Genomic DNA, 55587 nt, shown 5'->3' on the forward strand with positions numbered 1-55587 from the left:
CGACGCCTGCCGGGGAGCAGCCTGTTCTCGAGGCCCAGGCCGAGTGGACCGCTCCCGCCGAGGAGCAGCCTGTCATGGAGGCCCAGGCCGAGTGGGCCGCTCCCGCCGAGGAGCAGCCTGTCATGGAGGCGCAGGCCGAGTGGACCGCTCCCGCGGAGCAGCAGCCGTGGATGGCCGCCGAGCCGTCGGAGAACGCCGAGCCGCAGGCGGAGTGGGCTTCGAGTGACGCCACGCAGGACTGGAACGCCGCTCCGGCCGCCACGCCGGGCACGGACTGGAACGCCTCCGCCGATGGCCAGAACGGGTGGAACGCGCCCGTCGAGGAGATGCAGCCCGAGTGGGCGACGACGGAGTCCTCCGAGGCTCCAGCCGTTGCGCCCGAGTGGGGCGCCTCCGCGGAGCAGCAGCCCGTGATGGAGGCGGCGCCCGAGGAGCAGGCCTCGGCCTGGTCCAGCGCTCCCGCCGAGACGTCGTGGGGCGAGCCCGCTCCGGAGGCGTCGAGCTGGGAGGAGCAGCAGGCCGGTGGCACGCAGACCGACTGGAACGCGCCCACCACCGAGAACCAGGGGGAGTGGGGAGCCTCGGCCCACGACGCCGAGCCCATGGACTCCGGCCGGGATCCGTCCCTGTTCGGCACGAACAGCGCCTGGTCCGCCGAGGAGCCGGAGCCCGAGGCTCAGCCCCACTGGTCCAGCCAGGAGCAGGCCCCCGCGTGGGGTCAGAGCGATAGCCTCGCCACTCCCGCCGAGGAGCTGGCCAGCGCCCAGCCGCCCGCCTTCGATCGGCCCACGACCGAGAACGACATCCCCATCATGGAGGCCGAGCCCGAGCCCGAGCTCCCCGTCATGGAGGTCGAGCCCGAGACGACGGAGATCGACCTCACGGAGGACAGCGTGGAGCCGCCCGCCGTGGCGGCGCCGGTCATCGCTCCGCCTCCGCCGCCGGCTCCCGTGGCCGCCGCCCCGGTGGCCCGGAGCGCACCGCTGCCCGTGAAACCTCCGGCGCCTCCGATGGCCTCGCGAGTCGCCGCCCCTCCCCCGGCGCCTGCCGCCGCCGTGGCAACCCCGAGGGCTCCCGCGACCGCGTCCGCCGCGCCGGTGACTGCTCAGGTGATGGTGCCTGGAGCGCCACCGCCTCGCCCGACGCTCAACACGCTCCCGGCCGTGCGGTCCTCCCCTTCCGCCAGCGCCGTCATGGCCCCCGTCAACGCCTTCATCGAGGGCGAGCACCGGGTCATCATCCACACGGTGGAGGGCCAGGTGAAGCGCGGCGCCATCCGGGACGTGGACCTGCTCGACGAGGTCATCCCGCTCGAGCAGCAGACCGGCTTCGCGCCCGAGCGCATCCCGGTCAGCCGCGTGAAGGCCATCTTCTTCATGCTCGCCACGGGCAGCCGTCCGCCGCAGTCCGAGGGCCAGCAGAAGGTCCGCGTCACCTTCACCGACGGGCGCCAGGTGGCCGGCTTCTCCGACGACTACACGAACCCGGGCCAGGGCTTCTTCGTCATCCCCGCGGACATGCGCACCAACACCTCGCGCATCTTCATCTACCGCGCGAGCGTGCAGGCCGTCGCCGAGGGCTGAGCCCCACCTCCACCGCCGGTGGCCTCACGCACCGGCGGTTCCCGCAATGAAAAAGGGGCCTCGTCTCCGAGGCCCCTCCGGGCTCACGCCCCGTGCTGCTTCAGCCGACTACTTCTTCGTCGCCGGCTTGGCCGCGGGGGCCGCCGCGGGGGCCTGCTTCTTGTTCAGCTCGAGGTCCAGCGTGATGGCGACCTCCTCGCCCACCGCCACGCCGCCGGTGTCCAGCACCTTGTTCCAGCCCAGGCCGAAGTCCTTGCGGTTGATCTTCGTGGTGGCCGTGCCGCCACGCTTGGTGTTGCCCCACGGATCCTTCGCCTCCGTGGTGAAGCCCTCCACGTCCAGCGTCACCGGCTTGGTCACGCCGTGCATGGTGAGGTCGCCCATCACCTTGAGGTTGTCACCGGCCTTCTCCACCTTCGTCGACTTGAAGGTGATGGTGGGGTACTTCGCGGTGTCGAAGAAGTCCGGGCTCTTCAGGTGCTCGTCGCGCTTGGGCTCGTTGGTGTTGATGGTGGTGGCGTCGATGACCGCCTGCACGGTGGACTTGGTGATGTCCTTCTCGTCGATGTTGGCCGTGCCAGTCACCTTGGAGAAAGCGCCGCGCACGTTGGACACCATCATGTGCTTCACGGAGAAGTTCGCGCCCGAGTGGGCCGAGTCGATGTCGTACTCGGTAGCGAAGGCCAGCGACGGGGAAGCGAGCACGAGGGCGGCAATGGCGGGCTTGAAGGACAGCTTCATGGTGTTTCTCTCCAGTTGAACGACGTACAGCGGGTTTCATCCACGCAGCGAGACGCTGCGCATGGACAGACGTGAATGACGGAAGCCCTCGAACACCGGAGTGAGCCGGTCCTCGAGGTGCGCCGCACCGGAAACGAAGAAGCGCGGCGGGAAGAACTCCACACGGAGATGCGCGAGCCGTGCGTGCGGTGCGGACGCGCGGGACTGTACCCCCGTGAAATCGCGGGCCGCGAGTTTCTGGCGGACCCGGACGGCCACCGCCGCTCCCCTCACCCGCTCGCGCTGTTCCAGGTCCGTGCTCATCTCGGGAGAACCATTAGCAACCCCCGGGCCAGGAAACCCGACCTTTCAACCCCTCGAAATTCCTCACCTGTCCTACTTTGGCTCGCGCCCGGGCTCTCAAAACGATAGAGAGACGCATCATCCTGAGAGGGAGAAGCCGATGGCGCCGAGGCTGGAGCTGAACCTGAGCGAGCTGCTGACGTTCGACCCGAACGGAGGGCTCATCCACTTCGCGGGCCAGCGGGTGCTGCTGTTGGATCCGGTGGCGTTGGGGCTGCTGCGCAAGGAGCTCATCGGGACGGTGGGGATGACGGCGGCGCGGGGCATCCTCACGCGGTTGGGCTTCGCGCACGGCTGGCGGACGGCGGAGACGATGAAGAACTCCTTCCCGTGGGAGGACGAGTCGCAGTGGCGCCGAGCGGGAGGGCGGCTGCACACGCTGCAGGGGCAGGTGGTGCTGGAGCCGGTGGAGCGCCACGCGGAGGATGGACCGGAGCCCTTCGCGGAGGCGCTGTGGCACCACTCGTACGAGGCGGAGCAGCACCTGCTGCACCTGGGGAAGGCGGAGGAGCCGGTGTGCTGGGCGCTGACGGGTTTCGCCAGCGGCTACATGAGCTACTGCAACGGCAAGCCGGTGTACTGCATCGAGACGCGCTGCGTGGGCAAGGGAGACCCGGTCTGCCAGATCCTGGGCAAGCCGGAGGAGGAGTGGAGTCCCGAGTGCCGCGAGGCGCTGCGCTTCTACGAGACGCAGTGCATGGAGGGGGCACTGGCGCAGGTGACGGAGGCGCTGAAGCAGGCCGAGCGCAAGCTGCGGGCGAAGCGGCAGACGCTGGCGCGGGTGTCGGGCGTGCCGGAGGACCCGGCGGACATGGTGGCGCGCACGGAAGCGATGAAGCAGGTGCTGAACCTGGCGCGGCGGGCGGCGAAGGTGGACTCGACGGTGCTGATCACCGGAGAGAGCGGCGTGGGAAAGGAGCGGGTGGCGCGGCTCATCCACGAGGAGTCGGGACGGGCGCACAAGGCATTCGTGGCGGTGAACTGCGCGGCGGTGACGGAGAGCCTGCTGGAGAGCGAGCTGTTCGGCCACGCGAGGGGGGCCTTCACGGGGGCCACGCACGACAGGCCGGGCCTCTTCGAGGCGGCGCACGGAGGCACGCTCTTCCTGGACGAGGTGGGCGAGGTGCCCGCGTCGATGCAGGCCAAGCTGTTGCGCGCGCTGCAGGAGAAGGAGGTGCGGCGCGTGGGGGAGAACCAGAGCCGCAAGGTGGACGTGCGGGTGGTGGCGGCCACCAACCGCAACCTGGCGGCGGAGGTGGTGGCGGGGCGCTTCCGGCAGGACCTCTACTACCGCCTGCGGGTGATCGAATTGAGGGTGCCACCGCTGCGGGAGCGGCGCGACGACATCCTGCCGCTGGCGCGGATGCTGTTGGCGGAGGCGACGGAGCGGCTGGGGCGGAGGGTGTCGGGGCTGTCACCGGAGGCGGCGGACCAGCTCTTGCGGTACGGGTGGCCGGGCAACGTGCGTGAGCTGGGCAACGCCATCGAGCGGGCGGTGGCGCTGTGCGAGGGCAACCGGGTGGAGCGGGACGATCTCCCGGAGGAGGTGCGCGCGGCGCCGCCGAGCCTGGTGCCCGGGGACTCACCGCGGACGCTGGAGGCGATGGAGCGCGAGTACATCCTCGCGGTGCTGGCGCAGAACGGAGGAAACCGGGCGCGCACGGCGGAGCAGCTCGACATCGGGGTGGCGACGCTCTACCGCAAGCTCAAGCAATACGGAGAGCCCGAAGCTCCCAACTGAACGCGCCCAGAGCGGAGCATCCAGCTGAGCGTCCCGACCCACCGAGCGCCCCGACCCACCGAGCGCCCCGACCCACCGAGCGCCCCGACCCACCGAGCGCCCCGACCCATCGAGCGCCCCTACCCCATCCGCGCCCACTACCCCTCTCCCCCTGGGAGAGGGACGGGGTGAGGGTATAGGGACCCCGGGTTCCCCCCGCGAGCCCCAACCTGGAATCAATTCAGGTACCGGTCATCCGGGCGATCCTCGGAGATGACGCGCAGGTGGCGCGACCGCCCACGGAGCTGGCGCTGGAGGCGCCAGTGCTGGAGGCGGAGCATGAGCGTGCGAGGATTCCCACCGCGCACCGCGAGGAAGGTGATGCCGAGCGCGAAGAAATCGGGGACCTGGCCGCGCCAGTCGCCGGCGAGCGCGTTGAGCACGACGAAGCCGGCGCCGATACCGGCGAACACATTGCCGGTGATGGGGATGCCCCAGAAGTTCGTCTGCCCGCGCCCGATGGACAGGCCGTAGGCCACCCAGGCGATGGTGCCCATCACCCACCCTCCGGGGTACGACACGCCGCGCAGCAGGGGGTAGAACAGGGACACGAGGACGGTGAGGAAGCCGGCGAGCACCGTCCCGCCCAGCACCACCCACAGCAGGCGCTTGGAGCCCCAGCTCATCTCCAGGCCACCGCCAATGGAGTAGAGGAGGAAGGCGCCGAAGATGATGCCCAGGGGGCTGCGCTCGACGAAGCCGTAGGTGAAGGGCTGCCAGAGCTTCAGCCCGGAGAACACTTCACCTGGGGTGAGCAGCAGCAGGTAGCCCACGGAGCTGACCGCCAGGGACAACACCGAGCCCACCACCAGCCCGATCGCCAGCCTGGCCGCCGTGGATTCCACGCTGGGGAAGCCAAATCCCCCGCCTCCGCCGCCGCCAAAGCTACGCATCGGTCGCATCCAACCCTCCTGACTCGGAACACCCGAGAGTCGTCCAAAGGTGGTGGAACACCGCCCGCTTCGCAACCGTTTCCGTCCACTTCCGGGCGTGCCAAAAGCGAAGGGCGCCCATCCCCGCTTCAGGGGAGAGCGCCCAGGGCCCATGTCGTCACCGACAGGACGTCCCGCTCAGGACTTATGGCGGTAGAACAGGGTGATGGTCAGGCAGTGGAACTCCTTGTCGGAGGACTGCGTGACGATCTTGTCCACCACTTCCAGGCTGGAGTTCTCCTTGAGCCACTTGGTGATGTTCTCACCCATGTTCTCGCGATCGCGCGCGAGCGTCGTGGAGAACACCTTGACACCCGTGAAGTTGATGACGGCCATTCCCTACCCTCGTGTAACCGAAGAGATTCCGCAGGTTTACCGCGAGTCTTGACGGCCATCAAGGAAACGGCCCGAAATTCCGGCCTTTTTCCCGCCCACCGCACGACACTCCTACCCGGCAGGAGGGGAAGGCGACCCGGGACGTAGGGCGCCTTCCCGGGTACCTCTCACCGCGCAGCCGCGGCGCGGCGAGCCTGACAGGTGAGCTCGTCCTTGCACGAGGGACCGATGCCATCCGGGTGGGCCCCCAGCGGCGTCTTGTCGCTCTCCTCCACGCCACACACCACACACTTGCGCTTGCGGTTGCGGCGCTCGGCGCGCCGCTGCTCGGCGATCGCCTTGGCCCGCTCGCGGGCCGCCTTCGCATCCAGCTCGTTGCTCATCGTCATGGGTTCCGTTGGATTCGTCTGAGAAATCAGAGGGCCTCGATCAGCAGCGCGATGCCCTGGCCGCCGCCGATGCAGGCCGAGCCGATGCCGTAACGGGCGCCCCGGCGCTTGAGCTCGTAGGCGAGCGACATGGTGATGCGCGCGCCCGAGGCGCCCAGCGGGTGGCCCACGGCGATGGCGCCGCCATTCACGTTCGTCTGCTCGCGCGGCAGGCCCAGCTCCTTCTCCACCGCGAGGTACTGCGGGGCGAAGGCCTCGTTCACCTCGAAGAGCTCCACGTCCGTCAGCTTGCACTGGGCGCGCTCGAGCAGCCGGCGGATGGCCGGGGCCGGGCCGATGCCCATCACCTTCGGGTCGCACCCGGAGATGCCCCAGTTGACCAGCCGGGCCAGGGGCTCGAGGCCGTGCTTCTCCACGTAGCTCCGGGTGGCCATCACCATGGAGCCCGCGCCGTCGCTGATGCCGCTGGCCGCGCCCGCGTGCACCACGCCGTCCTTCTTGAAGACCTTGGGCAGCTTCTTCAGGCCCTCCACCGTCGTGTCCGGCCGGTTGTGCTCGTCCTTGGCGAACTGCGTCTCGCCCTTCTTGCTCTTCAGCGTGACGGGGCAGATCTCCTGCGCCAGGCGGCCCGACTCCTGGGCGGCGGCGAAGCGCTTCTGCGTGAGCACCGCGTACTCGTCCACCACGTCCTGGGACAGGCCGTAGTCCACCGCGAGCTGCTCGGCCGTCATCGCCATGGGCTGCCCGGTGTAGCTGTCCGTGAGCGCCGTCCACAGCATGTCCTCCATGCCGCCCTTGCCCAGCGGAATGCCCCAGCGGGCGCCGCGGATGACGTGGGGAGCCTGGCTCATGGACTCGGTGCCACCGGCCAGCACGCAGTCGGCCTGCTCGGTGAGCATCATCTCCGCGGCCGTGACGAAGGCCTGGAAGCCCGAGCCACACAGCCGGTTGACGCCCAGCGCCGGCACCGGCACCGGCACCCCGGTGCGCAGGCCCACGTGCCGGGGCAGGTAGATGGCGTCCGCGCTCGTCTGCACCACGTTGCCGTAGATGACGTGCTGGATGGACTCGGGCGATACCTTCGCCTGCTCGAGCGCGGCCCGGGCCGACTCCACGGCCAGGTCGGTGGCGCTCAGCTCCTTCAGCGAGCCGCCGTACGTACCGAAGGCCGTACGCTTACCGGACAGGAAGTAGATTTCTTCGCTCTTGGACACGCTCTTCATCGCGGGACGACTCCAGACGGGCTGAAAAGATTCGTTCTTCCTACTCCCCAAACGGGTGCCGTGCACGCTCCTGGTGCATCAGCCCAGGCGTTCGCCCCCCAGGAAGAGAGCGGCGACGATGGCAAGGGCCACAACCGTCCACAACAACCCTTGGAGGTTCTGTCGACGAATCTCCCTTTGTCCGAGCCCCCGGTACCATGCCTGCCCCAACCGCAACCGCTCTCCCCAGGTGAAATCTTCCGAAGGTTGGAGCCCCAGCAGGCGCACGCGGTGGAACTGGAGCAGCCGCTCGGGAGAGGACTCCGGGAAGCCCCCAGAGCGATAACGGCCGGGGACCTCGAAACCCGGCCGCGGGTAACCGGCGGTGAGCACGAACCCCTCCGGAGCGAGCGGGGTGAGGAGATAGAGGCGGGGCTCGCCCCGGGGTGAGAAATGAAGGGTGGCGAAGGTGTGCTCCCCCGCGTGGGCGAAATCGTAGGAAGGGGTGCCCTTCTGGAAGCGGGGCTTCTCCACGTGGCTGCCCAGGGGAACGAAGCCCAGGGCCTGGAGCTGGCTCGCCAGCGGAGCGAGCCCGGGTGGCACCTGCATGCCTTCGGCGGAGGACACGGGCAGGAGGCGGACGCTGCCGGGGGACACGAAGAGGACGGCCCGCCAGAAATTGAGGAGCAGCAGCTTCACGGCCATCCCCAACACGACGAGCACGAGGAGCAGCTCGGCGAGGGGGCTCATGGCGGGACTCCCGGGGACATGGGGCGCGCACCCTAGCCCGGCCCGGGCCCGGCCGCACGCCCGCTGAGCGGACCGGCGGGAATAGCCACCGTCCAGGCGTGCACATCGTCTCTGGCAGCGGAGCAACGGCTGCGCCGCGGGAGGACGGTGATGCGAGCGAGGAGACTCTCGAGGCTGGCCGGAGTGCTGGCGGTGGTGGCGCTGGCGGGGTGTGGCTCGTCGAAGAAGCCGGAGTCCGAGGACGGCACGAGCCAGGCCTTCACCACCCTGAAGGACGCCACGGTGACGCTCTTTCCCGGGCAGTGCGCGGGCGTGGTGGTCGAGGACGGGCGCCATGCCCTCACCGCCGCGCACTGCATCGACGTGGCCCCGGGCGAGCGCCAACCGGTGGTGCTGCGCAGCGGGCGGATGCTCAGCGGCGTCGTGAAGGTGGTGGACTCCGTACGGGACGTCGCCGTCATCCGCTTCGACGAGGCGGCCCCGGTGCGCCCCCTGCACGTGGCCACCGCCATGCCCCTTCCCGGAGAAGGGCTCCTCTTCTTCGGCCGCACCGACCGGCCCAACGAGCCGCAGGAGGTGGAGCTGAAGCGGCTCGGACGCTGCCCCTCGTTGCCGGGCGTGCCCCAGGCACTCTTCACCAGCCTGACGGGAGAGAAGGGAGACTCCGGCGCGCCGGTGGTGGACCGCCAGCTCCAGGTGGTGGGCCTGGTACATGGAGGCGCGGCGTGCAGCATCGCGACGCCCACCGCCGACATGGCGCCCGTGTTGAACACGCTCGTCGCGGAGCTGGCCCGGCCCGGCGCCGAGCAGGGCGTCGGCGGAAGCGGAGGCGCGGGCCAGTAGTCCCGGACCGGAAACGCCGAGCCGTCCCGCTCACACCCCGTGCGAACCCACCCGGACGCGCGCCTGGCTGGCCCGGTATTCCGCCAGCTTGCGCCGCACCTCGGCCATGTCCAGGGCGAGCGCCTGCCGGATGACGTCCTCCAGCATGGGCTCCAGCAGCACCCCCACGTGGTGGAGCAGCAGGAAACCGTCGCGGAACACCATCAGCGTGGGCAGGACCTGCACCCCCAGCACCTCCACCAGCTCCGGCTGCCCGTTCACCTCCACCCGGGCGAAGGTGATGTCCGGGTACCGCTCGGCCATCCCCTCGAAAACAGGGCCGAAGATGCGGCAGGGCGAGCACCACCTCGCCCACCAGTCGATGAGCAGGATGCCGGGCCGCCCCAACGTCGGTCCGAAACTCCTGCTGTCCAGGGACACCACCGGCATGGGACTCCTCCAGAATGGGCAGAATGGGCCGCGCTCACCCGCTCTAAAGGTAGGGACCCACTCCCCTCTTCCTAATCCCCACGAAGCGAGCGAAACTGAACACGTCCGCGCCCGTGGGTATGAGCCCATGAGCACCCCCGGTGAAACCGGGGCACGGATGCAGGCCCGTCGCCCTGGAGAGCCCCGTGAAGCCCAGAGTCCTGATCGTGGATGACTCGTGGTCCATGCGCCAGACGCTGAGGCTGCTGCTGGCCCCGGACTTCGACTGCGCGCTCGCCGAGAACGGCATGTCCGCGCTGGAGCAGGCGCGCCAGAGCCCGCCGGACCTCGTCGTGTCGGACGTGAACATGGACGGCATGGACGGGTACGAGCTGTGCCGCCAGGTGCGCGCCGAGCCCGCCCTCCAGGCGGTGCCCTTCCTCTTCATCAGCGGCCACCCGCCCCGCCCCGGCATGCCCGAGGCCGGTGACGCCTACCTCATCAAGCCCGTCCAGCCCGCCGTCCTCATCGCGCGGATGCACGAGCTGCTCCAGCCCCGCCCGCTCGCCGCCGTGGCCCGGAGCTGAGCGGACCTCACTTCCACAGGAAGCTGTCCGCGCCCCGGTGGGACACCGCGAGCCGCGCCAGGTATTGGCGCTCCTCCCGCACCATGCGCCGGAAGGCCTCGAGCTGCATCGCCACCGCGATGAACACCACCGGCATCCACGCCGCCCAGGCGCTCAGCTGCAGCAGGATGGCCACGTAGATGGGATTCTCCAGACGGCGGTAGAGCCCCGTGGTCTGGGGCTGTGCCGGCAGGCTGGCCGACATCGAGAACGACTGGGCGCGCGCGAGCTGGAGCTCCCCGGCGATCTCCATCCCCAACCCCAGGGCCTGCACGAAGGCCGCCCCCCATCCCCATCCCCCCGGCAGCTCCAGCGCGAAGAAGAACGGTGCGAGCAACAGGAGCACCGGCAGCGGCATCGCCCTCGGCATGATGATGCGCTTGCGCTCCTCGGGAGGCGTGCGCGCCAGGACGACGGCCTCGTTGAGCAAAAAGCACACGAAGAGGATGCGGCTGACGGTGAGGGCAGTCATGCCCCCGGATTCCACCACACGGCGCCCTTGCCCTCGATGGCCCGCGCCGCGCGTTGGCGGACATCCGTCATCTGCTCGGCGGTGAGGGGCTGGAAGGCCGCGGCGGCGTGGAGCGCGGCGTCCTGCTCGTTGGGGAAGCTCATCCCCATCAGGGCCACGTCTGGATCCAACGTGAGTGTGTAGCGCACGCACTCCTCCACCCCGAGGCGGGGCAGCGAGGGCGCCTCCGTCTCGGCCCCGCCCGAGCTCACCTTGCCACGCGGACGGGCCTGGAGCGGCCGTCCGTAACCCTCGGTCTCCCCGAGCAGCTTGCCAGCCCCGAAGGACTTGAAGGCCACCGTGCCCACGGCGGTGGCCTGGAAACCGGTGCGCCCGAGCTGCCGCCGGGCCTGGAAGCGGGGAAGCGTTCGTTCATCTGCCATGGAAGCCTCAGCCAGGGTGATGGATGTGATGTTCGCAGGTACGGGTTTTACATACCCCGAGGATTCAACCCCTGGGACGACGGGCTATGCTCCGCCGCCCTTTCCCCCGATTTCTCCCCCGAGGAGCTCCGCGTGATCAACGCCAACGTCCGCGTCCCAACGCCGCAGAACGAGCCCGTGCTCTCCCATGCGCCCGGAAGCCCCGAGCGCGCCGAGTTGCAGGCCACGCTCGAGCGCATGGCCTCCGAGCAGATCGAGATTCCAATCGTCATCGGCGGCAAGCGCATCAAGTCCAGCAAGACGGACACGGTGCGGATGCCGCACAAGCACTCGCACGTGCTGGCCACGCTGCACGAGGCGGACGCCAGCCACGTGGAGCAGGCCATCCAGAACGCGCTGTCGGTGAAGGACGAGTGGGCGCGGATGCCCTTCGTGGAGCGCGCGGCCATCTTCCTGCGGGCCGCGGAGCTGCTGGCCACGAAGTACCGCCCCATCCTCAACGCGGCCACCATGCTGGGCCAGTCGAAGACGGCGCACCAGGCGGAGATCGACGCGACGTGCGAGGCGGTGGACTTCCTGCGCTACAACGTGGCCTTCGCGCAGCAGCTGCTGAGCGACCAGCCGGTGAGCCCGGCGCAGACGTGGAACATGATGGACTACCGTCCGCTGGACGGGTTCGTGTTCGCGGTGGCGCCGTTCAACTTCACGTCCATCGCGCTCAACCTGGCCGTGGCCCCGGCCATCATGGGCAACGTGGTGCTCTTCAAGCCCTCGAACACGGCGGCCTACAGCAACTGGTACAACATGGAGCTGCTGCGCGAGGCGGGCCTGCCCGACGGCGTCATCAACATGCTGCCGGGTGACGGCCCCACGGTGGGCAACCCCGTCATGGCCAGCCCGCACCTGGGCGGCATCCACTTCACCGGCTCCACGCCCACCTTCCAGGGCATGTGGCGCACGGTGGGCGAGAACATCGGCCGCTACAAGCAGTACCCGCGGCTGGTGGGCGAGACGGGTGGCAAGGACTTCATCTTCGTGCACACCTCGGCGGCGGACGACCTGGACGCGGTGGCCACCGCCATCGTCCGCGGCGGCTACGAGTACCAGGGCCAGAAGTGCTCGGCGGCCTCGCGCATCTACGTGCCGGAGTCCATGTGGCCCAAGCTCAAGACGCGGCTGCAGGAGATGATCGCCGAGCTGCGCATGGGCGACGTCACCGACTTCCGCAACTTCATGGGCGCGGTCATCGACGAGAAGTCCTTCAAGCGGACGTCCTCGTACATCGAGCTGGCGAAGAACAGCGGCTCGGAGGCGACCATCCTGGCGGGCGGCGAGGCGGACCGGAGCGAGGGCTGGTTCATCAAGCCCACGCTGGTGCAGCTGACCAACCCGCGTCACCGCATCATGCAGGAGGAGATCTTCGCACCGGTGGTGGGCCTGTACGTGTACCCGGACGCGAAGTTCGAGGAGACGCTGCGCGAGTGCGACACGAGCGCCACGTACGCGCTGACGGGCGCGGTGTTCGCCCGGGACCGCAAGGCCATCAGCACGATGATGCGGGAGCTGCGGCACGCGGCGGGCAACTTCTACATCAACGACAAGCCGACGGGCGCGGTGGTGGGCCAGCAGCCCTTCGGTGGCTCGCGCGCCTCGGGCACCAACGACAAGGCCGGCTCCATGCTGAACCTGGTGCGCTGGACGTCTCCGCGCACCATCAAGGAGAACCTCGTCCCCCCCACCCGCGTCCCGTATCCGTATATGGGGCAGTAGCCGCGGCCGGACTCGCGCGGGGGAAACGGACCGTGAACGTGGTCCCCTCCCCCCGCGCGGAGCGCACCTCGATGGAGCCCCCGTGAGCCTCCACGAGCTGCCGGCTGATGAAGAGCCCCAGGCCCACGCTGCCCATCGCACCGCCGCCCGCGCTCCGGCCCCGCCGGAAGGGCTCGAACAGGGTGGGCAGCACCTCGGCCGGAATGGGCGGGCCCTCGTTGTGGATGTCGAGGCACACCGCCCCCTCTTCTCCCCGCGAGCGCACCCGCACTGGCGTGTCCGCCGGGCTGTGCTGCACGGCGTTGCCCACCAGGTTGGTGATGACCTGGGCCATGCGGTCCGCATCCCACGCCCCCTGGGCCTCCCCTCCCGTCTCGAAGTGGATGTGCCGCTCGGGGTGCGCGAGCTGGACCTCCTCCACCACGTGCCGGGCGAGCTCGTGGAAGTCCAGCGGCTTGCGCTCCACGGGAATCCCTCCCACCCGCGCCTGCGTCGAGTCGAGCAGGTCGCGGATCAACCGGATGGCCCGGTCCGCCGCCGAGTAGATGCGGCTCAATCCCTTCGCCTCCCAGTCCTGGAGCCCCTCGCGCTTGAGCATCGCGCCGGCGGACATGGAGATGGCGGAGATGGGATTGCGCAAATCATGGGACACCACGGCCACCAGGTCCTCGCGGATGCGGGCCGCCTCCTGGGCCTGCCGGGCGAGCACCTCCAGCCGGGCCCGGTCCTCCTGCACCTCCCGCAGCAGCCGCTCGCGCTCCTGCGTGGCCTCCTGGAGCGAGCGCGCCATCTTCGTGAAGGTCTCGGCGAACGTCTTCAGCTCCAGGGGCCCCTCGGCCGGTACCACGATGTCGAGCGCGCCCGCCTGGAGCGCCCGGGCCCGCTCCGTGAGGTGCGACACCGGGCGGGAGAAGCGTCGCGCGAAGACGATGGAGAGCCCCACGGCGAGCGCCGCCAGCACCAGGGCGAGCTCGACGAGCAGGGTCCGGAGCGTACGCACCGGAGCGAACGCCTCGGCCTGCTCGATGTGGGCCATGATGCAGCAGCCCCCGAGCTCCTCGATGTGGCGGAAGCCGTGGATGACGCCCACGCCGCGGTAGTCCAAGGCCAGGAGCTCCGCGTCCCGGCCCGCCAGGCACGCGCGCATGGGGCGGGCATCGATGGGCTCGCTCCAGCGCTCCCCCGAGGGCCCCGGATACCGCGACGCCGTGACGAAGACTCCCTGGCTGTCCGCCAGGAACGTCTCCCCCGACTGGCCCAGTCCATAGCGCTCCCGGAAGAGGGGCTCGAGCTGCTCGGTGGCACTGAAACGCAGGCCCAGGCTCAGCCCTCCCCGCTGGACGAACATGTCGTAGACACGCTCCGGCCCCCGCTTGGGTTCGACACTCGCCAATTGGCCGGCGGGCAGTGGGGTCAGCGACTCCAGCGACCGCGCCTCCGCTCCTACCAGGAGGGGTTGCAGCCCGGGAACCACCAGCCTCGCGTCCCGCACCCCCTCGGTGGCCACGAAACCATCGAGCACGCCCTGGAGGCAGCGGACCCGCTCCGGGCCCCGCACGCAGTCATCGGCCCTGTCCAGCAAGGCGCTGGCGCGCTCATGCTGCCGGTGCAGCCGCGTCAACAGCGCCTGCTCTCGGGCGCTCGCGGCGATCCCCACCGCCTGGATGGCGTGCTCGCGCACCGCCTCGCTCGCCGTCCGGTAGGCCAGCCCACCAAGCACCACCGTCGTCACCAACACGGGAGCGAGCATCAGCAGCAGGAGCTGGGCGCGGAAGGAGAGCGTCTTCATGTCCTGCGCAAAGAATGCGCATGCGCGGGAGCCATCCACCGCCCTGGCCGGGGATTCCCGGAGGCTCCCGGCCGACCGCCCGGCGACCAGCCGGAACCTCTTCGCCTGGACGGCGAAGGGGCTATGCTCCCGCGCCATGCCTACTCCCCATATCTCCGCCGCGCCGGGAGACTTCGCCGACGTGGTGCTCATGCCCGGCGACCCGCTTCGCGCCCGCTACATCGCCCAGCGCTTCCTCCAGGACGCCCGCGAGGTCACCTCCGTCCGCAACATGTACGGCTTCACCGGCCAGAGCCGCGGCCGCAAGGTGTCCGTCATGGGCCATGGAATGGGAATCCCCTCCATCTCCATCTACGCCACCGAGCTCATCCGCGAGTACGGCGCCCGCGTGCTCATCCGCGTGGGCAGCTGCGGCGCCCTGCGCCAGGACGTGAAGCTGCGCGACGTCATCATCGCGCTCGCCGCCGGCACCGACTCCAACGTCAACCGCATGCGCCTCAAGGGCCAGGACTTCCCCGCCGTGGCGGACTTCGCGCTGGCCCGCCAGGCCGCCGAGGCCGCCGAGAAGCGCAAGCTCGCGGCGCGCACCGGCTCCGTCTTCACCGCGGACCTCTTCTACGCCCCGGGCGGGGAGAACTACGAGGTCCACGAGCGCATGGGCATGCTCGCCGTGGAGATGGAGGTGGCCGGCCTGTACGGCGTGGCCGCCGAGTTCAACGCCCGCGCGCTCGCGCTGCTCACCGTGTCGGACCACCTGCGCACCGGCGAGAAGCTCAGCGCCGAGGCGCGCCAGACCTCGTTCGACGAGATGATCGAGCTGGCGCTCGACGTGGCCACCGCTCAGTAGGCGCCGGTGCGCCGCAGCACGGCCGGCAGCGTCCGCAGCAGGATTTCGAGATCCAACCAGAGCGACCAGCGGTGGATGTACTCGCAGTCGAGCCGGACCACGTCCTCGAAGTCGGTGATGGAGCTGCGGCCGCTGACCTGCCACAGGCCGGTGATGCCCGGCAGGGCCCCCAGCCGGCCGAAGTGGTGCTCGCGGTAGTTGACCAGGTCCGACTCGAAGAAGGGCCTGGGACCCACCAGCGACATCTCCCCGCGCAGCACGTTGAGCAGCTGGGGCAGCTCGTCCAGGCTCCACTTGCGCAGGAAGGCGCCCACGCGGGTGACGCGAGGGTCGTTGGGAATCTTGAAGAGGCGCGCGTCGCCGCTGGTGTTGAGGTGGGCCAGCTTGGCCTTCTCCGCGTCGGCGCCCACCCGCATGGTGCGGAACTTCATCATGCGGAAGATGCGGCCGCCCTGCCCCACCCGCTCCTGGGCGAAGAAGACGGGCCCGCGCGAGTCGAGCTTGATGGCGATGGCGATGAGCGCCAGCAGCGGGGAGATGGCCAGCAGCCCCAGGCCCGCGCACACCAGGTCCACCCCCCGCTTGACCCACATCTGCTGCGCGCGCAGCGAGGGGACGGTGAGCTCCATGAAGGACATGGAGCGGTAGGAGATGGGCGAGGGACGCACCCAGCCGAGCCGGTCATACCGGGACACGGCCATCAGCCGGACGCCGGCGGACACCACGGCCTCCGTCAGCACCTTGATCTGCTCATCGTCCACGAGGCCGCACAGGACCACGGTGTCCACGGCGTTGTGCTGCAGCACGTTCCACAGGTCATCCACGGAGCCGAGCACCTTGTCCGGACCCTCACTGGGAAGCTCGGGCACGGTGGGGGAGACCCAGCCCACCACCTCCAGCACGCCGAAGTGCTCCAGACGCTTGTGCACGCGCTGGCAGGTCGGATCGTCCGGAGAGCCGACCAACATCACCCGCTCGACGGGGGAGTGGAAGGCGGGGATGCGGATGAGCCGGGCGATGAGCTGATCGAGCACGAAGCGGTTCACCATGACGGCGGCGCCCAGGCCGCCCACCGCGGTGAAGTAATGCACCACCACGGGGGCGATGCCGCGCACCCACAGATCTCGCCAGAGCACCAGGCCCACCGCGAGCAGCACGCCGCTGACGACCCGCCGCAGCGAGCGCCAGTCATCTCCCGAGCGATAGGCCCCGGCGATGAGCAGACCCACCACGAGGGCGCCACCCATCTGCCATCCGCCCGCGGAGCCGAGCGGAGGCACGGCCCAGCGGGTGGCCGCGTCGAGGGGCTCGAGCTTGTGACTGGTCTGCACGACGTTCAACGCGGCGCGGACCATGAGGAAGGCCACGATGTCCGCGACGAGCAGCAGGAAGACGCGCGAGGTGGCCCTCAGGGCGTGCATGAGCAGCGTGCGGGAGGCACGGCGCTGCAGCACGACACGAGGAGGAACCAGCCAGAGCGGTTTGGAGGGGACCGCGACCGCGAGGAATCGGCCAGACGCGGTGGTCGTCCCGGGGGGAGGGACAGGCGAGGCAGGGGGACTCACTCTCATATTTTGCCACTCGCCCGGCAGCCGAGTCCATGCTTGATCTGGAATAAAGACCCGACCTGGGGGGTTGGAGCGCCCTCGTGCTCGCTCGGCCGCTACATGCCGGACGGCATATTCCGAACACGCCGGGAACCGCGCACCAGGGGTGTTGCGCCCCACACACCTCCGCCATGACGGACATCCTGTAGAGCGGATGTCTTGACAACATAGCGGAGGGGGTTCATGTTGGCGGGCATCATGACCTTCGCGCCCTTCGCCTGCCGTCGAATGTGGATGCCGAGTGGTGGGCCTCTGCCCGCCGCCGGTTGACCGACGTTCGGCGACCCGTGGCGAAGCAGAGCGGAGCCCACCATCCCGCGAGGGTCGGTGGGCTCAGTCGTTTCATGGCCTCCGGTGCCCTCGTGGCTTTTCAGCCCACCCGAGGAGCACCTCCATGAGCACGAATCCGTCGCAGTCCAAGCACTTCGAGACCCTGGCCCTGCACGCCGGCTACGAGCCCGATCCGACCACCGGCTCGCGCGCGGTGCCCATCTACCAGACGACGAGCTACCGCTTCCGCAACGCGCAGCACGCGGCGGATCTGTTCGCGCTCAAGGAGCCGGGCAACATCTACACGCGCATCATGAACCCCACGACGGACGTCTTCGAGAAGCGCATCGCGGCGCTCGAGGGCGGAGTGGGGGCGCTGGCGGTGGCGTCGGGACAGGCGGCGGAGACGCTGGCGATCCTGAACATCCTCAAGGCGGGTGACGAGCTCGTCTCGGCCACGAGCCTGTATGGAGGCACGTACAACCTGTTCAAGGTGACGCTGCCGCGGCTGGGCATCCAGACGCGCTTCGTGGACGCGAACAAGCCGGACGAGGTGAAGGCGGCCATCGGGCCGAAGACGAAGGCGCTCTACATCGAGTCTGTGGGCAACCCGCGGCTGGACATCCCGGACTTCGAGGCGCTGGGGACGATTGCCCGCGAGGCGGGGATACCGCTCATCGTGGACAACACGGCGCTGTCGCCGGCGCTGTTCAACCCGTTGAAGCACGGGGCGGACATCGTGGTGCACAGCGCGACGAAGTACATCGGTGGCCACGGGACGTCGATTGGCGGCGTCATCGTGGATGGGGGCACGTTCCCCTGGGACAACGGACGCTTTCCCGAGTTCACCGAGCCCAACCCGGGCTACCACGGGCTGCGGCTGACGGAGGCGCTCGGAGCGGCGGCGTACATTGGCAAGGCGCGGCTGGAGGGACTGAGGGACCTGGGCCCGGCGCTGAGCCCGTTCAACGCGCATGCCTTCATCCTGGGGCTGGAGACGTTGAAGCTGCGGGTGGAGCGGCACTCGGAGAACGCGCTGGCGGTGGCGAAGTGGCTGCGGCGGCACCCGAAGGTGGAGTGGGTACGCTACCCGGGGCTGGAGGAGGACCCGTCGTTCGCGAACGCGAAGAAGTACCTGCGCAACGGAGCGGGGGGACTGGTGACGTTCGGGGTGCGAGGGGGAGTGGAGGCGGGACGCAAGCTCATCGATGGAGTGAAGCTGTGGAGCCTGCTGGCGAACATCGGTGACACGCGCTCGTTGATCATCCACCCGGCGAGCACGACGCACCAGCAGTTGACGCCGGAGGAGCGGCTGAGCACGGGAGTGACGGACGGACTGGTGCGGCTGTCGGTGGGACTGGAGCACCTGGACGATCTGCGAGCGGACCTGGAGCAGGGGCTCGCGGAGACCTGAACCAAGAGCCCATCCATCTCCCTACGTCCACTCCCCTGCCCCAGTGCCCCACTCGAGCCCAACCACCCCTCGCCCTCCGGGAGAGGGACGGGGTGAGGGTATCGAGCCCAACCAGGTTGGCTCCGTGTATGCCCCCTCTCCCTCTGGGAGAGGGCTGGGGTGAGGGTCTGCATCGCACCGTGAACCCATCCCACGAGGAACCCCGCATGTTTCCGTCGCCCTGTGTCTTCGACCTCTCACTGCCCGACCTGCCGCTCGAAGCAGGGGCGCGGGTCATGTCCCACGTGGCGCGAGGCTGGTGGTGGGGGCCCGAGCAGGACCTGCCCTGGCTGCGTTCAAGAGCCCAGCTACTCCCGAAAGAAACGGTGCGGGAGAACGCATTGAGAGTCGTGCGCCGCACGAAGGAAGAGCTCCACCGGCTGGCCACTCCGCCACGGAACCAGCCCCCGGTGAGCCCGGACGCGACGGTGCCCACGGTGCTGCTGGTGCACGCGCTGACGGGAGACATGCGAGCGGGAGGAGAGGGAGGGTGGTGGGAGCCGGTCATCGGACCGGGCCGAGCACTGGATCCGGAGCGGATGCGGCTGCTGTGCTTCAACAACCTGGGCTCCTGTTACGGGAGCTCGGGGCCGGCGGACGAGGGCTTCCCGGGGCGCGTGGACGACCACCGCTTCACCCCTCCCGAGCCACTGCCAAGGGGAGGCCTGCGGCAGAACGAGCACCAGTTACCGGCCACGGTGACGCCGTGGGACCAGGCGCGGGCCATCCTGCAGGCGTTGGACGCGCTAGGAGTCGAGCGGCTCGCCCTGGTGGTCGGGGGTTCGCTGGGAGGGATGATCGTCCTGTGCCTCGCCGTACTGGCGCCGGAGCGCTTCGAGCGAATCTGTCCCATCGCGGCGGCGGAGGAGGCGAGTCCGTGGGTGGTGGGGTGGAACCACGTGGCGAGGCAGGCGCTGCTGCTGGACCCGGAGTTCCCCGAGGCGCCCGCGCGAGGCCTGGAGCTGGCGAGGCAGCTCGCGATGCTCACCTACCGGGCGGAGCCGGGCCTGCAATCGCGGCACGGGAGGAACCAGCCGCGCCCGGGAGAGACCCAGTCGGCCGAGTGGTCCTCGCGGGCGCTCTACCCCATCCAGAGCTACCTGGAGTACCAGGGAGCGAAGCTGAGGGCGCGCTTCGACGCGCGGACCTACCTGGCGCTGCTGGGAGCGATGGATCACCACGACCTCGCGCGGGCGCCGGAGGGAGACGCGGGTGAACCCTGGGGAGTGGCCCGCATCCGCGCGAGTGCCCTGTGCGTGGGCATCGACAACGACCAGCTCTTCTACCCCGAGCACATGGAGCGGCTGACGAACCGCCTGCGGACGCTCGGACGCCACGCGGAGTACGCGGAGCTCTCCAGTGCGCACGGGCACGACGGCTTCCTCATCGAGTGGGAGCCGCTCGACGGGCTGCTGCGGCGCGCGCTCGCCCTGCCTCGAGCTCCGGGCCCGGGGTACGAGGGCACGTCCACGGGAGGGGACGCCCCCTCCACGCCAGGAACGGTGGAGGAGGTGTTGCCGGCCGCCCTGCACTCGGCGGCGTACGCATTGTCCACTCGGCCCGCTCCTTGCTGAGAAGTAGCGCGGGGGCAGTTGACCGGAGAGGTCACCCGTCGCAGGCTTGAAGGCATGGGACGGCACACACACGAGGGTGAGGACGCCATCCCCCGGGCGCCCACACAAGAGGAGTGGGAGGCGATGGGGCCGGAGGAGCGGGAGCGGGTGGTGGAGTCACTGCCCGGAGAGGTGACGTGGGACGAGATGGCCATGCCGGAGGGCGACAAACACCTCCGGGCCAAGGTGCGCACGCTGGACCTGCTCGAGGGCTACTTCAGCCATCAGCGGCGCAAGGTGTACATCGGTGCGGAGCTGCCCATCTACTACCCGGGCGAGCGCCGCTTCGCCCCGGACCTGCTGGTGGTGCTGGATGTGGAGACGCACGAGCGGGAGAAGTGGGTGGTGAGCCACGAGGGCAAGGGGCTGGACTGGGTGCTGGAGGTCCACGTGGGCGGCGACCGGAAGAAGGACGCCGAGCACAACGTGGAGCGCTACGCGCGGTTGGGGATTCCCGAATACTTCATCTACGACCGGGCCCGGGAGCGGCTGGAGGGCTACCGGTTACCGGAGTCGGGGGTGAAGCGGTACGAGCGGATGGAGACGAAGCAGGGCCGCTACACCTCGGAGGTGCTGGGACTGGAGCTGGAGGTGGTGAACGCGCGCTTGCAGATATGGGCAGGCAACGCGCTGCTGCTGGAGTCGGGAGAACTGGTGGAACGAATGCGCGAGAAGCTGGAGGAAGTGCAGCGGCGGGTGGACGAAGAGGCGCGGCTGCGCGAACAGGAAACGCGGCTGCGCGAGCAGGAAGCGCGGCGGCGCGAAGAGGCGGAGCGCCGCATCGCGGAGCTGACGGCCGAGTTGGAACGCCTCCAGCACCGCGAGCAGTGAAGGCCGGGCTCAGCTCCCAGCGTGATGGGCGTAGACGGGAGCGTCCACCTCCTGGGTGAAGGCGCGCAGCTGCTTGTAGTCGTGGTACTCGGCCTGGAGCGTCACCGCGTCTCCCACCTCGATGCGCGTATCGCCGGAGGGGTGCAGCAACTCGGCGCCCTTGCCGCCCCGGCGCATGGACAACGCCAGCCCTCCGAAGCGGTCCCGCACCTCGGAGATGGTCAACCCTGGCAGCCCCTCACGCGCCTCGAAGACGGACACCACCATCAGGTGCGTGCCGATGCGGAACGAGTGGACGATGCGCGGATCCAACGCCGCCAGCGCCATGGCGGGAGCCGCCAGCGACGAGCTGCTCAGCGCCTCGGCCTTGAAGGTGTCGCGCACCTTGGCCACCAGGTCATCGTCGAAGAGCCGGATGACCACGCGGATGTCCGGGTTCATCTTCCGCGCGTCCAGCGCGATGTTCAGGTTGGCCAGGTCATCGTCCGTGGCGCAGACGATGGCCGCCGCCGTCTTCACGTTGGTGCGTGGCAGGCACTGGTGGCTGCGGATGTCGTCGATGAGCAGCGGCACCTGCTCGTCGCGCAGCACCGCCACGAAGGCCGCCTCCTCGCGCTTCTCCACCACCACCACGTCCATGCCCAGCGAGCGCAACTGCACCACCACGCGGTACCCCACCCTCCCCGCGCCGCACACCACCACGTGCCCCTTGAACGTCTCGGCGATCACCTCGAACCACTCCTTGTCCTGCCGGTGCCTGGCGAAGAAGAGATAGGCGAAGCGCACCACGCCGTCGACGAGCACCGCGATGCCCACCGGCGGGATGACCATGTCGAGGAACATCAACAGGCTGTCATCCACGTCCAGAGAGGGCTGCCCGTAGAGCAGGAAGTAGACGTGGCGTAGCGCCTTGCCCAGGCTCACCCCGTGCCCGTCCGGCCCGACGTAGCGCCAGCGGTAGAGCAACGGCATGCAGCCGAAGAGCAACACCGCCATGAGGACCGTCGTGCGGAAACGGCGCAGCAGCGCGAACAGGTACCGCAGATTCATCGCCAGGCGGCGGCGGGGAGTCACCATCGCCTGCCTGCGTACCACGGCCGTGGCACCTCGACCACCCACGAGGCGCATGACACGATGTCAGACATGAACATCCTGGTGGGGGCCTTCACGGTGCTGGTGGGCCTGAGCTGTGCGTACTGGCTCCTGGGCGCGTGGGGCTTCGTGCAACTCGCGCGGACACGCCTCACTCCAGCCGCAGGAAGTCCACCCAACCCGCGTCGCCGCCGGCCGTGCCACTGCCGCTCTTGCGATAGATGAGCTGCACGGAGTGGCTCCCCGCGGCCAACCACCAGGACTGGGCGGCCCACGCCGTCTCACCCGAGATGCTGTTCTTCTTCGCCCCGTCGATCCACAGCTCCAGGTAGTCGGCGTACTGCTCCGAGCTCACCCGCCACATGAACCGGAGTGTCCTCGGGCCGTCGGCGGTGAACTCGAGCGTGCTCGTCTGACCATGGCCCACCTGCCCGCTCCGGGCCGAGTCGTTGTCCGTGTAGTAGGACTTGCCGTCGCCGTACCAGTACGCGCTGCCGCCCACCCGGAAGGACAGACTGGTATTGTCCAGGCCGTTGTTGAGGGTGATGCCACTGCCCGGGTTGTCCACCATCACGGTGATGCGCGACTCGGCGGTGTTGCCCGCGGTGTCCCAGGCGCGAGCCACCAGCGTCTGGTAGCCATTCTTCACCCACGGGTCCGTGGCCCAGGACATGGACCAGGGCGCGCTCGTCCGGGTGGCGAGGAGGTAGTTGCCCGAGTCACTGTAGAACTCCACCCGGGAGATGCCGCTCGCGTCGCTCGGGGTGGCGGAGAGGGTGACGTTGCCCTGGACGATGGCACCGTCCGCCGGCGTGGAGAGGGACACGGCGGGAGGCAGGGTGTCCGCGTTCTGCACGGCCACGGTGATGACCTTGCTGGCCACCAGCGCGCCCGCCCGGTACGCCTCGGCCTTCAGCTCGTAGCGGCCATCCGTGACCCAGGGGCTCGTGGCCCAGGAGAGCGCGAAGGGCGCGCTGGCGTCGGTGGTGATGAGGTACCAGCTCGCCGTGGAACCGGCCGCGCGGCTGAACAGCTTGACGGTGTCCACGTCGTCGAGGGGATGCCCGGCCGCGGAGAGCTGGACGCTCACGGTGCCCGCCACCTGGGCCTCGTTCCTCGGGGAAGAGAAGTCCACCCAGTACGTCTGCGCGGTGGCGTTCTTCACCGTCACCGAGGTGAGACCGGTGGCCACCACGCTGGTGCCCTGGTACGCCTCGGCCTTCAAGTCGTAGTCCCCGTCATTCACCCACGGGTGGGTGGCCCAGGAGATGGCGTAGGGCGACGTGGTGTCCGTGTTGAGGAGGTACCACGCGTCCGAGGTACCCGCGGTGCGGCTGTAGAAGCGCACGCCCTCCACGGTGGCTCCGCTCACGCCCGCCTGCAGCGAGACGTTGCCCGAGACGGTGACTCCACCTGCGGGCGAGGAGAAGGACACCGAGGCCGCCGCGTTCTTCACCAGGACCCGGAGGGTCCCCGTGGCCTTGAGCACCGTCCCCTTCCACGCCTCGGCCTTGAGCTCGTACGCCCCATCGGCCACCCAGGGGTTGGTGGCCCAGGTGGCGCCGTAGGGCGCGGTGGTGTCCGAGGCCATCGCGTACCACTCGGTGGCGCCATCCCGGCGGCTGTAGAGCTTCACGGTGTCCACGGCGCCGCCGCCCACCGAGGCATTGAAGGCCACGCTCCCGGACACGGTGGCTCCCGGGGAGGGCGCGTCGATGGAGACCCAGACATCCTCCACCGCCCCCGTCACCGGCGAATACTTGTAGAGGTTGGAGGCGGACGAGTACGTGCTGCCCGGTGACAGGTAGTTGTTGAGATAGGAGACCGTCTTGGTGACGTAGGAGGCGTAGGGGTTGTAGCCGGCGGATTGAATCCCCTGGACCCAGCGGTTGACGGCGGTGGTGACGGCCACCCCGCCGCGGATGTCCGAGACGTAGCGCTCGGTGATGGGCTTGTAGCGGGCGAGCGTGGCCAGCTTCATCCCGATGAAGTGCACCGCCTCCCGCCGGTTGCTGAAGCTGACGTACTTGTTGTTCGGGTCCCACGAGGGCTGGCACGCCAGCACGTAGGAGGGCCGTCCACCGGCCGCCTCCGAGCTGGTCCACTTCCACCCGTACAGGTTGTTGGCGTAGAGCCCGATGCGGGTGAAGCCATAGCCAGACTCGTTGGCGGCCATGGCCAGCAGCGCGGCCGCGGGCGTTCCCCAACGCGCCTCCGCCTCCTGGGCGTGGGCCTTGAGCTCGTCGATGAACGCCGTCTTCTCCGCCGACGTGGGATGGCCGGGCTGGGGCGCGTAGCAGTCCCACTGCGCGCGGGCCGTACCGCCGCCCACGAGGCCCGCCAACAGCACCCATCCCAACACCCATCGAGAGACTGGATTGGCAATCCGTCGCATCGGTATCGAATATCACGGCGCGAGCTCTTCGGAGGCGGGGAACCCGCGCCGTCCCCTACTCGTCCCGGGTGAGGACACCACAGGCCACCCGGTCTCCCGAGTTGCCCGATAGCTCCGTCACCTGGGAGAGAGGAGGTTGGGGGCAAGTGGGCTCTCGCTTGAGACCTCAGGCTCCCGTCGTCGGGGTGATGCTCGTCTCGGCTTCCTGCTTCGCCCGCCTGCGCTCGATGAGCCACACCGACAGCACGCCCAACTCGTAGCAGAGCAGCATCGGACCGGCCATCAGCGACAGGTTCACCACGTCACCCGTCGGCGTGAGGATCGCCGCCGCGATGAGGCACACCACGAACGCGTGCCGCTGGTACTTCATCAGGAAGCCCGCCCTCACGATGCCCACCAGGCCCAGCAACGCCATCACCAGCGGCAGCTCGAAGATGATGCCGAACGACAACAGCAGCAACAGCACCAGCGATAGCTGCTCGTTCATCGTCAGCATCGGCTTCGTCCACGACGCCGCCACGTGCCGCGCCTTGCCCAGCGCCAGCTCCTTCTCCAGCCGCCACAGCCCCGCCAGCTCCTCGGTCCGCGTGGGCGCCACCCCGGCCAGCAGGCTCGCCGCCTCGTCCATGGCCTTCGACGACGCCCCGTAGTCCGCCTTCGCGTACGCCTCCACCGCCTCCGCCCGCTTCTCCACCGTCTGCCGCAGCACGCTGCGCGCCTGCACCCCGAAGCCGTCCGCCGACGCGTCCAGCAGCCGCCCCAGCCCGTCCAGCCGCGCCTCCAACTCCACGCTCTCCGAGGGCGCCCGCGTCGCCTCCGGCATCTGCCCCATTCCGTCCGCCTTCAGCCCCGTGCTCGCCTCGCGCGCCAGCTGCCCCGCCCGCTCCGCGTCCCCAATCCGCAGGAAGCGCAGCGCGTCGTCCGCCCTCAGCCTCGCCACGTCCAGCCGCTGGGAGATGGCCAGCCCCTCCTCGTCGTTGAGGAGGAACTTGAACATCGACGGCAGCACCGCGAAGTAACAGAACAGCGCTCCCGCCAGGAACGCCGCCGAGCCCAGGAACACGAACGGTCCCGCGTAGCGGCGCTCATCCGGATACAACCCCGGCGCCACGAAGCCCCAGATCTGCATCAGGATGACGGGCGTCGTCAGGAAGATGCCGCAGTAGACGCCCACCTTCATCAGGACGTTCAGCTCCTCGATGCCCGAGGTGTAGACGAGCGAACGGCCCTCGGCCGGCAACGCGTCCAGCACCGGCTTCATCAGGATGCCGAAGATGGGCTTGGCGAACACCAACGCCGCGCAGCCCAGCACCAACACCGCGATCGTGCACTTGAGAAGGCGGGAGCGGAGCTCCGTCAGGTGCTCCGCCAGACTCATCCGAAGGTCGTTATCCACGGGCGCGAATCTCGAGGGCTAGCCACTCTTGGGGGCGTTGCGCGCCACCGTGCCGGGAATGGGCTCCAGACGCGGAAGGGCGTCCGGCTCCGCGGCCCCGGCGGCGGACGGCTCGGCGGTGGGAGAAGCAGTGCTGGCGGCCTGGGCCACGACGGCCTCGGCGCCCTGCGGCTCGGGGGCCTGGGCCACCTCCGGAGCGCCGATGACGGACGGCGGCACGGGCAGGGGCGCGGGCACCGGAGAGGGCAACACCGCCGGGGTGGCCGGGTGCACCGGAGGACGGGGCTCGTCCTGGATCTCCTGGTCCATCTTGTAGAACTCGCGCTCCACCACCGTGCGGACCTCATCGGTCTGTCGGCGGAACTCGCGCACGAACTTACCGATGGTCCGCGCGAATTCGGGCAGCTTCTGCGGCCCGAGCACGAGCAGCGCCACGACCACGATGAGGATGAGCTCGCCTGCGCCGATGTTGAACATGAACGGATGGATCCAGGGGGAACCGCCCCCCGGGTTATCGCGCCCCGGACGGCGAGGTGCAACCCGATTGGACGGTGTCCCGTCCGCCTGCCTCCCCGTCCCCCGGCACTCGGGGGCGGACACGGGGCAAATCGCCCCTCAGGACCGGGGACTCCCACCCCCGGTGGGCACGGGCACCACGGCGAGCGGGGCAGCGGCCACCCGGTCGCGCGCCAGCACCCGGCGCTCCACCAGGAAGAACATGACGGGCGCCATGAGCGTGAGGGCCATGGACACGAACACCACCTGGTTCATCCCCCCGAGCTGCCCGTCGGGCAGGTCCGTCAGCATCTGAGAAGACAGGAAGGCCCCGGCCGCGGCGCCCAGGTGCTGCACGGCGGACTGGAAGGACATGAAGCGGGCGCGGATGGACTGCTCCGGGACGCGCGAGGTGAGTGTGCTGTAGGCCACATTGCGCATCCCCATGGACAGGAAGAAGCACGCGAAGATGGCCACCAGGGGTACGCCGGCCGGCGGGTGGATGAAGACGATGTAGAGCGTGCCGATGAACAACATCGAACCCACCGTGCCCACCCGGAACGAGCCCAACAGGTCCACCGCCTTGCCCGCCACCCGCAGCGTCACGAAGCTCACCAGCCCGCCGACGAAGTAGATGAGCTCCAGCTCCTCGCGCGGGTACCCCAGGTTGTGCTGCACGTAGCCGGAGATGTTGGGGATGATGATGAAGCCCGCCAGGTTGAGCAGCGACGTCATCGAGTAGGACAGGAGCACGTCCGTCCGGGTGAACAGCTCCTTCGCGCTGACGACGGGGCCCCGCTGTTGCTCCAGGTGTCCGCGAATCGGCGGCAGGTAGAAGATGGCTCCGGCCACCAGGAGCATTCCCAGGCCCGCCACCGCGAAGAAGGGCATGCGCCAGCCCGCCCAACCCGCCAGCTTCAGCGCCAGGGGGATGCCCAGCACGGACGCCACCGAGAAGGCCCCCATCACCGCGCCCATGGCCCGCCCGCGCCGCTCCGCCGGGATGAGGTCCGCGATGATGGACATGGACAGCGACGTGGCCGGGCCGCCGAACAGGCCCGCCAGCGCCCGCGCCACCAGCAGCGACGTGAGCCCCGTGGCCAGTCCTCCCGCCGCCGTGCTCACCACCAGCCCCAGCATGGCCACCGCCAGCGCCTTGCGCCGGTCGAAGCGGTCCAGGAAGTAGCTGCCCGCCACCCCCGCCACGCACCCGGCCGCCGTGTACGCCGCGCCAATGGTTCCGATGTGGCTGGTGGCGATGCCCAACCCCGTCGCGAAGTCGGGGCCCAGCGGCATCACCATCACGAAGTCCAGGATGTTGACGAACTGGACCGCGCCAATCAGGAAGACGACCGCACGCTCTGAGACCGCTCGGGGCGAGGACATGTGCCCCTCCTAGTTGGATGCCAGAGCGGGCGCACGGGATTCCTCCCGCGCGCCCCGCTCTCACACCTTGAAGCGCCGGATCTCGGCGCGGAGCACCTCGGACTGACGCTGGAGGCTGTCGATGGCCTCCTCCAGCCCCTTCACCGAGCGCGTCTGGTGCTCGGATACACCCTTGATGGCCTCCACCGCCTTGAGCACCTGCTCGCTGCCCTTGGTCTGCTCCTTCTGGGCGCGGTTGAGGTGGGTGACCATCTCGTTGATGTTCTCGATGGAGCGGGTGATCTGCTTGCTGCCGTGCGCCTGCTCCTGGCTGCTGCGCTGCACGTGCGCCGTAATCGCCTTCATCCGCTCGGCGCTGTTCATGATCTGCTCGCCGCCCTTGGCCTGCTCGTTGGAGGCCTTGGAGATCATCTGCACCGTCTCGGAGATGCGGTGGATGGCCTGCGTCACCTGCTTGCTGCCGCGCGCCTGCTCCACCGTGGCCCGGGCAATGGCCTTCACCATCTGCGTGGACTTCTGCGCGCTGTCGTTGATTTTCCGCAGGCTGCCCTCGGCCTCGCGGCCCAGCTGCACGCCCTCCTCCACGTTGCGCACGCCCTGGTTCATCACCTGCACCGCGTTGCGGCTCTCCTCCTGCACGCGGCTGATGAGGTCGGCGATCTCCTTGGTGGAAGCGCCCGTGCGCTCGGCCAGGTCCTTGATCTCGTCCGCCACCACGGCGAAGCCCTTGCCGTGCTCACCCGACTGCGCGGCGATGATGGCGGCGTTGAGCGCCAGCAGGTTGGTCTGCTCGGCCACGTCGTCGATGACGTTGAGGATGTTGCCGATTTCGGAGATGCGCCGGCCCAGGCTGTCGATGACGCCCGAGGCCCCGAGGCTGGACTCCTTGATGCGGTCCATGCCCTGCATCGTCTTGCGCAGCGCGTCCACACCCGTCTTGGCGTCCTCGGACACCTGCTCGGACAGGCGCGCCGTCTCGTTGGCGTTGGCCTCCACCTGGCCGATGGAGCTGTCCATCTGGCTGATGCTGGAGGACGTCTCCTGGGTGGAGTCGCGCAGCTCGTCGATGTTCTTGGCGACCTCCTTGATGGAGAACGTCATCTCCTCGATGGCGCTGGTGGTCTCCTCCACGCTGGCGGCCATGGCCTGGACGTTCTCGGCCACCTCGTCGTTGGTGGCGGCCATCTCCATGATGGAGGAGCTGCTCTCCTCGGCGCTCTGGTAGAGCACCTCCACGTTCTCCGCGATGCCACGCAAGCTGGCGAGCATCTGCTCCATGGACGAGGACGTCTCCTCCACGCGGCCCTGGATGGTGGAGGCGCCCGAGGACACCGTGGTGCCGGCGCGCGAGAGCTGCTCGATGACGCCGGAGACGACCTCGGACACGCCGCGCACCTGACCGAGCGTCTTGCGCAGCGACTGGCCAATGCCGTCGAGCGCCTCGGCCAGCTGGCCCAGCTCGCCACCACCGCCGGTGGTCTCCACCGAGACGCGGCTGGTGAGGTCCCCCTCGGCCATCCTGCGCGCCACCGCCATCATGCGATCCAGCGGCTTGAGGATGAGCTTGTGGGTGACGATGTAGATGAGACCCACCACCACGGCCAGGCCGATGACGAAGGCCGCCACCAGCAGCAGGGTGAGCTCACTGAGGATGTCGCGCAAGGGCGCGAAGTCCACCACCACGATGATGCGGCATCCCCCCGCGCCACACCGCGGACCCTGAGAGGCCTCGGCCAGGAGCCGATCCCCGTTGGGCAGCACGAGGGACGAGGGCGACTCGGGCCGGAACAGCTGGCCGATCAGATCGTTGAGCCGCTCGGGCCGGACGCCGCCCTCCAGGAGGATGCTCTGGTCGCTGGAGACGATGGCGGCGTAGGTGAAGTCCTTGTCCACGTCGGACACGCCCACGATGGCCCGCATGGCCACCGTATCGGCCTGCATGTCCATCGTGTCCGCGCCCGGCCGGGTGAGGACGCTGGCGAGCTCCCGGGCCTTGGCGTGGCCGTGCTCCACGAGCCTGGACTCCAGGTAGTTGGAGACCATCCAGGAGATGGAGAAGTGGAGGGCCCCGAGAATGAAGATCAGGGCCAGGGTGAAGGTCGCGAAGAGGACGACCCGGAGACCGGGTTTTGGCAGGCGTCGGAGCAAGGCCTCGGGACTGTAGGAAGGTTGACCCTCGAAGGGCAAGAAACCGGCGGTGCGCCCCCCGGAGAGAGAGGGAGCGGGCGTGGGGAGCCCATCCGCTCCATACTGGATGGGTGGGAGCCCCCTCCATGACCCAGACGCTGCTGCTGACCGACCCCCTCTTCCTCCGTCATGACCCGGGCCCCGAGCACCCCGAGTGTCCGGAGCGCCTGTCCCGCATCCTGGACCTGCTCAACCAGGAGCCCATCCGAGGGACCGAGCGGAGGGCACCCCGTCCGGCCACCGAGGAGGAGCTCGCGGCGGTACACACCCAGCGGCTGCGCGACTCGCTGAGGGCGATGCGCGGCCGGCACGAGGTGATCGACCCGGACACGCTGACGTCGCCGGACACGTATGACGCGGCGGTGCTGGCGGCGGGGGCGTCGGTGCAGGCGGTGGAGGAGGTGCTGGCGGGGCGGGCACGCAACGCCTTCGCGCTGGTGCGGCCCCCGGGGCACCACGCCGAGCCGGACCGGGCCATGGGCTTCTGCCTCTTCAACAACGTGGCCATCGCCGCGGAGGCCGCGCGCCGCCAGGGGGCCGAGCGGGTGCTCATCTTCGATTGGGACGTGCACCACGGCAACGGCACGCAGGCGGCCTTCTGGACGCGGCGCGACGTGCTGTACATGTCGGTGCACCAGTACCCCTACTACCCGGACTCGGGCGCGCCCTTCGAGGTGGGTGAGGGCCCCGGGGCCGGCTACACGCTCAACTGCGGGATGGAGGGAGGGGCGACGGACGCGGACTATGGGGCGTTCTTCCAGGACCTCTTCCTGCCGGTGGCGCAGGCCTACAAGCCGGACCTGGTGCTGGTGTCCGCGGGCTTCGACGCGCACCACGCGGACCCGCTGGCGGACATGCGGCTCACCGAGCGCGGCTTCGCGGCCATGTGCACGGCGCTCCGGGAGCTGGCGGAGAGCACCTGCCAGGGGCGGCTGGTGTTGATGCTGGAGGGCGGTTATTCGCTGGAGGGGCTCTCCGAGTCGGTGCACGCTTGCGTGGAGGTGATGGCGGGAGAGAGGAAGGACGGCTTCCCGATGGGGGTCTCGAGGGAAGCGGCGGCGGCGCTGCAGCGCAGCCGTGAGGCGCTCAAGCCCTACTGGTCCGTGCTGGGCCGGTGAGGCGCGCCGGAGTGGAGATCCGGATGACGTTCACAGGTGCCGGGGTGAGACGTGGATCGTGAAGCCGTGGAGAAGTTGCAGCGCGCGGGCCTGAAGGTGGAGCAGCCGGAGATGCTGCGCGTGGCCATCCAGCGCGACGAGAACAAGCGGGTGGTGACGGTGCGCAACGAGGTGCCGGTGATGGGCAACGAGGGCCTGGTGCTCTTGCCGCTCAAGCCCATCTCGCAGTTGTGGACGGGCTCGGCGGTGCCGCCGGACCTGTCGCGGACACCGCCGCCGCAGTACCAGCCCTTCCTCCTGCTGCTGGAGTCGACGGCCGCCAACTACTGCGCGGCCCAGGGCCGGCCCGAGACGGACGAGGAGTTCGAGCGGCTCTTCCGCCAGCTGCGCCGCAGGCCGGACGGGACGGACGCGCACCCGCTCTTCTCGTACCTGCAGGGAGCGGCGCGGCTGTACATGTCGCTGCGCGACGTGAGCCAGGCCGAGTTCGAGGCGGTGGTGAACCGGCTGAGCCAGTCGGCGAAGTGGCATTCCACGCACACGGGCAGCACCAACTACCACCGCGAGGTGCTGCAGGGGGTGTTCGGCGCATGATCGACCTGTACACGTGGGCGACACCGAATGGGCACAAGGTGTCCGTGACGCTGGAGGAGCTGGGGCTGCCGTACACGGTGCACCCGGTGAACATCGGCAAGGGCGAGCAGAAGCAACCGGGGTTCCTGAAGCTCAACCCCAACGGGCGCATCCCGGCCATCGTGGACCGCGAGGAGGGAGACTTCGCGGTGTTCGAGTCGGGCGCCATCATGCTCTACTTGGCGGAGAAGACGGGGAAGCTGCTGCCGGCGGACCGCAAGGGGCGCTCACGGGTGACACAGTGGTTGATGTTCCAGATGGCGGGCGTGGGCCCCATGCAGGGGCAGGCCAACGTCTTCTTCCGGTACTTCCCGGAGAAGCTTCCCGCGGCCATCGAGCGCTACCAGAACGAGACGCGGCGGCTCTACACGGTGCTGGACACGCGGCTGGGCGAGAGCGAGTACCTGGCGGGCGAGTACAGCATCGCCGACATCGCGAACTGGGCGTGGGTGCGCGTGCATGACTGGGCGGGCGTGTCCGTGGACGGGCTGCCGAACCTGCAACGCTGGCTGGCGGCCATCGAGCAGCGGCCCGCGGCCCAGAAGGGACTGACCGTGCCGCACGTGGTGAAGCTCGACACGTCCACCGCGCAGGAGCAGGCCATCAAGTCGGCGCGGAGCATCGTGCAGCGGTAGGGCCGAGGAGAGAGCCGAGGAGATGGAGCAGGCCGGCCTCGCGAATATGCTGGGCCGCATGCGCCTCCTGCTCCCGCTCCTCGTGCTGCTGACCGCTTGCGCGACCCCAGCGTTCACCCTACCGGAGGACGAAGTACCCGAGATCGTGTCCTCCTCCTGGGAAGAGGCTCGCGCGGACCCGACCTGCGTGGTGCCAATATGTGACGGGGAGCGCTGCGCCATCTGGCGTTGCCAGGACGTGGCGGAAGTGAAGGAGAAGGCGCCTTCCATCATCCTGGCGAGGGGAAACCTCCCGGTGGCGCGCCCTCCCATGGTGTTCCGTACCTGGCCGGGAGTGCGGCCTCCCACGGATTCCAACGCCACGACGGAATTGCGCTCTCCGCTCGCGGACACGCCCGAGCGCTGGTGGGGGCACCCCGTGGCGGCGCCCACCTCCGCGGATCCCGTCTTCGAAATCCCCTGGCACAACTGGAAGACGCGCGACCGGTTCGTCCCCAAGGAAGTGCGCCACTGGATGTGCAGCATCCCCCCGAAGGAGCCCTACGAGAAACACCACATCTTTCCGCAGCAGAAGACGTTGGCCACATGGGTCACGAGCAAGAAGATCGACATCCATGCTTTCACCATCCGCCTTCCCAGGAGCTTCCACCAGTGGCTGCACAGTGGCGGACCCGAAGGAGGGCAATGGAATGAAGCCTGGCGGCAATTCATGAACCAGAACCGCAGAACGGCCAACGCCGAGGACATCTGGCGATTCGCGGGCGAGCTCATGATGCGATTCGGCGTAAATGGCCCTCTCCTCCCCTACTACTGCGATTAAGACAGGAAGCGAGGAGCCCCGCGTATGAGCTATTTCCGTATCCAGGAAGACACGTCCGCAGGCCATACGGGCTCTATTGACGCTTCGCACAAATGGGGGCTTCCAGGCGTCCTCGACTGCCCTGCCTGCGAAGCGACCTGGGGGGACAACTCCAGAACGTATCCCTCTGTGGACCTCACTCCCGTAACATCCCTGGCCAACTTCGAGAGCGCCTGGCCCAAACCCATTGAGGAGTATGAACGGATGTGTGAGCTGGTGCGGCCCCTGCTGCCTCCAGGTGCGCTCCTGGAACCAGGAGCGGCATTCGGCCCGCTCGAAGGCAAGGCACAGGGCCGTTTCGGGCCACTGTTCACGGACTTCTCCGAGATTCTGCTGATTCAACGTGAGGCACTGGACAAGCTCCAGACGGACGGAATCCAGGGTCTCAAGGGCTGCCCGACCGCCCTGCGCTTCCGTCAGCGCAACTCGCCTGAGCTGCTCGAACTGGAGTTGCTCCCCATAGGCCGCTTGCACCCCAAGTGCCTTCCCCCCAATCCTCAACCTCCCTGTCCCCGCTGCGGTCGCATCATGCACCCCCTTCCAGACGTCCCGATACTGGACGCCTCCACCCTTCCCGAGCACCTCGACCTGTTCCGGTTGGAGGACTACTCGAACGTCAACATCTGCACCGGGCGCTTCGTCGATGCGTGCCAGCGCCTGGGATTGGATGGCGTGGTCTTCCAACCTCTGGAAGTGGCAGCGACACAGCCATGACGCTCGCCGCGCTGCTCGTCCTCGCGCCGTCCGCCGCGCAGGAGCAGGCCATCAAGTCGGCGCGGAGCATCGTGCAGCGGTAGAGCCACGGAGATGGATCAGGTCAGCCTCGCGCGAATACGCTGGGCCGCATGCGCGTCCTGCTCCCGCTCCTCGTGCTGCTGACCGCCTGCGCGACCCCAGCGTCCACCCTACCGGAGGACGAAGTACCCGAGACCGTGTCCTCCTCCTGGGAGGAGGCCCGCACGGACCCGACCTGCGTGGTCCCACTTTGTGATGGGGAGCGCTGCGCCATCTGGCGTTGCCAGGATGTGGCCGAAGTGGAGGAAGAGAAGGCGCCTCCCATCATCCTGGCGAGGGGAAACCTCCCGGTGGCCCGCCCTCCCATGGTGTTCCGCACCTGGCCGGGAGTGCGTCCCCCAACGGACTCCAACATCTCGACGGAGCTGCGCTCTCCACTCGCGGACACGCCCGAGCGCTGGTGGGGGCACCCCGTGGCGGCGCCCACCTCCGCGGATCCCGTCTTCGAAATCCCCTGGCACAACTGGAAGACGCGCGACCGGTTCGTCCCAAAGGAAGTGCGCCACTGGATGTGCAGCATCCCGCCACGGGAGCCCTACGAAAAACATCACATCTTCCCACAGCAGAAAATCCTGGCCGAATGGGTCGAAAGCAGGGGCATCGACATCCACGCATTCACCATCCGCCTGCCCAGGAGCTTCCACCAATGGCTGCACAGTGGCGGTCCAGAAGGTGGGCAATGGAACGAGGCCTGGCGGCAGTTCAGGAGGAAGAACCGATATACGGCCAAATCCGCGGACATCTGGCGGTTCGCGGGCGAGCTCATGATGCGCTTCGGCGTGAATGGCCCGCTCGTTCCCTACTATTGCGACTGACCAGGGCGCCGAAACCACGCATATGGACTATTTCATCATTCAGGAAGACAGGTCCGCAGGCTACACGGGCTATGTTGATGCCTCACACAAATGGGGCCTTCCAGGCGTCTACTGCCCCTTGTGTCAGGACAGCTGGAGTGGCGGCGCCAACGTGTATCCTTCGGTTGATTTGACGCCGATCACCGCGCTCGCCGACTTCGAGACATCCCGGGCCGAACCCATCGAAGAATATGAACGGATGTGCGAGCTGGTACGTCCCCTCCTGCCGCCAGGTGCGCAATTGGAGCCAGGAGCGGGATTCGGACCGCTCGAGGGCAAGGCCCAGGGCAGTTTCGGGCAATTGTTCATGTACTTCGACGAGGTGCTGTTGATTCAGCGCGAGGCCCTGAACAAGCTCCAGGCAGAGGGACTCCAGGGCATCAAGGGCTGCCCTACTGCCCTCCGCTTCCGCCAGCGCAACTCGCCCGAGCTGCTCGAGTTGGAGCTCCTCCCCGTGGGCCGAGTGCATCCCAAGTGCCTGCCCCCCACCCCTCAACCCCCCTGTCCCCGCTGTGGCCGCCTGATGCACCCCCTCCCGGATGTCCTGATACTGGACGCCTCCACCCTTCCCGAGCACCTCGACCTGTTCCGGCTGGGGGACTACTGCAACGTCAACATCTGCACCGGCCGCTTTGCCGATGCGTGCCAGCGTCTGGGGTTGGATGGCGTGGTCTTCCAACCCGTGGAAGTGGCAGCGACACAGCCATGACGCTTGATGCGCTGCTCGTCCTCGTTCCCGTCCGCACTGCTCGTGGCGACTGCCGCGACTCTCCTGCCAACGACGGGCTGCCGAACCTACAACGCTGGCTGGCGGCCATCGAGCAGCGGCCCGCGGCCCAGAACGGACTGACCGTGCCGCACGTGGTGAAGCTCGACACGTCCGCCGCGCAGGAGCAGGCCATCAAGTCGGCACAGAGCATCGTGCAGCGTTAGAGGCACGGAGATGGAGCAGGCCGGCCTCGCACGACTACGCTGGGCCGCATGCGCTCCTGCTCCCGATCCTCGTGCTGCTGCTGACCGCCTGCGCGACCCCAGCATCCACCCTACCGTATGAACTACTTCCGTATTCGAGAAGACAGGTCCACGGGTTACACGGGCTCTGTAGATGCCGTGCACAGATGGGGGCTACCGGGCGTCCGTTGCCCCGTGTGTCAAGACGCATGGAGTGGCGGCGCCGACGCATACCCTTCGGTTGACTTGACGCCGATCATCTCACTGGCAGATTTCGAAACCCCTCGGGCCGAACCCATCGAGGAGTACGAGCGGCTTTGCGAGCTGGTACGGCCCCTGCTGCCTCCAGGTGCACGGCTGGAGCCAGGAGCGGGGTTCGGCCCGTTCGAGGGCAAGGCCCAGGGCCGTTTCGGGCCACTGTTCACGGACTTCTCCGCGATTCTGCTGGTTCAACGTGAGGCCCTGAACAAGCTCCAGGCCGAGGGACTCAGAGGACTCAAGGGCTGCCCAACCGCCCTGCGCTTCCGCCAGCGCAACTCGCCCGAATTGCTCGAGCTGGAGCTCCTCCCCGTGGGCCGCATACACCTCGACTGCCTGCCCCCCAATCCTCAACCTCCCTGTCCCCGCTGTGGCCATCTGAAACACCCCCTCCCAAAGCCTCCCATTCTGGACGCCTCCACCCTTCCCGAGCACCTCGACCTGTTCCGGTTGGAGGACTACTCGAACGTCAACATCTGCACCGGGCGCTTCGTCGATGCGTGCCAGCGCCTGGGATTGGATGGCGTGGTCTTCCTCCCGCTGGAAGCGAGGTTCAGCGCCGGTCCATGAAGATCCGCAGGATGTACCAGAACAGCAGCGCCACCGAGGAGAACAGGGTCAACGCCGCCGCCACGTGCGAGCCCACCGGGTAGTGATGCAGCACGTTGGACGTGTAGTAGAGGATGTACCCCGCCGCGACCACGACCATCACCGCCGCGAAGAGCGTCCCCAGCGTGAAGCCGAAGAGGAGCGACACGACGATCAGCCCCAGGGCCGCGAACCCGGCGACCATCAGCGCGGGACGCAACCACGAGAAGTCACGCCGGGTGATGAAGACCGTCCCCGTCAATCCCACGAAGACGAGCCCCGTGAGCACTCCCGCCTTGGCGATGATGTTCGGGTCCCCGGAGAAGTAGGCGGCCATGTACAGCAGCGGCAACATGATGATGGCTTCCGCCACCACGTAGAGCCCGAGCCCGAGGTATTGCATGGCCGGGGAACTCGCGGACCGCGCCCACCGGTCCGCCACCCACCCCACGACCATGAAGGCGCCCAGGACGATCAGCCAGCTCATCCGCCCGCCGAGCATCGTCCGCACGAGCGGCTGCGCCAGCGATGAGTTGATCAGCGCCGCCTCCAACGCGATGAAGGCCAGCACCGCGCCTCCCAGGTGGAGGTACGTCTTCCGGATGAACGCCATCCGCTCCGAGATCGGAGCCTCCGCGGCGATCATCCCTCCCGTAGCCGTGTTCCAAGCCATGTCTCGTCCTCCTCTCGCTCTTCACCGATAACGGCGCTCGAGGTCCCCGTGGGGCGCAGTCTCCTCACGGTGGAGATGTGCGAGAGGTTTCGCTCGGCGGCATGACCGCTCTCCGCTGACCGCCAGCCCCCGGGGTGAAGCGTGGGCCGAGCGCCCGGAGGGCCGCCTGCCATCACCATGCCGCACCGCGTCGTTTTCCTTCCCCACACCCTCCCATTCCGTGGCAGGAAGTCGCCCGCACATCCGGAGGAAAGACACATGGCGGAGTTGAGCTATCGCACGGCGCTGGTGACGGGAGCCTCGAGTGGCCTGGGACGCGGGATGGCGCTCTGGTTCGCCCGGCGGGGCGTCAAGGTCTACGCCGCGGCCCGGCGCCGCGAGAACCTGGAGGCGCTCGCCAACGAGGCCCGTGCCGCCAACGCCTCCGTCGAGCCCGTGGAGCTCGACGTGGCCGACGCGGACAACACCCTCGCCCGCATCCGCGAGCTGGACGCCGCCTGCGGCGGGTTGGATCTCATCATCGCCAACGCCGGCTTCGGCCAGGAGACGTCCGGCAAGCGCATCAAATGGGACACGGTGAAGAAGGTCATCGACGTCAACGTCACCGGTGCCGCCGCCACCCTGAGCGCCGTGCTTCCGCAGATGGTGGAGCGCAAGCGCGGTCACGTGGTGGGCGTGGCCAGCCTCGCCGCCTTCCGTGGCCTGCCGCGCAACGCCGCCTACTCCGCCTCCAAGGCCTTCCTCCACACCTTCATGGAGAGCCTGCGCGTGGACCTGCGGGGCACCGGCGTCAACGTCACCTGCCTCTACCCCGGCTTCGTGAAGAGCGAGATGACGGCCCAGAACAAGTTCCAGATGCCCTTCCTCCTCGAGACGGAGGAGGCCGTGGAGCTGATGGCGAAGGCCATCGTGCGAGGGGACGCCCAGTACGCCTTCCCCTGGCAGATGGCCAGCGTCATGGGCCTGCTGAAGCAACTGCCCAACGCCATCTTCGACGCCGCCATGCGCAAGGCGCGCTGAGGCACACGGCGGTCCCGGAGCGCGCCGGGGACTACGGCGCGCCCATGATGAAGTCCTGCACGCCCACGGCGCCCTTCTCCGGCGCCACATCCTCGGGCTGCGTGCCCTTCTTGAACCAGATGTTGGTGGCGTCCTTCGTCCCGGACGAGGCGATCTTCCCCGTCTTCTTGTCGATGCGCAGCAGCCGCATGTTGTCGCGCAGCCACTCGGGCGGCCAGAACTCGGACTGGGGACGCGCCGCCAGCGCCGGCTTCATGTAGTTGAGCCAGATGGGCAGCGACGCGCGGCCACCCGTCTCGTAGCGGCCCAGCGGGTGCTCGTTCTTGTCGTAGCCCACCCACGTCACCGTCACCAGGTCCCGCGTGAAGCCGGCGAACCACGTGTCGAACGAGTCGTTGGTGGTCCCCGTCTTGCCCGCAGCCGGCTTGCCCAGCTTCTGCGCGGGGCCACCCGTGCCCTCCGCCACCACGCCGCGCAAGAGCGACGTCGTGATGAAGCCCGTCTCGGGGCTCATCACCTGCTCGCCCGGCTCGAACAGGCGGGCGTAGCCGGCGGCCACCCGGTCCTGGAGCGGTGCCCACGCGTCGTCGTACGCCGTGTGGTCCTCCAGCGTGCGGCCGAAGCGGTCTTCAATCTTGCGGATGAAGTACGTGGGCTTCTTGCGGCCGTAGCGGTTGAAGACGGCGTACACGTTGGCCAGGTCGTACGGGTACACGCACGAGGAGCCCAGCGCCGCCGAGAAGTCCTGGTTCATCGGCGTGGTGAGGCCCAGCCGCGTGCTCCACTCGGCCATGTTCTTCACGCCCACCGCCGCGAACGTCTTCACCGCGGGGATGTTCATCGAGTTCACCAGCGCCGTGCGCAGCAGCACGTCCCCGAGGAACTCGTCGCTGTAGTTGTCCGGCTTCCACGCGACGCCGTTCTCCGGATCGTGCTCGACGATGGGCGAGTCCACGATGATGGTGGCGCCCGTCCACCCCAGCTGCTCCAGCGCGGCCGAGTACACCAGCGGCTTGAAGGAGCTGCCCGGCTGACGGCACGCCTGGAAGGCGCGGTTGAACTCGTTGGCGTCGAAGTCGTAGCCGCCCACCATCGCCGTGAGGTACTGGCGGTGCGGGTCGATGGACACCAGCGCGCTCTGCAGCTGCGGCTCCTGCTCCAGCCGGAAGAGCGGCACGCCCTCGGGGATCTCCTTGTCCATCTTCCGATCGAACTGGACGTTGTCGTCCGTGAGCTCCTTCTTCACCACGTGGCGCACGACGATGACGTCATCCACGTTGAGCACCTTCCTGGCGGAGGTGAGCATCAGCCCCGGGTAGTAGCCCTCGGGGTTCACCTTGCGCGCCCAGCGCATGCCCAGCAGCGGCAGCAGGCCCTTGTGCGGACCCACCTGCACCTCCACGCCCTCGGGCTCCACCTTCGTCACCCGGGCCACGTACAGCTTGTTCTCCTGGAGCGGCTCGTTGCCCATGGCCTTCATCGAATTGTCGATGAACTCCTTGCGCTCCTGCTCCGTGGTCAGCTGCTTCACCGGCCCGCGGAAGCCCTGGCGCTTGTCGATGGCCATCAGCCCCTCGAGCACCGACTCCTGCGCCGCGCGCTGGCGCTCGCTGTCCATGGTGGCGAAGACCTTCAGGCCATCATTGAGCAGCGTCTTGTTCGTGTAGCGGTCCACCACGTCCCGGCGCACCTGCTCGGTGAAGTACGGCGCGAACTCGTGGAAGACGTCCTCCACCGGGTACACGTTCACCGGCTCGGCATCGGCCTGCTCGCGCTCCTGCGCGGTGATCATCCCCTCGTCGAACATGCGGCGCAGCACGTACGAGCGGCGCTTCTTCGCCGCCTCCGGCTTCTTGAAGGGCGAGTAGCGGCTGGGCGCCTGCGGCAGGCCGGCGATCAGCGTCATCTCCCCCAGGGTCAGGTCGCGCACGTCCTTGCGGTAGTAGTTCTCCGCCGCGCTCTGCACGCCGTAGCTGTGGTGCCCGAGGAAGACGTTGTTCAGGTAGAGGTAGAGGATCTCCTCCTTCGTCAGCGCCTCCTCCAGGCGCCGGGCGAGGATGGCCTCGCGAATCTTGCGCGTGAGGTTCTTCGCCGTGGCGCTCTCGTAGCCCTCGGCGGCGATGAGCACGGCCTTCGCCGTCTGCTGCGTCAGGGTGGAGCCACCCTGCACGCTGCCGCCCAGGCCCAGCTTCTTGCGGATCGTCTTGGTGGCCGCGCGCGCCGTGCCCAGCACGTCCACGCCGTAATGGTCGAAGAAGCTGGAGTCCTCGCTGGCGATGAAGGCCTGCACCAGCCGCTTGGGGATGCGCTCGTAGGGCACCACCTTGCGCCGGTGGTGGTAGAACTCACCGGCCAGCACCGCGTCATCGGTGTAGACCTCGGTGACGATGGGCGGCCAGTACTGGTCCACCTTGGGGATGTCCGGCAGCCCCTGGGAGTAGTGGTAGTACACGCCGGCCACCGCCACCACCGCCGCGGTTGCGCCCGTCAACGTGGCCCAGGCGGCGAACTTCAGCAGGCGCACCCAGATGGGGCGCTTGGGCGGAACACCGTCGAGCACCAGCTTCGACTCGGAGCGATCGGTCTTCTCGGGATTCTGACTCATGAGGGTTCCAGCGCGGCGCGCTTGAGCACGTCCTTCAACTCCGGGGGCATCTTCGCCTCCACCGCCACCTTGCCCCCGTGAGCCGGGTGGGGAAACTCTATGAACTCGGCATGCAGGAACAGGCGTTTGAGCCCCCAACGGGCCCGCACATCCCTGTTGAAACCGAAGTCACCGTATTTCTTGTCCCCGGCCACCGGGTGTCCAATGGCGGTCAGATGCCTTCTTATCTGATGAGTGCGTCCGGTCTCGATGACGCAGGAGAGGAGGGCTACCTCGCCCGATTGCTTGATGACCTTCCATCGAGTGACGGCCTCCTGCATGTTCACCCCGCGACGGGCCTTGGACTCGGCCGTCTGCTGGTGTTCGGCGAGCGGGAGGTTAATGACCCCCGAGTCCTTCGGCATCCGGCCTTTGACCAGTGTCAGATACCTCTTGCGGGGATGTCCGTTGGTGAAGAGTTCCGTGAAGTGAACCATCGCCGGACGGCGCTTGGCCACGAGGATGACGCCGCTCGTCTCCCTGTCCAGCCGGTGAGCGGGGCTGGCGGCGAAGTCGTTTCTCACCGCCTTGGGCCCCAGGTAGGCGCGCACATAGTCCACCAGCGTGCCCCCGGTGATGCCGCTGCCGGTGTGGACGGCCATCCCACTGGGCTTGTCCACGGCCATCATCCAGTCGTCCTCGAAGAGGATGACCAGCTCGCTGGGGTCCACGGGGGGAGGGGGTGGGGGTTTGCGCTCCTCGGGGGCGGCGGGGGCGAGGAGCTGCTCCTCGGTCCCCCGGATGGAAATGGTGTCGCCGGCCGCCAGGGGCTGCTCTGGCTGGGCGCGTTTGCCGTTCACCCGGACCTTCTTCACGCGAATCATCTTGAAGAGGTGGGAGGTGGGCACGTTCGCGAGCTTCTTGCGGAGGAACTTGTCCAACCGCATGCCCGCGCTGTCTTCCTCGATTCGGAACTCGATCATTTGACTGGCGCCCGGACCTCACCACACCGATAAATTCGGGTCCATGCCGAAAGCCCCCACGATTGAACAGCTCCTGCAGAACGGAAGCGCCGAGTGGAACCGCCTGCGCAAGTCGGGCAAGGTGCCCACCGAGCACACGGGCGCGACCTTCGCGCAGCTCTTCTCCGCCAATGCGGACCTGTCCGGACTGGGACTGGTGGGCAGCGAGTGGGAGCGCTGCGACCTGTCCAAGGTGAACTTCCGTGATACGGACCTTTCCAACGCCTACTTCCACGGCGGCCGCCTCCAGGACTGCGACTTCCGGGGCGCCAACCTGGAAGGCGCCACCTTCGAGAAGCTCAAGCTCCTGCGCTGCGACTTCACCGGCGCCAGGGGCCTGGAGGAGGCCGACTTCGACGAGGTGGACATGGACCGCGTCACCGGCCTGGACGGAGAGGAGGCCCCCCCTCCCCCGCCCCCGCCGGTGCAGGGCATCACCGCCTTCACCCGCGAGCAGCGCGACAAGGTGATGGGCCCGGGCGCCCTGCTCGCCCCCTCCACCGAGCAGCAGCAACAGCCCGGCGAGGGCGAGCCGCCGCCCTTCAAGCCCCAGGACAACCCGGGCCAGCTCTTCTTCCGCGCCCTCAAGCGCCTGGGCGCTCCCCCGCTCTGGGTGCTGGACGTGGCCGGCCTGCGCCCCCTGCTCCCCTCGCGCATGCCCCCGGGCAGCTCCCTGGAGACGCTCTACCGCGAGGCGGTGAAGACGCGGCTGGAGAACAAGAAGCCCGCGGCGGACCCCGGCGCGGTGGAGCGCGCCCAGCGCTCGCTGCGCATGGGCGCCAAGGACTCCAACCTCGCCGCCATGTACCTGCGCGAGGTGGGCGTGGTGCCCTCCTTCCGCTTCTCCGCGGCCAAGGTGCTCAAGGACTCCCTGCGCGAGGAGCTGGCGGTGGATGACCTCACCGGCTCGGTGGATCCTCGCACCACCGGCGCGCTCCTGGAGCTGCGGCTGCCCCAGGAGGTGGTGGAGCACACGCACGAGGTGCGCCGCCGGCTCGCCGCCACGCAGCTGTACACCGCGCTGCTGGAGGCCGGCTTCAACCCGGACAACAACTGGGAGGAGGCCCTGGAGTCCGCCGAGTCCTCCATGGAGCTGGCGCAGCTGGCCACCGGCGAGGACCGGCAGGCCCTGCTCGAGGGCTTCCAGGTGTTCTCCGCCCTGCCCGAGGAGGCCCGGCTGCGCCGCCTGGCCTACCTGGCCGAGTCCCTCAACCACCTGGAGCTCCTCGGCCGTCTGCCCGAGGGCATGGAGCCGGCCTGGCTCTCCGGCCCCGAGACGCGCGAGTGCCACGACCGCGAGATGTCGTACGTGCAGGCCCTGCGCGCGGACGACATCCCCCGCAAGGTGGCCGCGCTGGCCAAGGCCGAGCTGGGCGTGCCCGAGGGCGAGGTGCCCGAGGAGAGCGAGGACGATCTCTTCGTCCACCTGCGCTGCGACGTGTGCGGCAAGGAGAAGCTCATCGTCCAGTCTCCCGCGGACGAGTGAGCGGCGGGTGACGGGGCGCGTCATGAAGGTGTGACAGGGAGGCGTGACGGGCGCCCGTGGACGGGGGGAGTGAACGGTCCGGGACACTCCCCCTGTCCCAGCTGGTACACCCCCCCGGTCCCGGGTCACGCAAGTGGCCGGAATCCGGGGCCCGGGAGCACGGCACGCCGGGTGCTTTGGGGAGGACACGTGAGCCCTCGGGCTCATGAGTTCCTTCATCCCACCCCGGAGTCCTCTTCCATGAAACGCCTCCAGCTTCTCACGCTCAGCCTGTTCGCGCTGGCCTTCGGACTGGTCACCAACGGCTGCGGCAACCAGGGCAGCGTCACCATCAAGCTCACCGACGCCCCGGGCGACTTCAAGGCCGCCGTCGTCACCATCTCCGAGGTCTACCTCCAGGGTGAGGGCGGCCGCGTGGTCCTCAGCGACGAGGCCACCACCACCAACCTGCTGACGCTGGCCAACGACACGAAGGACATCGTCAAGGACGCCATCGTCCCCGAGGGCCGCTACTCCGAGCTGCGCTTCGTCATCTCCGGCGCGTACATCGAGGTGGAGCAGGAGGACGGCAGCACGGCCATCTTCGCCACCTCCAACGACTACGCGGGCCTGCCCGAGGGCGCCACCGTCTCCGGCATCCTCCAGACGCCGAGCTTCAGCTCCTCCGGCGTGAAGGTGAAGTTCGAGGGTGACGCGGTGGAGGTCGCCGGCGAGCAGAAGGTCATCCTGGTGGACTTCGACGTGTCGCAGAGCTTCGGCAAGGACCGCGGCCAGGGCGACAAGTGGGTGATGAAGCCGGTCATCAAGGGCGCGGAGATCGTCTTCAGCGGCAGCGTGAACGTGACGCTGGCCCAGGACGAGGGGGTGAGCCTGCCCACCGTGGACGGCGTGCCCCTGACGCTCGGCGCCTTCCGCGCCACGCTCCGCAGCACCGAGCCCGCCGCCGATGGCGCCGCCGAGCCCGCCGCCGAGGAGCTCGCCCTGACGGACGCCAACGGTGACGGCGTGTACGAGGCCAGCTTCAAGTTCCTCGTCCCCGGCAACTACGAGCTGAGCTTCGTGGGCCCCGAGGGCCTGAGCTTCACCACCAACCCCGGCATCCCGGCCTCCGTCACCATCGGCTCGGGCACGGACCAGTCGAAGGCCTTCGTGCTGACCTCGGCCTCCATCACGGTGCCCTAGTTAGCGGCTCCTCAGAAAACGGAAGAGTCCCACACGGACTCGTAGTATAAGTACTTCCCCAGTAGTACCCCCCCTCAGTTGTACCGGACGGGGATACGGCACGGCACCGTATCCCCGTTCGGACTTTGCGGGGCTCAGAGGAGCGAGAGCTGCTTGGGCGCGCCGAGCGCACGCGCATCCAGGCCGTGCCCGCGCAGCACCTCGGCCAGCTCCTCGGCGAAACCGTGCAGGGTGATGACGTCCCGGGCCCCGGTGGCCTTCGCGTAGCGCACCAGCGAGGGACAATCCGCATGGTCCGAGAGCGGGAAGGCCACGTCCGCGCCATAGCGCCGCGTGGCTCCGGCCCCATCCACCGCCCAGCCGGTGAGCACGGCGGTGGCACGCGGCCAGAGCGGAGCGAGCGCTCCACCCCGATTGAGGTGCGGCGGGAAGAAGAGCACCTCGCCCGGCTCCACACGGCCCTCGTAGCGCCGCAGCGGCTCGATGGGGACACCGAGCTCGCCGTAGAGCTTCGTCACCTCGTAGATGGAGGGGTGGGCCACCAGCGAGAAGCCGCGGTCCGCCAGGTACTTCATCGCCTCCTGGGCCTTGCCCAGCGCATAGGCCAGCAGCACCGGCACCGCGCCACGCTCCAGGTGACGGCGCACCCAGGACTCCACCTGCCCCAGCACCTCCTCACGCGGCGGGAAGACGTAGCGCGGGTGCCCGAAGGTGGACTCGATGACGAGCACGTCGCACTCGGCCACCTGCGTGGGCTCGGCGGTGAGCGAGGGCGCGAGGCTGATGTCCCCCGTGTAGACGATGCGCTTGCCGTCCTCGCGGGTGACGCGAATCTGCGCGCTGCCGAGGACATGGCCCGCGGGCAACAACTCCAGGGTGAGCGAGCCCAGCGCGAAGGGGCGGCCATAGGGCACGGCCAGCGGTGCGTTGAGGGTGCCCAAGCGGTGCGCCATGAGCCGCAGCGTGGCGGCGGTGGCGATGGTGCGCTCGTGCCGGGCGATGTGGTCCGCGTGCGCGTGACTGACGAAGGACAGCGGGGACTTGCGCTTCGCGTCCAGGGACAGCGGCGTCCCCGTCAGGTGCAGTCCGTTCCTTCGCAGCTCGACGCTCATGAGAAGCGCCGGGTATAGCGCTTCCCGGCGGGCATGCACGTCTTCTCGCCCTACTCGCTGGCCGGGGCGTCCGGCAGCCGGGGGGCCGTGCGCGCGCGCACCTTGTCCCAGAGATGGCCTCCGAGCTCGGCCACCAACACCCCCAGGACGATGAGGCCTCCGCCTATCCACTCGCGCGGGCCGAGCGTCTCGTAGCCGAGCGCCACCGAGTACACGCCAGCGAAGACGGGCTCCATGGAGCAGATGAGCGCCACGCGCACCGCGGTGGTGCGGGCCTGCGCCCACGTCTGGATGCAGATGGCCAACGCGCTGGCGAAGAGGCCACAGAAGGCCGCCGCGCCCACGAAGGACGGCGTCCACTCCACCCGCGCCCCGGCGAAGGGCAGGCAGAGCACGGACAGCAGCGACACCACCCACAGCTGCACCCCCACGAGCGCCACCACGCCCGACTTCGGCGCGTACCGCTCGGTGAGGAGGATGTGGAAGGCGTAGGCCAGCGCGCAGCCCAGCGTCAGCCAGTCGCCCCGGGAGAGCCCCTGCCCCGCGTCCAGCTCCGCGCCGGTGAGGTAGCGCATGCCCACCGCCGCCAGCGCCACGCCCACCCACGAGGAGATGCGCGGCACCCGCCGGAAGAGGAGCAGCCCCAGCACCGGGACGAGCACCACGTACAGCCCGGTGATGAAGGCCGAGCGCGAGGGCGTGGTGGACACCAGGCCCACCGTCTGTAGGGCGAAGCCGAGGAAGAGGAAGACGCCCATCAGCAGTCCCCGGCGCAGCGTCTGGGGGACGAACATCTCCCGCCGGGCGATGGCCGTGAGCGCCAGCGCGCCGATGCTGAAGCGCAGCGCGAGGAAGGAGAAGGGGTCTCCATGGCTGAGCGCCCCCTTCACCACCACGAAGGTGATGCCCCAGAAGGCGGTGATGAGGGCCAGGGCCCCGTCCGCCCGGAGGCGCGCCCGGGCTTCCGGGTGGGACGGAGCTCCCGTCGTCTGCGTCAGTGCCGGAGTGCTGCTCACGAGGGCTGCTTTTGGCCTACCCACCGGACCGATGCAATGGGGGAGACGGCGCCTCCCAGCCCCGAGCCCTCGCCTCCCGGGCGAGCTCCCGCAGGAGCGCTCCGTCCACTCCGAGCCCTCGAGCCATGGGAGCCACCAGGAGCCACCGCTCCCGCGCGCTCCCCTCCTCCGCGTACACGAAGCCCCGGAGCCGGCCCCTCGCATCGAAGGCGCCCATCACCAGCCCCGCGCCCCGGGCGAGCTCCGCGCCCAGCTCCGCCGCCGCGTGGGGCAGGTGGTGCCCCGCGAAGACGAGCAGGACGTGCGCCTCGGCGGGACACAGCGGGCGCACCGTCCACGCGCCCAGCCACCGGGCTCGCGCGGGCCTCGTCCACGCGGACGTTCCCCACGCACGCGCCAGCCGCACGGCGCCTCGCGACACGGGGTTGCGGAAGGCCGTGGTGCCCAGGCGCTGCGCGGCACGCAGCCACGGGCGCGCGAGCACGGGCACGGGCACCTCCACGCCCCGCGTCCGCACGCGGATGACCCGGCCGAGCAGCTCGGCGGAAGGATCCTCCCGTCCCAGCAACGAGGCGGTGCGCACCGGGGACGTCCCCGTCACGAGGTGCGCGGTCAACCCGCCATCCGCCCGGAGCAGCACGGCGAGGTCTCCCAGCGCCACCGCCTCCACCGCGCACCGGAGCACCTGGATGGAGTCGCCACTGCGCAACAGCGGCCACATGCTGCGGCCCAGCCCTCGCACCCAGAGCGTCCTGCCCTCCGGGAGCTGGCGCAGCACCTGCCCCACGGCCATGGACGTCACGCCGCCTCCACGAAGTCCCGCGCGAAGCGTCCCGCGTCCGGCGACTTGCGGCAGGTGAAGCGGAACAGGCCCACACGCCCGGCCAGCGCCGCCGCTCGCGCCGTCAGCTCCGGGCGCGACACCGTTCCCGGAGGCGGCCGGTAGGCCTGTTGCAGCAGGAGGCGCACCGCTTCCGGGGCCTCCACGGGACTGACCGACTCGGCCGGGCCCTTCACCACCCAGACGATGCGCGCCAGCCGCGCCGCCGCGCACGTGGGCACCAGGTCCGCATCCGAGCGGAACGGACTCCCATACACCTCGCCCGAGGGCAGCAGCCCCACCGTCTCGTCCGACAGCAGCGCGCCTCCCGCCGCCACCGCGTTGCGCGCCAGCGTGGACTTGCCCGCGCCACTCGGGCCCACGACGGCCAGCGCGTTTCCGGAGAAGGCCACCGCCGCCGCATGGAGCAGCAGGCCGCCCTGGCGCAGCACGCTCACCAGCACCGCCGCCCGGAGCGCCGCCTCCGCCGCGAAGGGGTCCGGAGGGATGTGCGCCACCACCCGCTCCGCCTCCACCTCCACGGAGCCCCACACCGGCCGCTGGGCATCCAGGAGGAAACCCCGGGCAGCGGCTTCGGGGGACGCGGGATGGGCACTCAGGTACACCCGGGGAGAGCCCGCCCGCCCGGAGGGCTGGAGGTGGGACCAGACGCACCGCTGTTCGAGCAGTGGAACGAGCCCGTCCTCCACCTCGATGACGCCCTCCCCTACCCGTACCTCAATCGCCATCTGGCGATGACTCAGCACCGGGAGGGCAGAAGGGAGCACAGCCCTGTCCCGGGTCCTTCGAGGCGAAGAGATTGGCCACCAGGATCCTCTCCGAGCGGATCACCGGACGCCGATAGGGCCGCTTCTGCTTCTTGGATTCGCTGGTCGTCATCGCCTCCTCCTAATACCAGATTCGCACCCGGGCGCCCGCCGGGTCCAGGTTGTCTCCCGCCGCGATGTCCGGTCGTCCATCACCGTTGAAGTCTCCCGCCGTCACGCTGATTCCCAGGGCCTTGCCACCCGACACCCGGCCCTGATTGAAACCACCCACCGCCCTGTCGAACTCCGAACCCGGCACCCCCTGGTTGTAGAGGACCCAGACCGAGTTGCCCGAGGAGGAGTTCGTTCCGGCCACGAGATCGAGCCGGCCGTCTCCATTGAAATCGGTGCAGGCCAACCCATTCCCGAAGTTGCCGCTCCCCTGGATGGTCAGCGTCGGAGCGGGGGAGAAGCCCGTCGTCGTGCCATCCGCGAACAGGAAGAGCTGATCCATCACGGGATGGCTGAGCACCAGATCGAGCCCCGAGCCCCCGAGCAGGTTCACTCCGCCACACCCCTCGGTGCCGAATCCGTCGAAGCGGTTGCCGTCCGTTCCCGGGGAGCGGGTCAGGGTCTGGAGGGTAGAACTGGTGGAGATGGGGCCGGGGCCCGCCGTGTCGAGCACCACCTTGCCCGAGTGGACGTAGGCCTTGTTCAACGTATCGCGCGAGGCCGGCAGCAGGAACTCCCCGTAGCCATCCCCCGTGATGTCCCCCAGCGAGAGCAGCGCCCGCGCACGGCCGAAAGTAGCGCTCTGGTTGGAGGGGACGGGCGTCTCCCCCATGAAGATGCGATCCGCGCTCGCCGCGGGGATATAGCAACCCGTGCTGCTCACGGTGCAGGCCCCGCCCGAAGTGGCATCGACCCGCAGCGCCTCCCACTGCGCCCGGGTCCGGCCGTAGAAGAGGTACACCCGGCCCACGTTGCTGCTCTCGTAGGGGGCGCTGATGGCCACCTCCCCGAGACCGTCATTGTTGCTGTCCCCGATGATGCGCGCCGTGATGCCGAACAATCCGGCGGTGCCAGTGGTCGCACGGAACTCGATGGGCGACGGGTCCACGCCTCCGTCCGTTCCGGTGCGGCCGAAGTAGAGGAAGGCCCGGCCGCGACTGCCGCTCCAGGCCGGTGCGCCAACGAGAAGATCGGCCTTGCCCTCCCCCGCCGCGTCTCCGGCATTGCCGATGCCAAAGTCGTAGCCGAAGAATTGCGCCGCCGTATCTGGCGGAAGCAGGGTCCGGGTGACAACGGATGCGCCACCTCCCGAGGGGAACACGTCCGTCCCCGAGTACACGTACACCGCGCCCCGGTTGCCGCTCAGGCTGTAGTTGGCGACCACCAGGTCATCCCCGGGCAGACCATCCAGATCGCCGGCCCCCACGAGGAAGCCGAAGTGGGTACCCGCGCCCGGATTCGTCACATCGCGGCCGCGCAGGAAGTTGTCCACGGAGAGTGGTGCGGCGATGCGGCTGTAGTTGCCCACCTCGTCGCGAGCGCGGACCTGGATGGAGTAGGAGGTCAGCGACGGCAGCGGCGTGAGCGTGACGGAGGTCGCGGAGGACGGCAGCGTCGAGCCGGTGGCCTGCTTCACCTTGTTGGAGAAGAAGATGGCATCCGTGGTGATGCCACCGGCCTGGGCCACGGGCGTCGTCCAGCGCACGTCGTACGCGCTGGCCACCCCCGTCGCTCCATCATCCCCCACCGCGCTCCAGTTGACCGCGACCGAGGCGGTGCGCTCGGCCCCTGGTACCAGACTGGCCGTCGCCACCGGAGCCGCTGGGGTCCGGACATCCACGGTGACCGTGGCGTTGCGGATCGTCTCGTTGCCGTTCGCATCCCGAGCGATGATCTCCAGGGTGCCCGTCGTGTCGTGTGGCAGGGTGATGGGCAGCACGAGCGACTTGTCATCCGAGTCCACCACCACCTCGGGCTTCACCAACTCCTCTCCCCTGTAGCGCACGCGGACCGCGCCGTTGAGCGCGCCGGTGACCTGCAGGGAGAGCTCCGCCTCGGCGTCCCCCTCCGGGGAAAGATCGGCGAGGTAGTTGGAGGGCTTGGACGAACGGAACAAGGCCTCGTTCGTGTCCGCCACGTAGAAGAGCGTCGTCGGGGCCGGCACCACGCTCTTGAAGACGGGGGGCGTGAGGTCCACGGAGATGCTGGTGCTGACGGAGGTGACTGTCGCCCCGTCATCCATCTCGAGGCGCAGGGCCGTCGTCGCCCCATCCGGGAGCGTGACGTTGAACCCGAAGACACCGGTGGCCGCATCCGCCGTGGCCGTGGCCTCGGGCGTCGTGGCCGAATCGCGGAACAGACGGACCTGCCGCCCCTTGCAGGCTCCCGTCACACCCTCGATGCGGTACTGCAGGCCCGCCACCGTCGGCTGCAGGTCATCCTTTCGCGCCAGGGTGACCGCGGTCCCCGAGGGCTTCGTGAAGCGTTGGTCGCACCCCACCAGGGTGACCTCGACGTTCTCCACGGTGACGGTGGTGACGTTGCCCGCCAGGTCGCTCACCTCGAAGCGGATGTCCTGGACGCCGAACAACAGGTTCGTGGTCACGGCGGCCACTCCGTCACTACCCACGACGGGCGAGCCGATCAGCGAGGGCGTGCTCCCATCCTTCGGGACGCTGTGGATGCGGACCGTCCTCCCCTCCGCACCGGTCACCTTGGCGCGCAGCGACACGATGGACGAGTCCAGCACCGCCCCGGGCTCGGGAGTCGGAGCCTCTGGCGTCAGTCCGGGCGGCTCGAAGTCCACCGTCACGGTCCGAGAGGTGGACGCCGTATTGCCCGCCTCATCCGTGGCCTGGAGGTTGAACGTATAGGCCGTGGTCCCCGTGGCCGGAACCGTGAACAGCTCCGAGACCTTCAGTGCCACGGGTATACTCGTCCGGGTCTCGTTGAGCGGCGTGAGATTCACCTTCACGCCCCCGGAATCCACGTCCGCGCTCGTCACGGCGGAGAGGAGGAGTTGGTAGCCCGGAGAGGGATCCGCGTCATCACCGGGGCCGAGGACCACCTTGCCGGGCGAGACGATATCGAGGGCCGGTGCGCGGCGGTCCAGGCGGAACGAGGTGAAGGCCGCGAGGTTGAGCGGGTCCAGCGGCGTGGGGCTGGAGAGCTTGTTGGAGTTACCCGCCTGGTCGGTGACGGTCGCCACCAAGGAGTAGCTCGCCTCCACCGAGCCCGGCGGCAGGCTGGTGAGGGCCACGTGCGCGACCCCGCCCGACACCGGCGCCTGCCCGAGGAGCGTCACTCCGCCCACTTCCCGCACCTGCACCATGCGCCCGTCCTCCAGTCCCGTGACGGAGGCGGTGAGGACCGGAGCGCCCGTGGGCTGCTCAGCCAGGTTGAGCACCGCGTCCCCATTGGCATCGTTCTCGAGGCTCAGGAGGGTAACGCGCGGCCGGACCGAGTCCACCACCAGGGAGACCGAGGCCGTCTCCGTGAAGCTCGCGTCATCCAGGACCGCCTTGAGGGCGTATTCCCCATCCGGGTAGGTGAAGTCCGCCACGAAGGCGGGCACGTCGGAAACGAGCGTGAAAAAGCCCGAGCCATCCCGGCAGGGCGTGGCCCCGGTCGCCAGGGGGATGCTCGTGCAGATGTCCACGCGCTTGCCCACCGCGGAGCCCGACAGCGAGTACTGCAAGGGCGCCTGGATGCCGACGACATCCGGATTGCGATCCGAGCCCAGGTTCATGGTGGACGCCGTGCGCGAGGGGAGCACGAGCGTCAGGGCGCGCGTCGCGGTGTCCACGGTGAGCAGCTCCGTGGCGCAGGCCGACACACCCGTGGCACTGACGAGCGTGGCCCGCAGGGGGTTGGCGCCCTCGTTCAGCTCCACACCGGAGAAGACCTTCTCCTGAGCGGTGTCCGAGGCGGTGACCGGCAGGGAGCCCACCTCTCGCGAGCCCAGGAAGAGCTTGAGCTGTCCGGCGCTGCCGGCGGACACCGACACGCGCACGTCCACCGTGAGTCCACCACCGGAGCGGACCGTGCCATCCGCGGCGCCCAGGGCCTTGCCCGCGGCGGGGGCGACGATGGCCAGGTGCGCGCCCGTGAGGCCGAGCGTCAGCGCCTTCGTCCGCGTGGTGCTGTTGCCAGCGGCATCCGTGACCCTGACGGACAGCGTGCACGCGCCTGTCGCGGGCACCGTCACCTCACGCAGCAGGGCGAGTCCGGAGGCATCCGCTTCCGCACGCACGTTGTTGCCCGGATCGCAGCCCGTGACGGCCACCGTGGCGAAGGGCTCGGTGCGGGCGGAGACGATGACCTGCGTGCCCGGCAGCGCGGAGGTGTCGCGCGTCTGGGTGCCCAGCACGCCACTCCCACCGTCCTCGCTGGAGACGGACACCAGCACCTCGGGGCTCACGGTGTCCCGCGTCACGGTGAGCGCCTGGCTCACCCCGAGCGTCCCGCAGTCGGCGACGAGCTGGTAGATGCCATCCGCGCCGAGCGCCACCGACACCTGGGCACTGCCACCCGTCACGCTCCCCGTCGTCCGCGTCTCCTCATCAGACGAATTCCGTAGACGGACCGTGACCGGACCCGTGCTCGTCTCCACGCGCACGGACAGGGCCGGGTCCGACACCGCCACGCCCGGCAGGGGCGAGACGATGCGGCAGGCGGCGCGCCCGGTGCTCACATTCACCGTCGCGCTCTTGCACGAGGGCGGCAGCGCGGGATTGCGCACGCAGGCCTGCACGGCATTGCTGCCCTCGGCGAGCGAGACGCGCCAGGTGGCGATACGTCCGCCCCCCTCCGCCGTCGCGGTGGCCACCCGCACCGGCGTGCCGGGCGTGCTCGTCACGGTCGTGGAGAACTCGATGACCGTCGCCGGATCGCTCGCGCTCGTCGTCGCGGTGACGTCCACCTGGATGCCGTTGGTGGGGTCACCATCCACGTCCACCACGGACGACGGCGTGGAGAGCCCGACGGCATACGGCGTGGGCGACACCACCACGTCGAAGGGCCGCTCCACCGGATTGCCACCGGAGTCCGTCACCCGCAGCGTGTAGGGGTACACACCTCCCGTGGGCACCACCACCTCCGGGAAGGAGACGACACCACCGGACACCTTCGCGGACAGCGGCGTCTGGCCCTCGCGGGACAGCGTGGCCACCGTGCCGTCCTCGCAGCAGCCCACCACCGCCTCCACCGTGAAGGTCGAGGAGGGCACGGGCGCCACGGGCGAGGACAGCTCCACGCGCGGCGCCACCGAGTCCAGGGTGAAGCTGCGCTTGGAGCTCGCCACGTCCTGGTCGCCATAGCGCACCACCGCGTAGCACTCGGCCACCTGCGCCTCGCACGCGGCCTCGGTGAGCGTCACCGGCACCTCGGTGACACCGCCTGGCGCCACCGTGAAGTCCGCCGTGGGAATCCCGCAGGCATTGCCGCAGTACAGCGTGCCCGGCCGGCCCGCCAGCCCGCTGCTGCGCAGCGTGAACCGCACCTGGTAGCCCGGCGTGGCCGGGTCCGCGTCATCCGACTCGCGCAGCACCTGGCCCTCGGCGGGGCCGGAGATGTCCACGCTCCATGTCTCCCCGCCCACCGTCACGCTCTGGCTGTGCGTGGCCGTGCGCTTGGAGCCCGCCTCCTCCACCGTGATGCGCAGCACGTTGGTGCGCCCCGGCAGCGTCACCGAGGGGAAGCTCACCCGGCCCCCGTCGATGAACGCGACCGTCGTCTCGCGCCACGAGGGCTCTCCCGGCATCTGCACTTCCAGCTTCGCCCGGGTCAGCGTCACCGCCCGGCCCGACGAGTCCGTGGCCTCCGCCACCACGTCGTACTGGAAGCCCGCGGCCACCGGGTCCGCGTCATCCCCCTGGGCCAGCCGCTGGCCGTCCACGGGCTGCGTGAAAGCCACCGTCAGCTCGGATTCCACCGGCGGCGTGCCGCACGTACACCCCGCCACCCACAGCGCACACGCCGCCAGAAGCCACTGCCATCCCACTCGATGCATGAGTCGCCTCTCGCTGTGCTGGTTCCGGCCTGCCCGGGCTCACGGCCCGAGCACCAGCACCTTCTTGTCCACCAGGAGCCTCACGAAGGAGACCGTGTCCTCACGGCATCGCACCGGCTCCACCTCGAATTCCTCACACAGCACGGCCACGATGTCGCCCACCGTCCGACACCCATCGACCAGCTCGAGGATGCGCTCGGCCACCTCGGACACCTCGCCGCCCTCGTCCTCGAACGTGTGCAGGGTGTCATCGGGGCCCACCGCCAGCATCCGGTCTCCGACCCGCTGGAGCCCCGCCTCCGGGTGGAGACGCGGCACCACATCCATCACGTCATCCCCGCGCGTGCTCACCAGGCTCTCACCCCGCCTGTCCTCGACGAAATGGGTGGGATGCTACCCGGTCACGGCCTCCCGGGCCAGGAACGCGGCCCGCTCGCTGGCCCTGTTGTCGACCACTCGGTAACCGCTATGACGAGGGGTGCGCCGCCCGCCCGGTGGCGCGAGGAGACGGGAATTTCATGAACACGACGACAGAGGGGCAACTGGTCCCCCAACCGGGCTGGTGGAGCCGCAACTGGAAGTGGGCGGTACCCTCGGGCTGTCTGGGGCTGCTGCTGTCCTGTGGGTGCCTGGGCGCCCTGCTCTTCAGCGCCACGGCCTGGCAGTCGCTGCGGGGCACGGGCGTCCTCGTGGACGCGGTGACGCAGGCGAAGCAGTCACTGGAGGTACGCGAGGCGCTCGGTGAGCCCATCGAGTCGAGCGCGATACCCCAGCAGTACAACATGTACACCGGGAATGACGGGAGCTCGGCCCGCTTCGCCGTGGGCGTGAAGGGCCCCAAGGCCAGCGGCACCCTGTACGGCGAGGGCCACAAGAAGGACGGCGAGGAGGCGTGGACGTTCACCACGTTGAAGGTGGAGATTCCGGATCATCCCGTCATCAACCTGCTCGGCCCCGCGCTCGAGCCGGCTCCGGAGACCGTTCCCTTCGATCCCAAGTCGCTGCCAGACGTGGAGCCGCTGCCGGAGAACGAGGAGCCCGCTCCGCGGAAACCCGAGCGGGGCGGGTCGGCACAGGGCCAGGAGGACATCCAGCTCTGATCCGCGGCCATTTCCCGTGGCCAATTTCCCCTCTCCCCTCGGGAGAGGGACGGGGTGAGGGTGCCACGCATCCTGGGTTGAACCCCCTGTCCCCACTGTGGCCCACGGGTTGAAGAACGGGTCCAGGCACCCTCA

The 55587-nt window shown here is 69.1% G+C and carries 50 protein-coding genes; 22 read left to right on the forward strand and 28 right to left on the reverse strand.

Annotation, left to right across the window (positions count from 1 at the left end):
* On the forward strand, nucleotides 1-1583 hold a 1583-nt coding region (locus tag Q664_RS58925; RefSeq protein ID WP_425117409.1), incomplete at its 5' end, for a DUF6982 domain-containing protein.
* Nucleotides 1584-1691: 108 nt separating this feature from the next.
* Here the strand turns inward: Q664_RS58925 and Q664_RS09470 are convergent.
* Both Q664_RS09470 and Q664_RS09475 read right to left on the reverse strand, forming a co-directional pair.
* A complete protein-coding gene (locus Q664_RS09470; protein ID WP_043392462.1) occupies nucleotides 1692-2324 on the reverse strand; it encodes a YceI family protein in 633 nt (210 codons plus the stop codon).
* A gap of 36 nt (nucleotides 2325-2360) precedes the next feature.
* Nucleotides 2361-2627 (reverse strand): class III extradiol ring-cleavage dioxygenase family protein, encoded by a 267-nt coding sequence (locus Q664_RS09475; protein WP_043392465.1) that lies wholly within the window; start codon nucleotides 2625-2627, stop codon nucleotides 2361-2363.
* A gap of 139 nt (nucleotides 2628-2766) precedes the next feature.
* Here Q664_RS09475 and Q664_RS09480 point away from each other — a divergent pair, with 139 nt between their 5' ends.
* The gene (locus Q664_RS09480; RefSeq protein ID WP_043392468.1) at nucleotides 2767-4407 is read left to right on the forward strand and encodes a sigma-54-dependent Fis family transcriptional regulator; all 1641 of its coding nucleotides are present in this window, start codon (nucleotides 2767-2769) and stop codon (nucleotides 4405-4407) included.
* Between the two features lie 215 nt (nucleotides 4408-4622).
* Here the strand turns inward: Q664_RS09480 and Q664_RS09485 are convergent, their stop codons facing one another.
* From Q664_RS09485 to Q664_RS09505, 5 genes are all read right to left on the reverse strand, one after another.
* Entirely contained in the window at nucleotides 4623-5348 is a 726-nt protein-coding gene (locus Q664_RS09485; protein WP_043392470.1) for a rhomboid family intramembrane serine protease, read from the reverse strand.
* A gap of 168 nt (nucleotides 5349-5516) precedes the next feature.
* Nucleotides 5517-5714, reverse strand: coding sequence for a hypothetical protein (locus Q664_RS09490; protein ID WP_043392471.1), 198 nt, complete (start codon nucleotides 5712-5714; stop codon nucleotides 5517-5519).
* A 167-nt stretch (nucleotides 5715-5881) separates the two neighbouring features.
* Nucleotides 5882-6097 (reverse strand): hypothetical protein, encoded by a 216-nt coding sequence (locus Q664_RS09495; RefSeq protein ID WP_043392546.1) that lies wholly within the window; start codon nucleotides 6095-6097, stop codon nucleotides 5882-5884.
* A 32-nt stretch (nucleotides 6098-6129) separates the two neighbouring features.
* A complete protein-coding gene (locus Q664_RS09500; protein ID WP_043392474.1) occupies nucleotides 6130-7326 on the reverse strand; it encodes an acetyl-CoA C-acetyltransferase in 1197 nt (398 codons plus the stop codon).
* Nucleotides 7327-7404: 78 nt separating this feature from the next.
* A complete protein-coding gene (locus Q664_RS09505) occupies nucleotides 7405-8055 on the reverse strand; it encodes a hypothetical protein (RefSeq protein ID WP_043392476.1) in 651 nt (216 codons plus the stop codon).
* 150 nt (nucleotides 8056-8205) lie between these two features.
* On the opposite strand from Q664_RS09505, the gene Q664_RS09510 reads away from it, so the two are divergent.
* Entirely contained in the window at nucleotides 8206-8898 is a 693-nt protein-coding gene (locus Q664_RS09510) for a S1 family peptidase (RefSeq protein ID WP_043392479.1), read from the forward strand.
* 30 nt (nucleotides 8899-8928) lie between these two features.
* Here the strand turns inward: Q664_RS09510 and Q664_RS09515 are convergent, their stop codons facing one another.
* Nucleotides 8929-9327: a thioredoxin family protein gene (locus tag Q664_RS09515; RefSeq protein ID WP_043392481.1), complete on the reverse strand. Its 399-nt coding sequence runs from the start codon at nucleotides 9325-9327 to the stop codon at nucleotides 8929-8931.
* 185 nt (nucleotides 9328-9512) lie between these two features.
* Between Q664_RS09515 and Q664_RS09520 the strand changes: the two genes are divergently transcribed.
* On the forward strand, nucleotides 9513-9893 hold the full coding sequence (locus tag Q664_RS09520; RefSeq protein WP_043392483.1) for a response regulator: 381 nt from the start codon (nucleotides 9513-9515) through the stop codon (nucleotides 9891-9893).
* Nucleotides 9894-9900: 7 nt separating this feature from the next.
* Here the strand turns inward: Q664_RS09520 and Q664_RS09525 are convergent, their stop codons facing one another.
* Together Q664_RS09525 and Q664_RS09530 are read right to left on the reverse strand one after the other, a co-directional pair.
* The gene (locus Q664_RS09525; RefSeq protein ID WP_043392485.1) at nucleotides 9901-10404 is read right to left on the reverse strand and encodes a methyltransferase; all 504 of its coding nucleotides are present in this window, start codon (nucleotides 10402-10404) and stop codon (nucleotides 9901-9903) included.
* Nucleotides 10401-10826: a hypothetical protein gene (locus tag Q664_RS09530; RefSeq protein WP_235216627.1), complete on the reverse strand. Its 426-nt coding sequence runs from the start codon at nucleotides 10824-10826 to the stop codon at nucleotides 10401-10403. The genes Q664_RS09525 and Q664_RS09530 overlap by 4 nt, the downstream gene beginning before the upstream one ends.
* Nucleotides 10827-10958: 132 nt before the next feature.
* On the opposite strand from Q664_RS09530, the gene pruA reads away from it, so the two are divergent.
* Nucleotides 10959-12596, forward strand: coding sequence for an L-glutamate gamma-semialdehyde dehydrogenase (gene pruA, locus Q664_RS09535; protein WP_043392487.1), 1638 nt, complete (start codon nucleotides 10959-10961; stop codon nucleotides 12594-12596).
* Here pruA and Q664_RS51855 read toward each other — a convergent pair.
* Nucleotides 12541-14385 carry a sensor histidine kinase gene (locus Q664_RS51855; RefSeq protein ID WP_052517894.1) on the reverse strand — a complete coding sequence of 615 codons (1845 nt, stop codon included), beginning with the start codon at nucleotides 14383-14385 and terminating at the stop codon, nucleotides 12541-12543. The two genes, pruA and Q664_RS51855, sit on opposite strands and share 56 nt — an antisense overlap.
* A gap of 136 nt (nucleotides 14386-14521) precedes the next feature.
* Between Q664_RS51855 and deoD the strand changes: the two genes are divergently transcribed.
* Nucleotides 14522-15232, forward strand: a complete 711-nt coding sequence (gene deoD, locus Q664_RS09545) for a purine-nucleoside phosphorylase (RefSeq protein ID WP_043392554.1) — start codon at nucleotides 14522-14524, stop codon at nucleotides 15230-15232.
* On the opposite strand, the gene Q664_RS51860 is transcribed toward deoD, so the two are convergent.
* Nucleotides 15226-16653 carry a sugar transferase gene (locus Q664_RS51860; protein ID WP_084609672.1) on the reverse strand — a complete coding sequence of 476 codons (1428 nt, stop codon included), beginning with the start codon at nucleotides 16651-16653 and terminating at the stop codon, nucleotides 15226-15228. The genes deoD and Q664_RS51860 overlap by 7 nt on opposite strands.
* Nucleotides 16654-17233: 580 nt before the next feature.
* Between Q664_RS51860 and Q664_RS09555 the strand changes: the two genes are divergently transcribed.
* From Q664_RS09555 to Q664_RS09565, 3 genes are all read left to right on the forward strand, one after another.
* Nucleotides 17234-18523 carry an O-acetylhomoserine aminocarboxypropyltransferase/cysteine synthase family protein gene (locus tag Q664_RS09555; protein ID WP_043392490.1) on the forward strand — a complete coding sequence of 430 codons (1290 nt, stop codon included), beginning with the start codon at nucleotides 17234-17236 and terminating at the stop codon, nucleotides 18521-18523.
* Between the two features lie 206 nt (nucleotides 18524-18729).
* Nucleotides 18730-20136 (forward strand): homoserine O-acetyltransferase family protein, encoded by a 1407-nt coding sequence (locus tag Q664_RS09560; protein ID WP_084609667.1) that lies wholly within the window; start codon nucleotides 18730-18732, stop codon nucleotides 20134-20136.
* A 54-nt stretch (nucleotides 20137-20190) separates the two neighbouring features.
* Nucleotides 20191-21006: a Uma2 family endonuclease gene (locus Q664_RS09565; RefSeq protein WP_043392492.1), complete on the forward strand. Its 816-nt coding sequence runs from the start codon at nucleotides 20191-20193 to the stop codon at nucleotides 21004-21006.
* 9 nt (nucleotides 21007-21015) lie between these two features.
* Here Q664_RS09565 and Q664_RS09570 read toward each other — a convergent pair whose 3' ends face one another.
* From Q664_RS09570 to Q664_RS09595, 6 genes are all read right to left on the reverse strand, one after another.
* Nucleotides 21016-22083, reverse strand: coding sequence for a potassium channel family protein (locus Q664_RS09570; RefSeq protein ID WP_043392494.1), 1068 nt, complete (start codon nucleotides 22081-22083; stop codon nucleotides 21016-21018).
* Nucleotides 22084-22249: 166 nt separating this feature from the next.
* Nucleotides 22250-24460 (reverse strand): Ig-like domain-containing protein, encoded by a 2211-nt coding sequence (locus Q664_RS09575; RefSeq protein WP_160174370.1) that lies wholly within the window; start codon nucleotides 24458-24460, stop codon nucleotides 22250-22252.
* A gap of 199 nt (nucleotides 24461-24659) precedes the next feature.
* The gene (tatC, locus tag Q664_RS09580) at nucleotides 24660-25871 is read right to left on the reverse strand and encodes a twin-arginine translocase subunit TatC (RefSeq protein ID WP_043392499.1); all 1212 of its coding nucleotides are present in this window, start codon (nucleotides 25869-25871) and stop codon (nucleotides 24660-24662) included.
* A 36-nt stretch (nucleotides 25872-25907) separates the two neighbouring features.
* Nucleotides 25908-26366, reverse strand: a complete 459-nt coding sequence (gene tatB / locus Q664_RS09585; RefSeq protein WP_043392501.1) for a Sec-independent protein translocase protein TatB — start codon at nucleotides 26364-26366, stop codon at nucleotides 25908-25910.
* A gap of 138 nt (nucleotides 26367-26504) precedes the next feature.
* Complete coding sequence (locus Q664_RS09590) at nucleotides 26505-27770, reverse strand: MFS transporter (RefSeq protein WP_043392503.1); 1266 nt, start codon at nucleotides 27768-27770, stop codon at nucleotides 26505-26507.
* A gap of 60 nt (nucleotides 27771-27830) precedes the next feature.
* Nucleotides 27831-29813, reverse strand: coding sequence for a methyl-accepting chemotaxis protein (locus tag Q664_RS09595; RefSeq protein WP_235216631.1), 1983 nt, complete (start codon nucleotides 29811-29813; stop codon nucleotides 27831-27833).
* A gap of 230 nt (nucleotides 29814-30043) precedes the next feature.
* Here Q664_RS09595 and Q664_RS09600 point away from each other — a divergent pair, with 230 nt between their 5' ends.
* From Q664_RS09600 to sitI6 (Q664_RS09640), 9 genes are all read left to right on the forward strand, one after another.
* Entirely contained in the window at nucleotides 30044-31075 is a 1032-nt protein-coding gene (locus Q664_RS09600; RefSeq protein ID WP_043392508.1) for a histone deacetylase family protein, read from the forward strand.
* Between the two features lie 51 nt (nucleotides 31076-31126).
* Nucleotides 31127-31669: a hypothetical protein gene (locus tag Q664_RS09605; protein ID WP_043392510.1), complete on the forward strand. Its 543-nt coding sequence runs from the start codon at nucleotides 31127-31129 to the stop codon at nucleotides 31667-31669.
* The gene (locus Q664_RS09610; RefSeq protein WP_043392512.1) at nucleotides 31666-32343 is read left to right on the forward strand and encodes a glutathione S-transferase family protein; all 678 of its coding nucleotides are present in this window, start codon (nucleotides 31666-31668) and stop codon (nucleotides 32341-32343) included. Before Q664_RS09605 ends, Q664_RS09610 begins: the two co-directional genes overlap by 4 nt.
* Nucleotides 32344-32401: 58 nt before the next feature.
* Nucleotides 32402-33163 (forward strand): SitA6 family polymorphic toxin lipoprotein, encoded by a 762-nt coding sequence (sitA6, locus tag Q664_RS51865; protein WP_235216628.1) that lies wholly within the window; start codon nucleotides 32402-32404, stop codon nucleotides 33161-33163.
* Nucleotides 33164-33187: 24 nt separating this feature from the next.
* Entirely contained in the window at nucleotides 33188-33916 is a 729-nt protein-coding gene (gene sitI6 / locus Q664_RS09620; RefSeq protein WP_043392514.1) for a SitI6 family double-CXXCG motif immunity protein, read from the forward strand.
* Between the two features lie 131 nt (nucleotides 33917-34047).
* Complete coding sequence (sitA6, locus tag Q664_RS51870) at nucleotides 34048-34812, forward strand: SitA6 family polymorphic toxin lipoprotein (protein ID WP_052517897.1); 765 nt, start codon at nucleotides 34048-34050, stop codon at nucleotides 34810-34812.
* 22 nt (nucleotides 34813-34834) lie between these two features.
* Nucleotides 34835-35560, forward strand: coding sequence for a SitI6 family double-CXXCG motif immunity protein (gene sitI6 / locus Q664_RS09630; protein WP_043392516.1), 726 nt, complete (start codon nucleotides 34835-34837; stop codon nucleotides 35558-35560).
* Complete coding sequence (locus tag Q664_RS09635; protein ID WP_043392518.1) at nucleotides 35557-35784, forward strand: hypothetical protein; 228 nt, start codon at nucleotides 35557-35559, stop codon at nucleotides 35782-35784. Before sitI6 (Q664_RS09630) ends, Q664_RS09635 begins: the two co-directional genes overlap by 4 nt.
* 117 nt (nucleotides 35785-35901) lie before the next feature.
* Nucleotides 35902-36630 carry a SitI6 family double-CXXCG motif immunity protein gene (gene sitI6, locus Q664_RS09640; protein WP_043392520.1) on the forward strand — a complete coding sequence of 243 codons (729 nt, stop codon included), beginning with the start codon at nucleotides 35902-35904 and terminating at the stop codon, nucleotides 36628-36630.
* Here sitI6 (Q664_RS09640) and Q664_RS09645 read toward each other — a convergent pair.
* Nucleotides 36614-37321, reverse strand: coding sequence for a Bax inhibitor-1/YccA family protein (locus Q664_RS09645; protein ID WP_052517898.1), 708 nt, complete (start codon nucleotides 37319-37321; stop codon nucleotides 36614-36616). The two genes, sitI6 (Q664_RS09640) and Q664_RS09645, sit on opposite strands and share 17 nt — an antisense overlap.
* 258 nt (nucleotides 37322-37579) lie before the next feature.
* On the opposite strand from Q664_RS09645, the gene Q664_RS09650 reads away from it, so the two are divergent.
* Entirely contained in the window at nucleotides 37580-38341 is a 762-nt protein-coding gene (locus Q664_RS09650) for an SDR family NAD(P)-dependent oxidoreductase (RefSeq protein WP_043392527.1), read from the forward strand.
* Between the two features lie 31 nt (nucleotides 38342-38372).
* On the opposite strand, the gene Q664_RS09655 is transcribed toward Q664_RS09650, so the two are convergent.
* Both Q664_RS09655 and Q664_RS09660 read right to left on the reverse strand, forming a co-directional pair.
* Nucleotides 38373-40946, reverse strand: a complete 2574-nt coding sequence (locus Q664_RS09655; RefSeq protein ID WP_043392530.1) for a penicillin-binding protein 1A — start codon at nucleotides 40944-40946, stop codon at nucleotides 38373-38375.
* Nucleotides 40943-41908, reverse strand: a complete 966-nt coding sequence (locus tag Q664_RS09660; protein WP_043392533.1) for an RluA family pseudouridine synthase — start codon at nucleotides 41906-41908, stop codon at nucleotides 40943-40945. Before Q664_RS09660 ends, Q664_RS09655 begins: the two co-directional genes overlap by 4 nt.
* 43 nt (nucleotides 41909-41951) lie before the next feature.
* On the opposite strand from Q664_RS09660, the gene Q664_RS09665 reads away from it, so the two are divergent.
* Both Q664_RS09665 and Q664_RS09670 read left to right on the forward strand, forming a co-directional pair.
* A complete protein-coding gene (locus Q664_RS09665; RefSeq protein WP_052517899.1) occupies nucleotides 41952-43433 on the forward strand; it encodes a pentapeptide repeat-containing protein in 1482 nt (493 codons plus the stop codon).
* Between the two features lie 240 nt (nucleotides 43434-43673).
* Nucleotides 43674-44615 (forward strand): DUF4382 domain-containing protein, encoded by a 942-nt coding sequence (locus tag Q664_RS09670; RefSeq protein ID WP_043392539.1) that lies wholly within the window; start codon nucleotides 43674-43676, stop codon nucleotides 44613-44615.
* A 134-nt stretch (nucleotides 44616-44749) separates the two neighbouring features.
* Here Q664_RS09670 and Q664_RS09675 read toward each other — a convergent pair whose 3' ends face one another.
* From Q664_RS09675 to Q664_RS09700, 7 genes are read right to left on the reverse strand one after another with little or no spacing between them, the layout of a single operon-like run.
* Nucleotides 44750-45727, reverse strand: coding sequence for an MBL fold metallo-hydrolase (locus tag Q664_RS09675; protein WP_043392542.1), 978 nt, complete (start codon nucleotides 45725-45727; stop codon nucleotides 44750-44752).
* A gap of 50 nt (nucleotides 45728-45777) precedes the next feature.
* Nucleotides 45778-46743: a DMT family transporter gene (locus Q664_RS09680; protein WP_235216629.1), complete on the reverse strand. Its 966-nt coding sequence runs from the start codon at nucleotides 46741-46743 to the stop codon at nucleotides 45778-45780.
* A gap of 16 nt (nucleotides 46744-46759) precedes the next feature.
* Nucleotides 46760-47545 carry a hypothetical protein gene (locus tag Q664_RS60720; protein ID WP_052517900.1) on the reverse strand — a complete coding sequence of 262 codons (786 nt, stop codon included), beginning with the start codon at nucleotides 47543-47545 and terminating at the stop codon, nucleotides 46760-46762.
* Nucleotides 47542-48312 (reverse strand): hypothetical protein, encoded by a 771-nt coding sequence (locus Q664_RS09690; protein WP_043392544.1) that lies wholly within the window; start codon nucleotides 48310-48312, stop codon nucleotides 47542-47544. The genes Q664_RS60720 and Q664_RS09690 overlap by 4 nt, the downstream gene beginning before the upstream one ends.
* A complete protein-coding gene (locus tag Q664_RS58930) occupies nucleotides 48302-48463 on the reverse strand; it encodes a hypothetical protein (RefSeq protein WP_160174371.1) in 162 nt (53 codons plus the stop codon). The genes Q664_RS09690 and Q664_RS58930 overlap by 11 nt, the downstream gene beginning before the upstream one ends.
* Before the next feature lie 9 nt (nucleotides 48464-48472).
* Nucleotides 48473-54352: an FG-GAP-like repeat-containing protein gene (locus Q664_RS09695; RefSeq protein WP_052517901.1), complete on the reverse strand. Its 5880-nt coding sequence runs from the start codon at nucleotides 54350-54352 to the stop codon at nucleotides 48473-48475.
* Nucleotides 54353-54391: 39 nt separating this feature from the next.
* Nucleotides 54392-54703, reverse strand: coding sequence for a PqqD family protein (locus Q664_RS09700; protein WP_235216630.1), 312 nt, complete (start codon nucleotides 54701-54703; stop codon nucleotides 54392-54394).
* 167 nt (nucleotides 54704-54870) lie between these two features.
* On the opposite strand from Q664_RS09700, the gene Q664_RS09705 reads away from it, so the two are divergent.
* On the forward strand, nucleotides 54871-55452 hold the full coding sequence (locus Q664_RS09705; RefSeq protein WP_052517903.1) for a cytochrome c oxidase assembly factor Coa1 family protein: 582 nt from the start codon (nucleotides 54871-54873) through the stop codon (nucleotides 55450-55452).
* The last annotated feature ends 135 nt before the right edge of the window (nucleotides 55453-55587 follow it).

Origin of the sequence: Archangium violaceum Cb vi76, from assembly GCF_000733295.1 — a bacterium.
GTDB classification, from domain to species: domain Bacteria; phylum Myxococcota; class Myxococcia; order Myxococcales; family Myxococcaceae; genus Archangium; species Archangium violaceum.

Excerpts from the sequence above, each read along its gene's own strand:
- Q664_RS09695 (WP_052517901.1), bottom strand. The coding sequence starts at position 54,352 with ATGCATCGAGTGGGATGGCAGTGGCTTCTGGCGGCGTGTGCGCTGTGG.
- Q664_RS09515 (WP_043392481.1), bottom strand. The coding sequence starts at position 9,327 with ATGCCGGTGGTGTCCCTGGACAGCAGGAGTTTCGGACCGACGTTGGGG.
- Q664_RS09475 (WP_043392465.1), bottom strand. The coding sequence starts at position 2,627 with ATGAGCACGGACCTGGAACAGCGCGAGCGGGTGAGGGGAGCGGCGGTG.
- Q664_RS51855 (WP_052517894.1), bottom strand. The coding sequence starts at position 14,385 with ATGAAGACGCTCTCCTTCCGCGCCCAGCTCCTGCTGCTGATGCTCGCT.
- Q664_RS09490 (WP_043392471.1), bottom strand. The coding sequence starts at position 5,714 with ATGGCCGTCATCAACTTCACGGGTGTCAAGGTGTTCTCCACGACGCTC.
- Q664_RS09670 (WP_043392539.1), top strand. The coding sequence starts at position 43,674 with ATGAAACGCCTCCAGCTTCTCACGCTCAGCCTGTTCGCGCTGGCCTTC.
- Q664_RS09560 (WP_084609667.1), top strand. The coding sequence starts at position 18,730 with ATGTTTCCGTCGCCCTGTGTCTTCGACCTCTCACTGCCCGACCTGCCG.
- sitA6 (WP_235216628.1), top strand. The coding sequence starts at position 32,402 with ATGCGCCTCCTGCTCCCGCTCCTCGTGCTGCTGACCGCTTGCGCGACC.
- Q664_RS09510 (WP_043392479.1), top strand. The coding sequence starts at position 8,206 with ATGCGAGCGAGGAGACTCTCGAGGCTGGCCGGAGTGCTGGCGGTGGTG.
- Q664_RS09500 (WP_043392474.1), bottom strand. The coding sequence starts at position 7,326 with ATGAAGAGCGTGTCCAAGAGCGAAGAAATCTACTTCCTGTCCGGTAAG.
- Q664_RS09565 (WP_043392492.1), top strand. The coding sequence starts at position 20,191 with ATGGGACGGCACACACACGAGGGTGAGGACGCCATCCCCCGGGCGCCC.
- Q664_RS09655 (WP_043392530.1), bottom strand. The coding sequence starts at position 40,946 with ATGAGTCAGAATCCCGAGAAGACCGATCGCTCCGAGTCGAAGCTGGTG.
- Q664_RS51860 (WP_084609672.1), bottom strand. The coding sequence starts at position 16,653 with ATGCACGCCCTGAGGGCCACCTCGCGCGTCTTCCTGCTGCTCGTCGCG.
- Q664_RS09595 (WP_235216631.1), bottom strand. The coding sequence starts at position 29,813 with ATGGTCTCCAACTACCTGGAGTCCAGGCTCGTGGAGCACGGCCACGCC.
- Q664_RS09470 (WP_043392462.1), bottom strand. The coding sequence starts at position 2,324 with ATGAAGCTGTCCTTCAAGCCCGCCATTGCCGCCCTCGTGCTCGCTTCC.
- Q664_RS09530 (WP_235216627.1), bottom strand. The coding sequence starts at position 10,826 with ATGGCAGATGAACGAACGCTTCCCCGCTTCCAGGCCCGGCGGCAGCTC.
- Q664_RS58930 (WP_160174371.1), bottom strand. The coding sequence starts at position 48,463 with ATGACGACCAGCGAATCCAAGAAGCAGAAGCGGCCCTATCGGCGTCCG.
- tatC (WP_043392499.1), bottom strand. The coding sequence starts at position 25,871 with ATGAGTCTGGCGGAGCACCTGACGGAGCTCCGCTCCCGCCTTCTCAAG.
- Q664_RS09495 (WP_043392546.1), bottom strand. The coding sequence starts at position 6,097 with ATGAGCAACGAGCTGGATGCGAAGGCGGCCCGCGAGCGGGCCAAGGCG.
- Q664_RS09650 (WP_043392527.1), top strand. The coding sequence starts at position 37,580 with ATGGCGGAGTTGAGCTATCGCACGGCGCTGGTGACGGGAGCCTCGAGT.
- Q664_RS09555 (WP_043392490.1), top strand. The coding sequence starts at position 17,234 with ATGAGCACGAATCCGTCGCAGTCCAAGCACTTCGAGACCCTGGCCCTG.
- sitA6 (WP_052517897.1), top strand. The coding sequence starts at position 34,048 with ATGCGCGTCCTGCTCCCGCTCCTCGTGCTGCTGACCGCCTGCGCGACC.
- Q664_RS09505 (WP_043392476.1), bottom strand. The coding sequence starts at position 8,055 with ATGAGCCCCCTCGCCGAGCTGCTCCTCGTGCTCGTCGTGTTGGGGATG.
- Q664_RS09525 (WP_043392485.1), bottom strand. The coding sequence starts at position 10,404 with ATGACTGCCCTCACCGTCAGCCGCATCCTCTTCGTGTGCTTTTTGCTC.
- Q664_RS09610 (WP_043392512.1), top strand. The coding sequence starts at position 31,666 with ATGATCGACCTGTACACGTGGGCGACACCGAATGGGCACAAGGTGTCC.
- Q664_RS09675 (WP_043392542.1), bottom strand. The coding sequence starts at position 45,727 with ATGAGCGTCGAGCTGCGAAGGAACGGACTGCACCTGACGGGGACGCCG.
- Q664_RS09705 (WP_052517903.1), top strand. The coding sequence starts at position 54,871 with ATGAACACGACGACAGAGGGGCAACTGGTCCCCCAACCGGGCTGGTGG.
- tatB (WP_043392501.1), bottom strand. The coding sequence starts at position 26,366 with ATGTTCAACATCGGCGCAGGCGAGCTCATCCTCATCGTGGTCGTGGCG.
- Q664_RS09480 (WP_043392468.1), top strand. The coding sequence starts at position 2,767 with ATGGCGCCGAGGCTGGAGCTGAACCTGAGCGAGCTGCTGACGTTCGAC.
- Q664_RS09600 (WP_043392508.1), top strand. The coding sequence starts at position 30,044 with ATGACCCAGACGCTGCTGCTGACCGACCCCCTCTTCCTCCGTCATGAC.
- deoD (WP_043392554.1), top strand. The coding sequence starts at position 14,522 with ATGCCTACTCCCCATATCTCCGCCGCGCCGGGAGACTTCGCCGACGTG.
- sitI6 (WP_043392514.1), top strand. The coding sequence starts at position 33,188 with ATGAGCTATTTCCGTATCCAGGAAGACACGTCCGCAGGCCATACGGGC.
- Q664_RS09570 (WP_043392494.1), bottom strand. The coding sequence starts at position 22,083 with ATGGTGACTCCCCGCCGCCGCCTGGCGATGAATCTGCGGTACCTGTTC.
- Q664_RS09665 (WP_052517899.1), top strand. The coding sequence starts at position 41,952 with ATGCCGAAAGCCCCCACGATTGAACAGCTCCTGCAGAACGGAAGCGCC.
- Q664_RS09635 (WP_043392518.1), top strand. The coding sequence starts at position 35,557 with ATGACGCTTGATGCGCTGCTCGTCCTCGTTCCCGTCCGCACTGCTCGT.
- sitI6 (WP_043392516.1), top strand. The coding sequence starts at position 34,835 with ATGGACTATTTCATCATTCAGGAAGACAGGTCCGCAGGCTACACGGGC.
- Q664_RS09590 (WP_043392503.1), bottom strand. The coding sequence starts at position 27,770 with ATGTCCTCGCCCCGAGCGGTCTCAGAGCGTGCGGTCGTCTTCCTGATT.
- Q664_RS09485 (WP_043392470.1), bottom strand. The coding sequence starts at position 5,348 with ATGCGACCGATGCGTAGCTTTGGCGGCGGCGGAGGCGGGGGATTTGGC.
- Q664_RS09660 (WP_043392533.1), bottom strand. The coding sequence starts at position 41,908 with ATGATCGAGTTCCGAATCGAGGAAGACAGCGCGGGCATGCGGTTGGAC.
- Q664_RS09690 (WP_043392544.1), bottom strand. The coding sequence starts at position 48,312 with ATGGCGATTGAGGTACGGGTAGGGGAGGGCGTCATCGAGGTGGAGGAC.
- Q664_RS09645 (WP_052517898.1), bottom strand. The coding sequence starts at position 37,321 with ATGGCTTGGAACACGGCTACGGGAGGGATGATCGCCGCGGAGGCTCCG.
- sitI6 (WP_043392520.1), top strand. The coding sequence starts at position 35,902 with ATGAACTACTTCCGTATTCGAGAAGACAGGTCCACGGGTTACACGGGC.